This window comes from Streptomyces arenae (genome assembly GCF_022343545.1).
Classification (GTDB): Bacteria; Actinomycetota; Actinomycetes; order Streptomycetales; family Streptomycetaceae; genus Streptomyces; species Streptomyces humi.
In genome coordinates this window covers 1-55,866 of record NZ_JAKQYH010000012.1, presented here as the reverse complement: position 1 = coordinate 55,866, position 55,866 = coordinate 1, and the positions used below count along the sequence as shown (strand labels likewise).

The 55,866-nt window shown below is 71.5% G+C and carries 53 protein-coding genes and 1 pseudogene (1 of these 54 only partly in view); 26 read left to right on the top strand and 28 right to left on the bottom strand.

The window, feature by feature from the left end:
• The 3 genes from MB828_RS06450 to MB828_RS06440 all read right to left on the bottom strand — a co-directional run.
• Positions 1 to 61: the 5' portion of an amino acid ABC transporter permease gene (locus MB828_RS06450; RefSeq protein ID WP_133028154.1), read on the bottom strand. Its footprint begins 605 nt before the window's first position; only the first 61 of its 666 coding nucleotides appear in the window; its start codon is at positions 59 to 61; its stop codon lies beyond the left edge, outside the window.
• A gap of 109 nt (positions 62 to 170) precedes the next feature.
• Complete coding sequence (locus tag MB828_RS06445) at positions 171 to 1,016, bottom strand: glutamate ABC transporter substrate-binding protein (RefSeq protein WP_133028153.1); 846 nt, start codon at positions 1,014 to 1,016, stop codon at positions 171 to 173.
• A gap of 47 nt (positions 1,017 to 1,063) precedes the next feature.
• A complete protein-coding gene (locus MB828_RS06440; RefSeq protein ID WP_301647310.1) occupies positions 1,064 to 1,840 on the bottom strand; it encodes an amino acid ABC transporter ATP-binding protein in 777 nt (258 codons plus the stop codon).
• Between the two features lie 262 nt (positions 1,841 to 2,102).
• On the opposite strand from MB828_RS06440, the gene MB828_RS06435 reads away from it, so the two are divergent.
• Positions 2,103 to 2,789: a response regulator transcription factor gene (locus tag MB828_RS06435; RefSeq protein WP_301647309.1), complete on the top strand. Its 687-nt coding sequence runs from the start codon at positions 2,103 to 2,105 to the stop codon at positions 2,787 to 2,789.
• A gap of 9 nt (positions 2,790 to 2,798) precedes the next feature.
• Positions 2,799 to 4,196 (top strand): sensor histidine kinase, encoded by a 1,398-nt coding sequence (locus tag MB828_RS06430; RefSeq protein ID WP_301647308.1) that lies wholly within the window; start codon positions 2,799 to 2,801, stop codon positions 4,194 to 4,196.
• A 23-nt stretch (positions 4,197 to 4,219) separates the two neighbouring features.
• Here the strand turns inward: MB828_RS06430 and MB828_RS06425 are convergent, their stop codons facing one another.
• Positions 4,220 to 5,218, bottom strand: a complete 999-nt coding sequence (locus MB828_RS06425; RefSeq protein ID WP_301647307.1) for a TAXI family TRAP transporter solute-binding subunit — start codon at positions 5,216 to 5,218, stop codon at positions 4,220 to 4,222.
• Positions 5,219 to 5,313: 95 nt separating this feature from the next.
• Between MB828_RS06425 and MB828_RS06420 the strand changes: the two genes are divergently transcribed.
• On the top strand, positions 5,314 to 5,748 hold the full coding sequence (locus MB828_RS06420) for a MazG nucleotide pyrophosphohydrolase domain-containing protein (protein ID WP_301647306.1): 435 nt from the start codon (positions 5,314 to 5,316) through the stop codon (positions 5,746 to 5,748).
• 73 nt (positions 5,749 to 5,821) lie between these two features.
• On the opposite strand, the gene MB828_RS06415 is transcribed toward MB828_RS06420, so the two are convergent.
• Both MB828_RS06415 and nagB read right to left on the bottom strand, forming a co-directional pair.
• Entirely contained in the window at positions 5,822 to 6,373 is a 552-nt protein-coding gene (locus MB828_RS06415) for a histidine phosphatase family protein (protein WP_301647305.1), read from the bottom strand.
• 343 nt (positions 6,374 to 6,716) lie between these two features.
• Positions 6,717 to 7,502, bottom strand: coding sequence for a glucosamine-6-phosphate deaminase (nagB, locus tag MB828_RS06410; protein ID WP_301647304.1), 786 nt, complete (start codon positions 7,500 to 7,502; stop codon positions 6,717 to 6,719).
• A 574-nt stretch (positions 7,503 to 8,076) separates the two neighbouring features.
• Between nagB and MB828_RS06405 the strand changes: the two genes are divergently transcribed.
• On the top strand, positions 8,077 to 9,543 hold the full coding sequence (locus MB828_RS06405) for a sensor histidine kinase (protein ID WP_301647328.1): 1,467 nt from the start codon (positions 8,077 to 8,079) through the stop codon (positions 9,541 to 9,543).
• Between the two features lie 219 nt (positions 9,544 to 9,762).
• Here MB828_RS06405 and MB828_RS06400 read toward each other — a convergent pair whose 3' ends face one another.
• Positions 9,763 to 10,020 carry a WhiB family transcriptional regulator gene (locus MB828_RS06400; protein WP_006142322.1) on the bottom strand — a complete coding sequence of 86 codons (258 nt, stop codon included), beginning with the start codon at positions 10,018 to 10,020 and terminating at the stop codon, positions 9,763 to 9,765.
• Between the two features lie 319 nt (positions 10,021 to 10,339).
• Positions 10,340 to 11,308 (bottom strand): diacylglycerol/lipid kinase family protein, encoded by a 969-nt coding sequence (locus MB828_RS06395; protein WP_133025360.1) that lies wholly within the window; start codon positions 11,306 to 11,308, stop codon positions 10,340 to 10,342.
• Between the two features lie 116 nt (positions 11,309 to 11,424).
• Between MB828_RS06395 and MB828_RS06390 the strand changes: the two genes are divergently transcribed.
• Positions 11,425 to 11,865 carry a hypothetical protein gene (locus tag MB828_RS06390; protein ID WP_301647303.1) on the top strand — a complete coding sequence of 147 codons (441 nt, stop codon included), beginning with the start codon at positions 11,425 to 11,427 and terminating at the stop codon, positions 11,863 to 11,865.
• Between the two features lie 10 nt (positions 11,866 to 11,875).
• Here the strand turns inward: MB828_RS06390 and MB828_RS06385 are convergent, their stop codons facing one another.
• The 3 genes from MB828_RS06385 to MB828_RS06375 all read right to left on the bottom strand — a co-directional run bounded on the left by MB828_RS06385 (position 11,876) and on the right by MB828_RS06375 (position 13,912).
• The gene (locus MB828_RS06385) at positions 11,876 to 12,949 is read right to left on the bottom strand and encodes an RNA polymerase sigma factor SigF (RefSeq protein WP_420855476.1); all 1,074 of its coding nucleotides are present in this window, start codon (positions 12,947 to 12,949) and stop codon (positions 11,876 to 11,878) included.
• A gap of 17 nt (positions 12,950 to 12,966) precedes the next feature.
• On the bottom strand, positions 12,967 to 13,380 hold the full coding sequence (locus MB828_RS06380; RefSeq protein ID WP_004925829.1) for an anti-sigma regulatory factor: 414 nt from the start codon (positions 13,378 to 13,380) through the stop codon (positions 12,967 to 12,969).
• Between the two features lie 271 nt (positions 13,381 to 13,651).
• Positions 13,652 to 13,912: a UBP-type zinc finger domain-containing protein gene (locus tag MB828_RS06375; protein WP_132888790.1), complete on the bottom strand. Its 261-nt coding sequence runs from the start codon at positions 13,910 to 13,912 to the stop codon at positions 13,652 to 13,654.
• Positions 13,913 to 13,973: 61 nt separating this feature from the next.
• Between MB828_RS06375 and MB828_RS06370 the strand changes: the two genes are divergently transcribed.
• On the top strand, positions 13,974 to 15,569 hold the full coding sequence (locus MB828_RS06370) for a Na+/H+ antiporter (protein ID WP_301647302.1): 1,596 nt from the start codon (positions 13,974 to 13,976) through the stop codon (positions 15,567 to 15,569).
• 35 nt (positions 15,570 to 15,604) lie between these two features.
• Here the strand turns inward: MB828_RS06370 and MB828_RS06365 are convergent, their stop codons facing one another.
• On the bottom strand, positions 15,605 to 16,486 hold the full coding sequence (locus tag MB828_RS06365) for a 1-aminocyclopropane-1-carboxylate deaminase/D-cysteine desulfhydrase (protein WP_301647301.1): 882 nt from the start codon (positions 16,484 to 16,486) through the stop codon (positions 15,605 to 15,607).
• 46 nt (positions 16,487 to 16,532) lie between these two features.
• Positions 16,533 to 17,123, bottom strand: coding sequence for a peptidoglycan recognition protein family protein (locus MB828_RS06360; RefSeq protein WP_133025356.1), 591 nt, complete (start codon positions 17,121 to 17,123; stop codon positions 16,533 to 16,535).
• 311 nt (positions 17,124 to 17,434) lie between these two features.
• Here MB828_RS06360 and MB828_RS06355 point away from each other — a divergent pair, with 311 nt between their 5' ends.
• The 4 genes from MB828_RS06355 (at position 17,435) to MB828_RS06340 (ending at position 20,863) form a co-directional block, all read left to right on the top strand.
• Positions 17,435 to 18,841 carry a family 2B encapsulin nanocompartment shell protein gene (locus tag MB828_RS06355; RefSeq protein ID WP_301647300.1) on the top strand — a complete coding sequence of 469 codons (1,407 nt, stop codon included), beginning with the start codon at positions 17,435 to 17,437 and terminating at the stop codon, positions 18,839 to 18,841.
• Positions 18,842 to 18,954: 113 nt separating this feature from the next.
• The gene (locus MB828_RS06350) at positions 18,955 to 20,055 is read left to right on the top strand and encodes a family 2 encapsulin nanocompartment cargo protein polyprenyl transferase (RefSeq protein ID WP_301647299.1); all 1,101 of its coding nucleotides are present in this window, start codon (positions 18,955 to 18,957) and stop codon (positions 20,053 to 20,055) included.
• A gap of 163 nt (positions 20,056 to 20,218) precedes the next feature.
• Entirely contained in the window at positions 20,219 to 20,521 is a 303-nt protein-coding gene (locus tag MB828_RS06345; protein ID WP_301647298.1) for a hypothetical protein, read from the top strand.
• Between the two features lie 9 nt (positions 20,522 to 20,530).
• A complete protein-coding gene (locus tag MB828_RS06340; RefSeq protein WP_301647297.1) occupies positions 20,531 to 20,863 on the top strand; it encodes a DUF952 domain-containing protein in 333 nt (110 codons plus the stop codon).
• On the opposite strand, the gene MB828_RS06335 is transcribed toward MB828_RS06340, so the two are convergent.
• The 6 genes from MB828_RS06335 to MB828_RS06310 form a co-directional block, all read right to left on the bottom strand.
• Positions 20,829 to 21,596, bottom strand: a complete 768-nt coding sequence (locus MB828_RS06335) for a VOC family protein (protein WP_301647296.1) — start codon at positions 21,594 to 21,596, stop codon at positions 20,829 to 20,831. The genes MB828_RS06340 and MB828_RS06335 overlap by 35 nt on opposite strands.
• 19 nt (positions 21,597 to 21,615) lie before the next feature.
• Positions 21,616 to 22,032 (bottom strand): VOC family protein, encoded by a 417-nt coding sequence (locus MB828_RS06330; RefSeq protein WP_133025350.1) that lies wholly within the window; start codon positions 22,030 to 22,032, stop codon positions 21,616 to 21,618.
• Between the two features lie 37 nt (positions 22,033 to 22,069).
• Positions 22,070 to 22,537, bottom strand: coding sequence for a Clp protease N-terminal domain-containing protein (locus MB828_RS06325; protein WP_301647295.1), 468 nt, complete (start codon positions 22,535 to 22,537; stop codon positions 22,070 to 22,072).
• A complete protein-coding gene (locus MB828_RS06320; RefSeq protein WP_301647294.1) occupies positions 22,515 to 23,927 on the bottom strand; it encodes a caspase, EACC1-associated type in 1,413 nt (470 codons plus the stop codon). The genes MB828_RS06325 and MB828_RS06320 overlap by 23 nt, the downstream gene beginning before the upstream one ends.
• A gap of 1 nt (position 23,928) precedes the next feature.
• Positions 23,929 to 24,297: an effector-associated constant component EACC1 gene (locus MB828_RS06315; protein ID WP_133025347.1), complete on the bottom strand. Its 369-nt coding sequence runs from the start codon at positions 24,295 to 24,297 to the stop codon at positions 23,929 to 23,931.
• 107 nt (positions 24,298 to 24,404) lie between these two features.
• Positions 24,405 to 24,803, bottom strand: a complete 399-nt coding sequence (locus MB828_RS06310) for a helix-turn-helix transcriptional regulator (RefSeq protein WP_133025346.1) — start codon at positions 24,801 to 24,803, stop codon at positions 24,405 to 24,407.
• Between the two features lie 106 nt (positions 24,804 to 24,909).
• Between MB828_RS06310 and MB828_RS06305 the strand changes: the two genes are divergently transcribed.
• The 4 genes from MB828_RS06305 (at position 24,910) to MB828_RS06290 (ending at position 27,857) form a co-directional block, all read left to right on the top strand.
• Positions 24,910 to 26,064, top strand: a complete 1,155-nt coding sequence (locus MB828_RS06305) for an inorganic phosphate transporter (RefSeq protein ID WP_301647293.1) — start codon at positions 24,910 to 24,912, stop codon at positions 26,062 to 26,064.
• 14 nt (positions 26,065 to 26,078) lie between these two features.
• Positions 26,079 to 26,309, top strand: a complete 231-nt coding sequence (locus tag MB828_RS06300) for a hypothetical protein (protein ID WP_301647292.1) — start codon at positions 26,079 to 26,081, stop codon at positions 26,307 to 26,309.
• 46 nt (positions 26,310 to 26,355) lie between these two features.
• Positions 26,356 to 27,270 carry a polyphosphate kinase 2 gene (gene ppk2, locus MB828_RS06295; RefSeq protein WP_207920782.1) on the top strand — a complete coding sequence of 305 codons (915 nt, stop codon included), beginning with the start codon at positions 26,356 to 26,358 and terminating at the stop codon, positions 27,268 to 27,270.
• Positions 27,271 to 27,368: 98 nt separating this feature from the next.
• Positions 27,369 to 27,857, top strand: coding sequence for a GNAT family N-acetyltransferase (locus MB828_RS06290; RefSeq protein ID WP_301647291.1), 489 nt, complete (start codon positions 27,369 to 27,371; stop codon positions 27,855 to 27,857).
• 147 nt (positions 27,858 to 28,004) lie between these two features.
• On the opposite strand, the gene sodN is transcribed toward MB828_RS06290, so the two are convergent.
• Positions 28,005 to 28,400, bottom strand: a complete 396-nt coding sequence (gene sodN / locus MB828_RS06285) for a superoxide dismutase, Ni (RefSeq protein WP_020136639.1) — start codon at positions 28,398 to 28,400, stop codon at positions 28,005 to 28,007.
• Positions 28,401 to 28,545: 145 nt separating this feature from the next.
• On the opposite strand from sodN, the gene sodX reads away from it, so the two are divergent.
• The gene (gene sodX / locus MB828_RS06280; protein ID WP_133025700.1) at positions 28,546 to 28,998 is read left to right on the top strand and encodes a nickel-type superoxide dismutase maturation protease; all 453 of its coding nucleotides are present in this window, start codon (positions 28,546 to 28,548) and stop codon (positions 28,996 to 28,998) included.
• Here sodX and MB828_RS06275 read toward each other — a convergent pair.
• Positions 28,884 to 29,531, bottom strand: coding sequence for a CGNR zinc finger domain-containing protein (locus MB828_RS06275; RefSeq protein WP_301647290.1), 648 nt, complete (start codon positions 29,529 to 29,531; stop codon positions 28,884 to 28,886). The genes sodX and MB828_RS06275 overlap by 115 nt on opposite strands.
• A gap of 100 nt (positions 29,532 to 29,631) precedes the next feature.
• Between MB828_RS06275 and MB828_RS06270 the strand changes: the two genes are divergently transcribed.
• The gene (locus tag MB828_RS06270) at positions 29,632 to 30,411 is read left to right on the top strand and encodes a class I SAM-dependent methyltransferase (RefSeq protein WP_301647289.1); all 780 of its coding nucleotides are present in this window, start codon (positions 29,632 to 29,634) and stop codon (positions 30,409 to 30,411) included.
• A gap of 75 nt (positions 30,412 to 30,486) precedes the next feature.
• On the opposite strand, the gene MB828_RS06265 is transcribed toward MB828_RS06270, so the two are convergent.
• Genes MB828_RS06265 through MB828_RS06255 form a run of 3 tightly spaced genes read right to left on the bottom strand, consistent with a single transcriptional unit; the run spans position 30,487 to position 33,230 of the window.
• Complete coding sequence (locus MB828_RS06265) at positions 30,487 to 31,287, bottom strand: amino acid ABC transporter ATP-binding protein (protein ID WP_133025340.1); 801 nt, start codon at positions 31,285 to 31,287, stop codon at positions 30,487 to 30,489.
• Entirely contained in the window at positions 31,284 to 32,213 is a 930-nt protein-coding gene (locus MB828_RS06260) for an amino acid ABC transporter permease (protein WP_133025339.1), read from the bottom strand. Before MB828_RS06260 ends, MB828_RS06265 begins: the two co-directional genes overlap by 4 nt.
• Before the next feature lie 51 nt (positions 32,214 to 32,264).
• On the bottom strand, positions 32,265 to 33,230 hold the full coding sequence (locus MB828_RS06255) for an ABC transporter substrate-binding protein (protein WP_133025338.1): 966 nt from the start codon (positions 33,228 to 33,230) through the stop codon (positions 32,265 to 32,267).
• A 585-nt stretch (positions 33,231 to 33,815) separates the two neighbouring features.
• On the opposite strand from MB828_RS06255, the gene MB828_RS06250 reads away from it, so the two are divergent.
• Positions 33,816 to 35,039: an NAD(P)-dependent malic enzyme gene (locus tag MB828_RS06250; RefSeq protein ID WP_133025337.1), complete on the top strand. Its 1,224-nt coding sequence runs from the start codon at positions 33,816 to 33,818 to the stop codon at positions 35,037 to 35,039.
• A 295-nt stretch (positions 35,040 to 35,334) separates the two neighbouring features.
• A complete protein-coding gene (locus MB828_RS06245) occupies positions 35,335 to 36,300 on the top strand; it encodes a zinc-binding dehydrogenase (protein ID WP_301647288.1) in 966 nt (321 codons plus the stop codon).
• Positions 36,301 to 36,333: 33 nt separating this feature from the next.
• On the opposite strand, the gene MB828_RS06240 is transcribed toward MB828_RS06245, so the two are convergent.
• On the bottom strand, positions 36,334 to 37,470 hold the full coding sequence (locus tag MB828_RS06240; protein WP_301647287.1) for a PadR family transcriptional regulator: 1,137 nt from the start codon (positions 37,468 to 37,470) through the stop codon (positions 36,334 to 36,336).
• 1 nt (position 37,471) lies between these two features.
• Positions 37,472 to 38,515 carry a DUF4097 family beta strand repeat-containing protein gene (locus tag MB828_RS06235; RefSeq protein ID WP_301647286.1) on the bottom strand — a complete coding sequence of 348 codons (1,044 nt, stop codon included), beginning with the start codon at positions 38,513 to 38,515 and terminating at the stop codon, positions 37,472 to 37,474.
• Between the two features lie 231 nt (positions 38,516 to 38,746).
• Between MB828_RS06235 and MB828_RS06230 the strand changes: the two genes are divergently transcribed.
• Positions 38,747 to 38,914, top strand: a complete 168-nt coding sequence (locus MB828_RS06230) for a hypothetical protein (protein ID WP_301647285.1) — start codon at positions 38,747 to 38,749, stop codon at positions 38,912 to 38,914.
• 53 nt (positions 38,915 to 38,967) lie between these two features.
• Here the strand turns inward: MB828_RS06230 and MB828_RS06225 are convergent, their stop codons facing one another.
• The gene (locus MB828_RS06225; protein ID WP_023586593.1) at positions 38,968 to 39,147 is read right to left on the bottom strand and encodes a DUF6104 family protein; all 180 of its coding nucleotides are present in this window, start codon (positions 39,145 to 39,147) and stop codon (positions 38,968 to 38,970) included.
• 336 nt (positions 39,148 to 39,483) lie between these two features.
• On the opposite strand from MB828_RS06225, the gene MB828_RS06220 reads away from it, so the two are divergent.
• The 7 genes and pseudogenes from MB828_RS06220 to fxsT all read left to right on the top strand — a co-directional run bounded on the left by MB828_RS06220 (position 39,484) and on the right by fxsT (position 52,342).
• Positions 39,484 to 41,670, top strand: a complete 2,187-nt coding sequence (locus tag MB828_RS06220; RefSeq protein WP_301647284.1) for a trypsin-like peptidase domain-containing protein — start codon at positions 39,484 to 39,486, stop codon at positions 41,668 to 41,670.
• A 115-nt stretch (positions 41,671 to 41,785) separates the two neighbouring features.
• Entirely contained in the window at positions 41,786 to 42,805 is a 1,020-nt protein-coding gene (locus MB828_RS06215) for an AAA family ATPase (protein WP_133025333.1), read from the top strand.
• Positions 42,806 to 42,812: 7 nt separating this feature from the next.
• On the top strand, positions 42,813 to 46,223 hold the full coding sequence (locus tag MB828_RS06210) for an SAV_2336 N-terminal domain-related protein (protein ID WP_301647283.1): 3,411 nt from the start codon (positions 42,813 to 42,815) through the stop codon (positions 46,221 to 46,223).
• Between the two features lie 29 nt (positions 46,224 to 46,252).
• Complete coding sequence (gene fxsA / locus MB828_RS06205; protein ID WP_046731191.1) at positions 46,253 to 46,447, top strand: FxSxx-COOH cyclophane-containing RiPP peptide; 195 nt, start codon at positions 46,253 to 46,255, stop codon at positions 46,445 to 46,447.
• Between the two features lie 141 nt (positions 46,448 to 46,588).
• Positions 46,589 to 47,686, top strand: a pseudogene (locus MB828_RS06200) (FxsB family cyclophane-forming radical SAM/SPASM peptide maturase); the annotation flags it as partial.
• Positions 47,687 to 47,839: 153 nt separating this feature from the next.
• A complete protein-coding gene (locus MB828_RS06195) occupies positions 47,840 to 49,204 on the top strand; it encodes an aKG-HExxH-type peptide beta-hydroxylase (RefSeq protein WP_343236153.1) in 1,365 nt (454 codons plus the stop codon).
• Between the two features lie 108 nt (positions 49,205 to 49,312).
• Complete coding sequence (gene fxsT, locus MB828_RS06190) at positions 49,313 to 52,342, top strand: FxSxx-COOH system tetratricopeptide repeat protein (protein WP_301647282.1); 3,030 nt, start codon at positions 49,313 to 49,315, stop codon at positions 52,340 to 52,342.
• 71 nt (positions 52,343 to 52,413) lie between these two features.
• Here the strand turns inward: fxsT and MB828_RS06185 are convergent.
• On the bottom strand, positions 52,414 to 55,866 hold a 3,453-nt coding region (locus MB828_RS06185; RefSeq protein ID WP_301647281.1), incomplete at its 5' end, for a multifunctional oxoglutarate decarboxylase/oxoglutarate dehydrogenase thiamine pyrophosphate-binding subunit/dihydrolipoyllysine-residue succinyltransferase subunit.

Here is a 55,866-nt window from a genome sequence, read left to right as displayed (position 1 = left end):
TGAGTTTCACCGTCATCCAGAACGCCCCTAGGACGTCGTAACCTTCAAGAAAGTCGAACACGATCTCCCGCGCTTCCGGGTGGGTGGCGAATGCGGTGGGGCGGGGGCGCCGCCGCCGTGATCGCGACGGACGGCGGCGCGCCGCAGGAACCCGCTTGGCTGGGCTGTGACTACGAGGCGTTCGGAACGATGACGCCGATCTTCGGGGCCGGCTCGTTCTTGTAGTTCGCCGGGCCGAAGTTGGCCTCGACGGCCTTCTGCCAGGACCCGTCGCTGACCATCTTCTCCAGCGCCTTGTTGATCTTGTCGACGGTCGCGGTGTCGCCCTTCTTGACACCGACGCCGTAGTTCTCGTTGCTCAGCTTCAGGCCCGCGAGCTTGAACTTGCCCTTGTACTGCTCCTGGGAGGCGAAGCCGGCGAGGATCGAGTCGTCGGTGGTCACCGCGTCCACGGCGCCGCTCTGCAGGCCGGCGATGCACTCCGAGTAGGAGCTCAGCTCCTTGAGCTGCGCCTTCGGGGCGATCGACTTCTGCACGTTCTGCGCCGAGGTCGAACCGGTCACGGAACACAGCTTCTTGCCGTTGAGGTCCGTGCCCTTGGAGATGTCCGAGCCGGTCTTGACCAGCAGGTCCTGGTGGGCCAGCAGGTACGGGCCGGCGAAGTCCACCTTGGCCTTGCGCTCGTCGGTGATCGAGTAGGTGGCCGCGATGAACTTCACGTCACCGCGCGCCAGCGCGTTCTCGCGGTCGGCGCTCTTGGTCTCGACCCACTCGATCTTGTCGGGGGCGTAGCCGAGCTGCTTGGCCACGTAGGTCGCCACGTCCACGTCGAAGCCGGCGTAGGTGCCGTCCGGCTTCTTGAGGCCGAGGCCGGGCTGGTCGAACTTGATGCCGACCTTGATCTTGCCCCCGCCCGAGGAACCGCTGTCGTCCTTGTCGCTGCTGCCGCACGCGGTGGCGGACAGGGCGAGGGCGAGCACGGCGGCCGAGGCGGCGGTGACCTTGCGGAGCTGCATGATGAACATCCTTTGAATGGTGAAAGGTTGCTGGATCGCCGTGCGGGTCAGTGGTGCAGGATCTTCGACAGGAAGTCCTTGGCCCGGTCGCTGCGCGGGTTGCTGAAGAACTGGTCCGGCGTGGCCTCCTCGACGATGCGGCCGTCGGCCATGAAGACCACCCGGTTCGCGGCCGAGCGCGCGAAGCCCATCTCGTGGGTGACCACCACCATGGTCATGCCGTCCCGGGCCAGTTGCTGCATGACCTCCAGGACCTCGTTGATCATCTCGGGGTCGAGGGCCGAGGTCGGCTCGTCGAAGAGCATGACCTTCGGGTCCATCGCGAGTGCCCGGGCGATGGCGACGCGCTGCTGCTGACCGCCGGAGAGCTGCGCGGGGTACTTGTCGGCCTGGGTGCCCACGCCGACCCGGTCGAGCAGGGCGCGGGCCTTCTCCTCGGCCTGCTTCTTGTCGGCCTTGCGGACCTTGAGCTGCCCGAGCGTCACGTTCTCCAGCACCGTCTTGTGCGCGAAGAGGTTGAAGGACTGGAAGACCATGCCGACGTCGGCGCGCAGCCGGGCCAGTTCCCTGCCCTCCTGGGGCAGCGGCCTGCCGTCGATCGTGATCGTCCCGGAGTCGATGGTCTCCAGGCGGTTGATGGTGCGGCACAGCGTGGACTTGCCGGACCCGGAGGGCCCGATCACCACGACGACCTCACCCCGGTCGATCGTCAGTTCGATGTCCTGGAGCACGTGCAACGCGCCGAAGTGCTTGTTGACGCTCCTCAGGACGACCAGTTCGCCGGTCGCGGCCGTGTCCTGCTTGGCCGTCGATACTTCGGTCATCGCTATCGGGCTCCGTCCTCCTCGGTTTCGGAGGAATCTAGTGAGGCCGGATGACCAGCGTCATTACATCTGAGGGAGATCTGAGCATCACGATCCGATAGCATTCGGACACGTGTCGTAGCAGCGGTGACCTGCCCGCATATCGGCCGCGTAACGGAACGGGCCCGCCGCCGGAACCCACTTGACGCCGTCGGCGTCCATCAGCGTGACTGCCCTGATGCGCACGCGTGCGCGTACGACCGCTGAACCGGAGGGGGCCGGGATGAGACTGCTGCTCGTCGAGGACGACAACCACGTCGCCGCCGCGCTCTCCGCGGTCCTGGCCCGGCACGGGTTCTCCGTCACCCACGCCCGCAGCGGCGAGGAGGCCCTGCGCGCCCTCGTCCCCGAGAGCGACGCCTTCGACGTCGTCCTGCTCGACCTCGGCCTGCCCGACCAGGACGGCTACGAGGTCTGCGGCAAGATTCGCAAACGCACCGCCACCCCGGTGATCATGGTCACCGCCCGGTCCGACGTCCGCTCCCGCATCCACGGCCTCAACCTGGGCGCCGACGACTACGTGGTGAAGCCCTACGACACCGGGGAACTGCTCGCCCGGATCCACGCCGTCAGCCGGCGCACCCACCACGAGGACGGCCAGGCCGGCGGCGACAGCGCGCTGCGGCTCGGCCTGGTCCTCATCGAACTGCCCACCCGGCAGGTCAGCGTGGACGGCACGGTCGTCCAGCTGACCCGCAAGGAGTTCGATTTGCTGGCGCTGCTCGCCCAGCGGCCCGGCGTGGTGTTCCGCCGGGAGCAGATCATCAGCGAGGTCTGGCGCACCAGCTGGGAGGGGACCGGCCGCACCCTGGAGGTCCACGTGGCCTCCCTGCGCGCCAAGCTGCGCATGCCCGCGCTCATCGAGACCGTACGCGGCGTCGGTTACCGGCTCGTCGCCCCGGCCGCGTAGCGAGGACGGGTGCGCACACGACTCCTTCCGCTGCTCATCGTCCTGATGGCGGCCGTACTCCTCGCGCTCGGCGTCCCGCTCGCCGTCAGCACGGCCTCCGCGCAGCAGCAGAAGGTCGTCGTCGACCGGATCGACGACACCGCGCGCTTCGCGGCCCTCGCCCAGTTCGTCACCGACACGCCCACCACCTCGCGCCCCACGCGCACCGACGACCGGCTGGAGACCCTGCGCCGCGAACTCACCAGCTACTACGGGGTCTACGGCATCCGTGCGGGCGTCTTCTACCGCAACGCGTCCTCCATGGCCAACGCTCCCGACGACTGGGTGCTGCCGACGACGGGCGAGGTCCGGGAGGCGTTCGACGAGGCGCTGCTCAGCCGTCGCAGCCATGACCCCGAGCAGGTGTGGCCATGGCAGCGCACACGGCTGGTCGTGGCCTCACCGGTCATCCGGGACGGCGATGTCGTCGCCGTGGTGGTCACCGACTCGCCCACCGGCCCGATGCGTTCCCGTACCGTGCGCGGCTGGCTGCTCATCGGTGCCGGGGAGTTCGCCGCGATGCTGCTCGCCGTCGGTGCCGCGCTCCGGCTGACCGGCTGGGTGCTGCGACCCGTACGGGTCCTGGACGCCACCACCCACGCGATCGCCAGCGGGCGGCTCAAGTCCCGGGTCGCGGCGGCCGGCGGGCCGCCGGAACTCAGACGGCTGGCCCGGGCGTTCAACGAGATGGCGGACAACGTCGAGGACGTGCTGGAGCAGCAGCGGGCCTTCGTCGCCGACGCCTCGCACCAACTGCGCAACCCGCTCGCCGCGTTGCTGCTGCGCATCGAACTCCTCGCCCTGGAACTCCCCGAGGACAACGAGGAGATCGCGTCCGTCCGGACCGAGGGCAAGCGGCTCGCCCAGGTCCTCGACGACCTGCTCGACCTGGCGCTGGCCGAGCACGCCGACGCGGACCTGGAGCTGACCGACGTGGGGCGGCTGGCGGAGGAGCGGGTCGCCGCGTGGGCCCCGGCCGCCGCGGCGCAGGGCGTGCGGCTGGCCGGGAACTGCCCGCCGGCCACCGGCTGGGCCGACCCGATCACACTGTCCAGCGCCCTGGACGCGGTGATCGACAACGCGGTGAAGTTCACGCCCGAGGAGGGCGTGGTGGAGGTCGCCGTGGCGGTCGAGGCCCAGGTGGTGAAGGTCGTGGTCACCGACACGGGTCCGGGGCTGACCGACGAGGAACTGGCGCGGGTGGGGGACCGGTTCTGGCGCAGCGGGCGGCACCAGAACGTGAAGGGGTCGGGGCTGGGGCTGTCGATCACCCGGGCGCTGCTGGCGGCGGGCGGCGGCTCGCTGTCGTACGAGCACCATGAGCCCGGCGGGCTGCGGGTGACCGTCGCGGTGCCGCGGCACGGGTGAGGGAAAACCGGCGGACGCCGCCGTCAGGGTTTGACCGAGCGGTAGTAGCGGCGTGCGCCCTCCTGCAAGGGCAGCGGGTCCGTGTAGATCGCCGTGCGCAGGTCCACCAGCTGGGCGGAGTGGACGTGGTTGCCGATGTCGTCGCGGCTCTTGATCACCGTGCGCGTCACCCACTCCGTGAGGCGCGGGTCCATGTCCTTGCGGGTTATCAGGACGTTGGACACCGCGATCGTCGCCACCGTGGTGCCCTCCTGCACGGACGGGTACGCCGACTCGGGCATGTTGGTCGCCCGGTAGTAGAGCGCGGCCTCGCTCTCGGAGTGCAGCCTGGTGACGAGAGTGCCGTCGATCGGCACGAACGCGAAGCGGAACTTCTTCGCGAGGTCCAGGAGCCCCTTGGTCGGCAGCCCGCCCGACCAGAAGAACGCGTCGATTTTGCCCTGCCGCAGCTGGTCGGGGCCGGTGTCTATGCCGTCGGACACCGGGGTGACGTCCTTCTCGGGGTCGATCCCGGCGGCCCTGAGCACCCGGTTGGCGATCAGCCGCACACCCGAGTTGGGCAGCCCTATCGCGACCCGCTTGTGCCGCAGCTGCGCGACATCGGTGATGCCCGAGTCGCGCGGTACGACGAGCTGGACGTAGTCGTCGTAGAGCCGTGCCACCCCGCGCAGCCGTCCGGCGCCCCGGCCGCCTTCGAGTTCGTACGTCTTCACGGCGTCGGCCGCCGCGATGGTGAAGTCGGCCTGGCCGGTCGCCACCCGCCGTACGTTCTCGTACGACCCGGCGCTCTGCACCAGCTTCACCTTCAGCCCCGGCATGTCCTTGCCCAGCTCGTTGCGCAGCCGCTCGCCGTAGTCCTGGTAGACCCCCCGCAGTGTGCCCGTGCTGAAGGTGATCGTCCCGGTCGGTGGCTCCTCGCCGAGCGGCGGCAGCCACCACAGCAGCAGCCCGAACGCGACGACCGAGGCGGCCGCGGCCTGGAGCGCGCGGCGCCTGCCGACACGGGGGAACACCTTGGACATGCGGGCGATCCTGCCAGCCCCCGACTGTCCTGACCAGGGCCGGGGGCACCGGCGATGGACCGGCGCTGTCAGTGGCGGCCGCTAGAGTCGTCCGCATGACCAGTTCCGTCCCCGGTGTGCCGACCGCTGCCTCGCCCGCCCGGCTCGTCCGGGAGTTCCACCGTGCCTTCGGTCTGGCCGCCCGCACCACGCCGGCCGAGGTCCCGCCCGAACTGGCCGCGCACCGTGGGGAGTTGCTCGCCGAGGAGGCCGCGGAGGTCGCCGAGGTCGCGGTCGCCGGCCCCCTCGACCGGCTCGCGCACGAACTGGCGGACGTGGTCTACGTGGCGTACGGCACGGCGCTGGTGCACGGGATCGACCTCGACGCGGTGCTCGCCGAGATCCATCGCGCCAACATGAGCAAGCTGGGGCCCGACGGGCAGGTCGCCCGGCGGGTCGACGGCAAGGTCCTCAAGGGCGAGCACTACCGGGCCCCCGACGTCGCGGCGGTGCTGCGCGACCAGGGCTGGAGACCCGACGGCACCGACTGACGGGACTCGGAGCACGCCGCCCGCCGCAGGGCGCCGCGGTCGCCGTCGCCGTCGCCGTTGTCGCGGCCGTCGGTCATGTACCGACCTGACCGAGCCGCAGGTTCCAGCGGCCGGGCCCGCCCGTGACCTCAGTCGCCGCCAGCGGCGGCACGTCCACGCGCCAGAACGCGCCCTCGGGTGCCCCCAGCGCGTGCACCACCACCGCCCGGACCACCTCCGGCTCGACCACGGCGACGGTTCTGCCCGCCGTCCGTCCGGTGGTCTCCAGCCACGCCACGACCCGGGCACGGAACTCCCGTACCGATTCGCCCCCGTGGGGCGCGGCCCCCGGCTCGGACAGCCACCGCGCCAGCGCCTGCGGCTCGGCGGCGCCCACCTCCTCCAGCGTCCGCCCCCGCCAGCGCCCCGCGTCCAGGCCCGCCAGGGCGGGCTCCGCGGAGGCGTCCAGGCCCAGCGCGGCCGCGGTCTCACGGCAGCGCACGCTGGGGGAGCTGACCGCGCGCCCGGCGGCGGGCAGGGACAGCGCCACCGCCCCGGGGTTCTCGATCGAGTCACCGTCGTCGAAGCGGGCCCGCCGCAGCGAGGGGGTGATCGCCGGGGCGATGAGGACGACTCGGCAGGTCACGGGGTGGCTCCTCCTCGGTGGTCGGGCGAGCCCGGGCTGCCGGGCACGCCGGACGACAGTACGCCGCCGGGCGTGTCAGGCGTGTTCGGCGTTCGGCGTAGGGCGGGGGCAGCATCGCGCGCGATGTACGCACGGTTGCTGGGCGCGGCACGCGAACTGCGGAGCGGGACACGTCCTCGTACGCCGAGGACCAGATCTCCCAGACCGAGCTGAACGACCTCTTCCGTAGACGATGACGCCCGTCAGCCACAGCGCCCCGTCAGGGGCGCGGGGCTGTGCCGATATGCGGCTCCGCCGCGTGGGCGCGACGAGCCCCCACCGGCCCGCACCGGACCCACGACCGTCAGATCCCTTGCCAGTCCGGCTTGTTGGCGAAGGTGTACCGGAAGTAGTCCGCGTGTTTCAGTTTGGATGCGGCGGCTTCGTCGACGACGACTGTGGCGTGCCGGTGGAGCTGGAGCGCCGAGGCGGGGCACACCGCGGCGACCGGTCCTTCCACGGTCGCGGCGACCGCGTCGGCCTTGCCCTCACCGGTCGCGAGGAGGACGAGGTGCCGGGCTTCCAGGATGGTCCCGATGCCCTGGGTGATGACGTGGTGGGGGACCTGTTCGACGTCTCCGTCGAAGAAGCGGGCGTTGTCGACGCGGGTCTGTTCGGTGAGGGTCTTGATGCGGGTGCGGGAGGCGAGTGAGGAGCAGGGTTCGTTGAAGCCGATGTGGCCGTCGGTGCCGATCCCGAGGAGCTGGAGGTCGACGCCGCCGGCCTGGGCGAGTGCCGTGTCGTAGGCGTCGCAGGCGGCCTGGACGTCGGTGGCGGTGCCGTCGGGGCCGAGGAAGGCGTCCATGGCGATCCCGAGGGGTTCGAGCACCTCGCGTCGCAGCACCGAGCGGTAGGACTCGGGGTGCTCGGCGGGCAGGCCCACGTACTCGTCGAGCTGGGCTATCCGGGCCCGGGAGGTGTCCACGGCACCGGCGCGGACCTTGGCGGCGAGGGCCTGGTAGACGGGCAGCGGGGTCGAGCCGGTGGCCACCCCGAGCAGCGCGTCCGGCCTGCGCCGCAGCAGCCGCGCCATGGCCTCGGCGATCAGCTCGCCACCCGCCGCGGCGTCCGGAACGATGACAACTTCCACGCTGGGCCTGCCGTTCTGAAGAGGGCTGGAGGGTCTGCGGGGTCTATGTGGTTTAGACCAATCTAGTGGGACCAATCTAACAGAACCAGCCCCTGCCGCCGCGGGTCGGACGCAGGGAAAAGGCGACCGGGCCGAGGTTACGTGAATACATCAGACGGGGTGAATTGAGGAAAAACTTCGCAGCGTGGAAAACTGCCTCGGCCATCCGTCCCCACGGCCGACCCCGGCGGGCTAGGCTGCGATCGCATCAACTGTGAACAGCCTCCAACGCATGGACACGCACCGTGGTCTAGTCCACAATTGCGTCCGTGGGCTGGAGCGGTACGGCGGGTCCGTACGGCACAGTCGAACGCTTCCGTCCTCCCCGCACAGGAGGACGGACCGAGGAACCGGTGCTCTCTGCCCTGACTGCCCCGGATCCTCACCATCGGCCGACCGGGACCGCACACCCCACGGCCGTTGCTGCTCCGGGCTGCGGTGCCGAGAGGGTTGAGGGTCCCTCTCAGGCGCCGCGGCCCGCGGGTGTTTTTAGGCCACGCACAGACCCGCGGGTACGCTCGCAGACGTGCCCTCCATGAACGAACTGGTCCGCCAGCACACCGCCCTCGACGACTCCGACCTCGAGTGGCTCCACCTGCTGGTCTCGGAGTGGCAGCTGCTCTCCGACCTCTCCTTCGCCGACCTGGTCCTGTGGGTCCCCACCCGGGACGGCACCCGGTACGTCTCGGTGGCGCAGATGCGCCCGAACACCGGCCCCACCTCCTACCAGGACGACATGGTCGGCCACCTGGTCCCGCGCGGCCGGCGCCCCATGCTGGACATCGCCCTGGACGAGGGCCGGATCGTCCGCGAGGGCGACCCGGAGTGGCGTGAAGAGGTCCCCGTACGGGTCGAGTCCATCCCGGTGCGGCGCGAGGGCCGGGTTCTCGGAGTGATCGCCCGCAACACCAACCTGCTGACCGTGCGCACCCCGAGCCGTCTTGAGCTGACGTACCTCCAGAGCGCCTCGGACCTGGCGCAGATGATCGCCGCCGGATCGTTTCCCTTCGCCAATCAGCAGGTCGACATGGACGCCTCCCCGCGCGTCGGCGACGGCCTGATCCGGGTGGACGCGGACGGTGTCGTCCAGTACGCCTCCCCGAACGCGCTCTCCGCGTACCACCGACTCGGCCTCGCCGCCGACCTGCTCGGCCATCACCTGGGCCAGACCACGGCCGAACTCGCCCCGACCAAGGGCCCGGTGGACGAGGCGCTCGCCAAGGTCGCCAGCGGCTGGGCGCCGCGCGAGTTCGAGATCGAGTCCGAGGACGGGGTGATCCAGTTCCGGGCGATCCCGCTCAAGCCCAAGGGCACCCGCATCGGTTCGCTGGTCCTGCTCCGGGACGTCACGGAACTGCGGCGCCGTGAGCGGGAGTTGATCACCAAGGACGCGACCATCCGGGAGATCCACCACCGGGTGAAGAACAACCTCCAGACGGTCGCGGCCCTGCTGCGGCTCCAGGCCCGGCGCATCGAGTCGGAGCGCGGCCGGGAGGCCCTGGAGGAGGCCGTACGGCGGGTCGGCTCGATCGCGATCGTGCATGAGACGCTGTCTCAGAACCTGGACGAGCGGGTGGAGTTCGACGAGATCGCCGACCGGGTGCTGGCGATGGTCGCCGAGATCTCGCCGGGCAAGGTCACCGGCCGCCGTACCGGCCGCTTCGGGATACTCGACGCCGAGGTCGCCACCCCGCTGTCGATGGTTCTCACCGAGATCCTGCAGAACGCCCTGGAACACGGCTTCCGGGAGGGCGACACGGGCACGGTCGAGGTGACGGCGGTGCGCGGTGGCACCACCAAGGAGGCCCGGCTGCTGGTCACCGTCCAGGACGACGGGGTCGGCCTCCCCGAGGGCTTCGACCCGCACCGCTCCGGCAACCTCGGTCTCCAGATCGTACGAACGCTGGTCGAGGGCGAGTTGGGCGGAACGTTCGACATGGTGCCGGCGCCCGGGCGGGGGACCCGGGTGATCCTGGACGTGCCGGTCCGCCCGCAGAAGTAGGGCGCGCCGGCCGGCCGTTCGGGCCCGGAGGTCCGGGCGCCGCTGGTCCCGGCGCGGCGGGTCCGGGCACAGCAAAGAGCCCCGGACCTGGTGGGTCCGGGGCTGCTCGCTCGTTGCTGCTCTTGAGCGCATCGGGGGTACTGCGCGCTGCGGCTCGGGGGCGGGAGATGCGTACTCGCTGTACGCGCCGCCAAGCTCAGGCTAGCGGGGTGGGTCGGGTCAGGCGGAGGCCTGACGGGCCCGGTTGCGGGCGGCACGGCGCTTCATCGCGCGACGCTCGTCCTCGCTGAGGCCACCCCAGACGCCGGAGTCCTGGCCGGACTCGAGCGCCCACTGCAGACACTGGTCCATAACAGGACAGCGACGGCAGACGGCCTTGGCTTCCTCGATCTGCAGCAGCGCAGGACCAGTGTTGCCGATGGGGAAGAAGAGCTCGGGGTCTTCCTCGCGGCAAACGGCGTTGTGACGCCAGTCCATGGCTGCTACCTCTCCTTGGTATTACATGCTCAGTGCTTGTGAATGTGAACGCTTTCACGAATCCCTCAACAAGTGAAGGGCCGACTGCCAGGTTCCCGGCAGGGGTCCTGTGAGTTGAAGGGGGATTCCGGTGGTCAGTGGATGCCGATGTTGCGGGCTGTCCCGACCGCCACGTAGAGCCTCGCAAACCTCAGCGGCGGATACAACCCCTTCCGGAAAGTTTTTTTTGATTCCTCGGTGTCGACTGGGTCACAGCCGTACTTCCATGGGGTGGATCCTGGCCTAAACGTTCGAGTGAAAGGACTTTGGCCCGTTCCGCTCACACAATCACACGCAGTGCGCGGCGTACGCCTGTGAACGTCACGCTCGTACGCAGTCCTAGGTGGTCGCCGTCCATCTGGAGGGGGAGGGGGACCTTCGAATGCAAGGTGAACTGGTCCAGGTCGTGCAATGACACCGCATGCTTGCCATGGGGTCCGCGCTCGGGGGACGAAGTGAGCAACTGCGTGCCATACCGGGCAACCGCGGCGGACGACAGGCGGCTGAGACCGAGTACGTCGATGCCTTTATCGAACGAGGCCTTAGGCGATGTGTACATCGGGCGATTGCCGAGATACGTCCAGGGCGACGTGTTCGAGACTATCGCCACGACCAGGTCGTTGATCGGGTCGTGGCCGGGCCGCTCAAGGGTGATGGCGCCGTGCCGGCGGTGCTGCTCGCCGAAGAACTGCCGGACGACCTGCCGTACGTACAGCGCGTGTGTCGACTTCTTGCCGAGTTCGCGCTGCTGCTCGACCCGGCCGACCACGCCGGCGTCGAAGCCGAGTCCCGCGTTGAAGGTGAACCAGCGGGCCGGGACCGCCTCGTCCACGGTGCCGGGAGTACCGGCGGTCAGTCCCAGGCCGACCAGGCGCTCACGTTTCTCGCGCAACGCGTCCAGCAGGTCGCCGGTGGCCTCGACCGGGTCGTTGGGCAGACCGAGGGCCCGGGCGAAGACGTTGGTGGACCCGCCGGGGACCACGGCGAGACCGGGCAGCCGCTCCGGGTCGGGGCCGTCGTGCAGCAGGCCGTTGACCACCTCGTTGACCGTGCCGTCGCCGCCGAGGGCCACGACGAGGTCGATGTCGTCGCTCGTCGCCGCCTGCCGGGCCAGGTCGCGGGCGTGACCGCGGTACTCGGTGGTGACCGCCTCCAGCTTCACCTCGCTGGCGAGCGCGTGGATCAGGACGTCGCGCCTACGTGCGCTTGTGGTGGTTGCTGCCGGATTGACCACGAGGAGTGCACGCATGGATTGCAGCGTACCTACTGGAAAGTACCGATCCCAGACCGAGTTAGGGATCCGGTAAGAGATGGGGGCGTGAGCCTCGACACTTGCGGGTGCCGGCCGAGGGCTACCCTGCTGGGGTGAGTGATGCGCCTACGGCCGAGAGGGCCGACGTGACCGACGGCCCCCGTCCGCGGCGGCTGACGTATGCCGCCGCACTGGCCGGGCTGGAAGGGCTCGCGCTGGTGGCCGGCGGAGTGTGGATGCTGGTGCTGGGCCTCACCGGGTCACCGGACGACCGGGGGCAGGCCGTCACCGGGGGCGTTACCGTGATCGTGCTGGCGCTGCTGCCGCTGCTCGCCGCGCGTGGGCTGCTGCTGCGCAAGAGCTGGAGCCGGGGGCCGGCGGTGATCACGCAGATCATGGCGCTGCCGGTGGCGTACAACCTGTTGCAGGCCGACAGTGTGGCGATCCCGGTGGGGATCGTGCTGGCGGTGGTGGCGATCGCCTCGCTGGTGTTGCTGGTCAACTCCGCCACCACCCAGGCCCTTGGGATCAAGGGGCCCGGGCGTAGTGGCTGATCTGTAACGCCTACTCCTCCACCAGCAGCTTCTCCCGGAGCTGAGCCAGGGTCCTCGCCAGCAGTCGCGAGACGTGCATCTGGGAGATGCCGACCTCCTGGGCGATCTGGGACTGGGTCATGTTGCCGAAGAAGCGGAGGAGAAGGATCCGCTTCTCTCGGGGCGGGAGGTCTTCCAGGAGTGGCTTGAGGGATTCGCGGTACTCGACGCCCTCCAGTGCCTCGTCCTCCGCGCCGAGGGTGTCGGCGACCGCCGGCGACTCGTCGTCGGTGTCGGGGACGTCCAGGGACAGCGTGGAGTAGGCGTTGGCCGACTCCAGGCCCTCCAGGACCTCCTCCTCCGAGATCGCCAGCTTCTCGGCCAGTTCGTGGACCGTGGGGGAGCGGCCGTGCTGCTGGGACAGCTCGGCGGTGGCCGTGGTGAGCGCGAGGCGCAGCTCCTGGAGGCGGCGCGGGACGCGGACCGCCCAGCCCTTGTCACGGAAGTGGCGCTTGATCTCGCCGACCACGGTGGGGGTGGCGTACGTGGAGAACTCCACACCGCGGTCCGGGTCGAACCGGTCGACGGACTTGATCAGGCCGATGGTGGCGACCTGGGTGAGGTCGTCCAGCGGCTCGCCCCGGTTGCGGAACCGGCGCGCGAGGTGCTCCACGAGCGGCAGATGCATCCGGACCAGCTGGTTGCGCAGCTCCGCGTACTCGGCGCTGCCCTCCTTGAGGGCGCGCAGTTCGACGAACTTGGCGCGCGCCCCGCTGCGGTCCTGAGGTTCGTGCTGGGTCGCGTGCACTACCTCCGCGGCCAGCGCCTCGTCCTCGGCGTATCGCTCGTGCTCGCTCATCGTCCCGCCCGTCGCCCTTCCGCGAGCCTTCGCCCCTGCTCGGTCCGGGGCCGCGACCCCGTTCCGCCCTTCCGGGGGCGCGCTCTGTACGGCACCGTCCGGACCGGGCTGCGCGGAGGGCTCCTCCGGATGCGGCCTGGCCTGTTCAGGGATGCCGTCGATGCCGTCAGCCATGCGGCGGGAACCGGCCTCGGGGCCTTCGCCCCCGGCCGGCAGTTCCCGTGTGCCGCGCTCTTCGTCCCGCACCGGCCCGTCCCCGTTCCTCACGCCGGCCCGGGTCCCGCGCCGCGCTGTTTGTAGAGGCTGATCGACACGGTCTTGTCCTCGTCGACGGCCGACGAGACCTTGCCCGCCAGGGCCGAGAGCACGGTCCAGGCGAAAGTGTCGCGCGAAGGGGCGTGGCCGTCCGTGGTCGGGGCGGAGACCGTGACCTCCAGTGAGTCGTCGACGAGGCGGAAGACACAGCTGAGCACCGAGCCGGGGACGGCCTGCTGGAGCAGGATCGCGCACGCCTCGTCCACCGCGATGCGCAGGTCCTCGATCTCGTCCAGGGTGAAGTCCAAGCGGGCGGCGAGACCGGCCGTGGCCGTGCGCAGCACCGACAGGTAGGCACCCGCAGCCGGCAGCCGGACTTCCACGAAGTCCTGGGTCGCGGGCTCGCCTGCGATCTGGGACACCCTCACCTCCATGGTGGTACAAGCTTCTCGGGGCCGAGGGTCGCCCCCCGGGGTAACGCACTACGTGGTTCAGCGGTGACGCTACCGCGCTCCGAACTTTTCTGTCCCCGGGACCCCGACCCCTGGCGTCACTCACAGTAAACCTGTGGATACGCTCCGTGTCTAGGGGTCCGCCTTGCCCAATTGGGAAGAGCGCGCGCCGGGTTGACGTACCCCGGTGTCGAACCGTCGAACCGTCACTATGGCCGTCTTCGGCGGCCGTAGTGCAGTCTCACACGAGGACGTGGTCGACGAAGCACCAGCGCCAGTCCTCACCGGGTTCGAAGGTCCGCATCACCGGGTGACCGGACGTCTCGTGGTGTCCCGTCGCATGTCTTCCCGGCGACGAGTCGCAGCACGCCACGTGGCCGCAGGTCAGACAGATCCGCAGCTGGACCGGGTGCCAGCCCTTGGCGAGACACTCGGGGCAGGTCTCGTTCAGGGGGTCTGGTTCCGGGTGGGGCAGCGCGCCGGCATGCGTGCACTGTTTCATGATTGCCAGATTACGACGGGTGTGCGGGTGGCCGCGCGGAAAATGAGGGTGGGCGAGGATCATGGACGTGATGCCACTGCTGTTGCTGGTGGCGGGGAGCACGGTGATCGCGGCCGCCGCCCGGCGGACCCCGGTGCCCGCACCGCTGCTCCTGGTCGCGGTCGGCCTGGTCGTGTCGTACGTCCCCGGGGTGCCGGACTACACCCTCGACCCCGAGGTCGTCCTCCCGCTCCTGCTGCCCCCGTTGCTGTACACCTCGGCGTCCGACAGCTCCTACCTCGATCTGCGGGCCCAGATGAGACCGGTCGCGCTGCTCTCGGTCGGATACGTGCTCTTCGCCACGGTCGTGGTCGGCTGGTCCGTGTACCTGCTCATCCCGGGCATGCCGCTGCCCGCGGCGCTGGTGCTGGGCGCGGTGGTGGCCCCGCCGGACGCGGTGGCGGCGACCGCGGTGGCCCGCCGGGTGGGGCTGCCGTCCCGCATCACGACCATCCTCCAGGGCGAGTCCCTGCTCAACGACGCCACCGCGATCACGGCGTACAAGGTCGCCCTCGCGGCCGCCGTCGGCGAGGGCGCGACCTGGGCAGGCGGCATCGAGGAGTTCCTGCTCGCGGCGGTCGGCGGTGTCGGCATCGGCCTGCTCCTGATGGCGCCGCTGCACTGGCTGCGCACCCACCTGAAGGAGCCGCTCCTCCAGAACACGCTCTCGCTGCTGATCCCGTTCGTCGCCTACGCCGTCGCGGAGCAGCTGCACGCCTCCGGTGTGCTCGCCGTCGTGGTCGTCGCCCTCTACCTCGGCCACCGCGCGTGGGAGGTCGACTTCGCCACCCGCCTCCAGGAGGAGGCGGTCTGGAAGATGGTCGCCTTCATCCTCGAATCGGCGGTCTTCGCGCTGATCGGCCTGCAGCTCCCGGTCGTCCTGAGGGGCCTCGGCCAGTACGAGGGCGTCGAGGCGGCCTGGTACGCCGTGGCCGTCTTCCTGGTGGTCGTGGCCGCCCGCTTCGCCTGGTGCTATCCGGCGACCTTCCTGCCCCGGATGCTCTCCGCGCGGATCAGGGAACGCGAGACCAACCCCACCTGGAAGGGCACGATGGTGACGTCGTGGGCCGGGATGCGCGGGGTGGTCTCGCTGGCCATCGCCTTCTCGATCCCGGTCACCGTGCACGGCGGCGGCGTCTTCCCGCACCGCAACCTGATCCTCTTCCTGACGTTCACCACCGTGATCGGCACCCTCGTGGTGCAGGGACTGACCCTGCCGCCGCTGATCCGCCGGCTGAACTTCCCCGGCCGCGACCCGCAGACCGAGACCCTCGCCGAGGCCAACGCCCAGGCGCAGGCGTCCCGCGCGGCCGAGTCCCGCCTCGACGACCTCCTCGCCGACGACCGCAACCAGCTCCCGCCCCCGCTCGCCGACCGCCTCCGCACGGTCCTGGAACGCCGTCGCAACGCCGTCTGGGAGCGTCTGGGCCAGACCAATCCGGTCACCGGCGAGACGGTCGACGACACCTACCGCCGCCTGTCCCGCGAGATGATCAGCTCCGAGCGCGAGGTCTTCGTCCGTCTCCGCGACCACCGCTACATCGACGACGAGATGCTGCGCACCCTGCTGCGCCGACTGGACCTGGAGGAGGCGGCGGCCTACCGGGAAGCGGGCTGAGCCACCCCGTGCGCGCGGACCGGCGGCAGCGCCGGTCAGGCCGTGACGACCGCCGCCACCCGGGTGCCCCGCTCGAACGCCCCCTCCGCCGCCAGTTCGACGAGCCCGAACAGCAGCTTGGCCACATACAGCCGCTCGACCCGCACCCCGTGCCGGTCCTCGAAGTCCGCCGCGAAGGCGTGGAGAGCGGGGGTCGTGCGCCCGTAACCCCCGAAGTGGAACCGCTCGTCCAGCGACCAGTCCCCGCTCCGCGCCCCGAACGCCGCCACCTGGAGGCGTTCCGTCTCCGCTGCCAGGAACCCGCCCCTGAGCACCGGCACCCCCAGGGCCCGCTGCCCGGCGCCGAGACCGGCGGCCAGGCCGGCCAGCGTGCCGCCGGTGCCGCAGGCGACGGCCACCACGTCGGCCCGCCCCCGGAGCTCCACACCGAGGGCGCGGCAACCGCGTACCGCCGCCGCGTTGCTGCCGCCCTCCGGCACCACGTACGCCTGCTCCGCCTGCGCCACCCGCAGCAGACCGGCCAGCACCTCCGGCTCGGTCTTGCGTCGATACGTCGACCTGTCGACGAAGTGCAGCCGCATGCCGTCGGCCGCGCACCGCGCGAGGGAGGGGTTCAGGGGCCGGCCGGCCAGTTCCTCTCCCCGTACCACTCCCACCGTCGGGAAGCCGAGCAGCCGGCCCGCGGCGGCCGTGGCCCGCAGATGGTTGGAGTAGGCGCCGCCGAACGTGAGGAGCGGCCGGCCGGCCGCCGCCTCGATGTTCGGGACCAGCTTGCGCCACTTGTTGCCGATCAGGTCCGGGTGGATCAGGTCGTCCCGCTTGAGCAGCAGCCGGACGCCGTGCCGGTCGAAACGGTCGTCGGCAACCTCCTGGAGCGGGGAGGGCAGCCGTGGGTCGAGTATGCCGGCGCTGGTCACGTCGTCATTGTCGCCCGGGACGGGCGCCCGGTCGGCGGTCCGGGGGTCACTTCAGACGGTCCCGGACACGGTCGCGCAGCCAGGCCATCGAGAAGCCGCGCGGGTCCACCTTCCCCGGCTGCCACTCCAGGTGCCCGATCACCGACCGTTCCGACCACCCGTGCCGTCGGCACACCGCCGCGGCCACCCTCTCGACCGCCGCCAGCTGGGCCGGTGGCCAGGGATCCTCGCCGTCGCCGAGGTTCTCGCACTCGAAGCCGTAGAAATGCCGGTTGCCGTCGGTGTTCGCCTCGTTCTCCGGGGGCAGCGCCTTCTCGGCGATCACGGCCCGCAGGACGTCGTCGTCGCCGAGGCCCGCGTGGTTGACGCGGCCGTACCCGACCAGGTGGACCGTGCCGTCCTTGGTGATGACGCCGTGGCACAGCGGACCGGGCAGGCCGGGGCGGCCGTAGCGGCAGAGCCGGACGGCGCGGTCGGCGCCGTCGGTCGCGGTGTGGTGGATCATCACCCCGTGGACGGGACCCCAGGGCCCCTTGTGGTTCCGGTTGTGTTCCCGCCAGTCGCCGACCTCGACGACGGTGACGCCCTCGTCCCGCAACGCGTCGAGGAAGGCGCCCGCGGACATGGGTGGGGCCATGACCGGCTCCTTCGCTTTCGTGGTGAGTGCGATGAAATCCATGAACTTATGGAATTTCGACATAAGTCCGCTTTCCTCGCCAGAGGGGCCGGGCTTGTTCGGATCGCGTGCGAGTCGATCCGGACAAGCCGGGCAAGTCGCTGCACCGCGGGGCGGGGAAGGGCGTGAGGCGCCGGCGTGCCCAGTAGTCCGATGATCTATTCCCGCTCTTTCGGGTAATGGCACGAACACGCTCGGTGATGACAGGGTGGCCCGTGAGACCGATGCGCGGGCAGTTCGGCGTCCGCGCAGGTATGGGAGGGCATTTCCTTATGTCGGTAGGCGAAGAGGTCCGCACGGATCAGGGCAAGCCGCAGCAGTCTCTGGACACGGCGGCAGCGCGGAACCTGGCCACCACGACCAAGTCCGCGCCACAGATGCAGGAGATCAGCTCCCGCTGGCTGCTGCGGTCACTGCCCTGGGTCGACGTGCAGGGCGGCACGTACCGGGTGAACCGGCGGCTCACCTACACGGTCGGGGACGGCCGCATCACCTTCCTGAAGACCGGCGACCGTGTCGAGGTCATCCCGGCGGAGCTGGGCGAACTCCCCGTCCTGCGGGCGTACGAGGACCAGGAGGTGCTGGGGGAGCTGGCCCAGCGCTGCCGGCAGCGGGACTTCGCCCCGGGCGATGTCATCGCCTCGTTCGGCAACCAGGCGGACGAGGTGTACCTGCTCGCCCACGGCCGGGTGGAGAAGGTCGGCACCGGCCCGTACGGCGACGACGCGGTGCTGGGCGTCCTCGCCGACGGCGCCTACTTCGGCGAACACGGCCTGCTCGACTCGGACGCCATCTGGGACTACACCGCCCGCGCGGACACGGCCTGCACCGTGCTGACCCTGTCCCGGCAGGACTTCGAGCAGGTCGCCGAGCGCGCCGACACGCTGCGCGAGCACCTTCAGCAGCTGCGCGCGATCCCCGAGCAGCGCACCAACAAGTACGGCGAGAAGGAGGTCGCCCTCGCGGCCGGCCACAGCGGCGAGCCCGACATCCCGCACACCTTCGTCGACTACGAGGCCCGTCCGCGCGAGTACGAACTGAGCATCGCCCAGACCGTGCTGCGCATCCACACCCGGGTCGCCGACCTCTACAACCAGCCGATGAACCAGACCGAGCACCAGTTGCGGCTCACCGTCGAGGCGTTGAAGGAGCGCCAGGAGCACGAACTCATCAACAACCGGGAATTCGGCCTGCTCAGCAACTGCCAGTACGACCAGCGGCTACAGCCGCACGACGGCGTGCCCAGCCCGGACGACATGGACGAACTGCTCAGCCGCCGCCGGGGCACCAAGCTGTTCCTCGCCCACCCCCGCGCGATCTCGGCCTTCGGACGCGAACTCAACAAGCGCGGACTGGTCCCGGAGACCGTCGAGATCGGCGGCAACCGCATCCCGACCTGGCGCGGCGTCCCGATCTACCCGTGCAACAAGATCCCGGTCAGCGAGGCCAGGACCACCTCGATCATCGCCATGCGTACCGGCGAGTCGGAGCAGGGCGTCATCGGGCTCCGGCAGTCCGGGATCCCCGACGAGATCGAGCCGAGCCTGTCGGTCCGCTTCATGGGCATCAACGAACAGGCCGTCATCAACTACCTGGTCACCGCCTACTACTCGGCGGCCGTCCTGGTCCCGGACGCCCTCGGAGTACTGGAGAACGTCGAGATCGGCCGGTGGAGGTGACGTTTCCGCACTTGGTGGCCGTGTCCCCGCCCTCCGGGGCGGGTACACCCTCGGGGTACGTGCCGAGCCGGGGCGGAGACGCCACGGTCCGCGCACTCCGCGAGGGGGAGGCCATGGCCGAGTTCGTGACGGAGAGGCAGCACCCTGCCACGGCGGTGCCGCCGGGCAGAACCGAGACGCTCGACGGGGCCGAGGCGACGGCCATACTGGAGCGGGCCCGGGGGTCCGTCGACCCCGAACTGCGAGCGGCCGTCGAGTCGTTGCCCGGCTCCATGCGGCGGATCGCGCGCTACCACTTCGGCTGGGAGCACGTGGACGGCACCCCCGCGGTGGGCAGCGCCGGCAAGGCCATCCGGCCCGCGCTGGTCCTCGCCGCCGCCGAAGCGCTCGGCGGCCCGTCGGCCCGCGCGTCCGCCGTACGGGCCGCGGCCGCCGTGGAGCTGGTGCACAACTTCACCCTGCTGCACGACGACGTCATGGACCGGGACACCTCCCGCAGGCACCGGCCCACCGTCTGGACCGTGTTCGGCGACTCCGACGCGATCCTCGCCGGGGACGCGCTCCAGGCACTGGCCCTCAGGCTGCTCGCCGAGGACCCGCACCCGGCGTCCGGGGCGGCCGCCGCCCGCCTCGCGCAGTGCGTCCTCGAACTGTGCGCCGGACAGCACGCGGACACGGCCATGGAGGACCGGGCGCCCCACGAGGTCACCCTCGAAGAGGTGCTCGACATGGCCGAGGCCAAGACCGGGGCGCTCCTCGGCTGCGCCTGCGCCCTGGGCGCCCTGTACGCCGGGGCGGACGAGGAGGAGGTCGTGGCGCTCGACGGCTTCGGCCGGCAGGCCGGACTCGCCTTCCAGCTGATCGACGACGTCATCGGGATATGGGGCGACCCGCGGCGCACCGGCAAGCCGGCCGGTGCCGACCTGGCCGCCCGCAAGAAGTCCCTGCCGGTCGTCGCGGCCCTCACCTCCGGCGGTCCGGCCGCCGGTGAACTGGCCGAGCTGTACGCCAAGCCCCATGTGCGGGCCGACGCCGACGAGATCGCGCGTACCGCGCTGGCCGTGGAGCGGGCGGGCGGCCGGGACTGGGCGCAGGCCGAGGCGGCCGACCGGATGGCCCTGGCGATGCAGGAACTCACCCGTGCCGTACCCGACCCCGAGCCGGCCGGCGGCCTGCTCGCGCTCGCCGAGTTCGTGACCCGGCGCAGCAGATGAAGACCCCGGAGTCCCCGGGCCCGCGCGGCTCCTGACCCCGCACGGATCCCCGGGGACTCCGGTCCGACGGGTCCCGCACATCCCCACGGCGTGCGGGGCCCGCCGTCTCCCCGTGACGAACCGTCCCGAGGCGCCGCGTCCGGTACCCGCCTACGCTGAGGACATGGACGGCCGGGAGCAGGTCTGTCCCGTCTGCGGGCAGGCCGTGAAGAGTGTGGTGCGGCGGCACAAGACGCTGGGTGCCTGGGTGCCGGTCTGGGGCCCCGGAGCCTGCCGCAATCCGGAGTGCGGCGAGTACGCCGGATCCCCCCGCGCCCCGGATCGGTCCTCCGCGCGGTCCCGGCCGGAGCGCTCCGAGCAGCCGGACCCCGGCCCGCCGCGGTCCCCGCAGGCCCCGCGGTCCCCGCAGCCCCCGAGCCCGGAGCGCAGGCCGCCTGAGGCCCCACCGGGAGAGCCGACGCCGTAGCGTGAGCGCATGACCGGACTGCCGAACATCCTGCACATCACCGAGAGCTCCCAGTGGGAGGAGGCCCGCGCACGCGGCACCTACGAGATCTCCACCCGTGGCCGCACCCTCCAGGAGGAGGGCTTCGTCCACTGCTCGACCGAGGACCAGCTGCCGCAGGTCGCGGCCTTCCTGTACGGGTCGTACGACGGACCGGACGAACTGGTCGTGCTGGTCGTGGACCCGGCGCGGGTCGGCGTACCGGTGAAGTGGGAGGCGGCGGAGCCGGGCGGCGAGGAGTTCCCGCACGTGTACGGTCCGATCCCGGTCACCGCCGTGGTGGAGGTGCGGCCCTGGCGGTGACGGCGGGGAGGCCGCCGGTCTCCGGGTCCCGGCCGGTCAGGCAGTAGACGCCGCCCGCCGGGTCCCGCAGCACCGTCCAGTGCCGGCCGTCGGCCACGTGCAGGGCACCCAGTTCCTCGTGCCGGGCCCGGGTCGCGGCGATGTCCGCGCAGGCCAGGTCGAGGTGGGCGGCGGCGGGCTGTTCGCCGGCCAGTCGCTGGAGCAGGATCCGCACCGGCAGCCCGGCCGGTGGCCTGAGCACCCGGAACTCCGGCAGCGAGCCGGTCAGCAGTTCCCAGCCGGTCAGCTCCGCCCAGAACTCGGTCTCGGTCTCGTACGCGGACGGCGGGATGTCCAGGCTGACCTGGTCGAGCCGGCTGCCCGCCACCACCGGCGGCCGTACCGACTCGCCGTGCCAGGGCACCGCGCACCACAACAGCCCGGCGGGCGACCGCAGTACGGCCCAGTCCTCGTGCTCGGCGACCGGCTCCGCGCCCAGTTCCCGGGCCCGCCGCACCAGGCCAGGCACATCCTCGGCGCACAGGTCCAGGTGGGCGCCGCCGGGGCCGTCGCCGACGCCCTGGACCTTGACGCAGGCGTCCGCGCCGGCGACCGGCAGCAGGGTCGTGAACTCGCCGCTGGTGCCGCGCGGCGCGGACAGCCGGGTGTCCGTGACGGCCGTCCAGAAGGCCTGGGCGGAACCGAGGCGGTCGGCGGGGCGGTCGACGAAGGCGTACGTCCAGCGGATGGTCATGGACGCGATCGTAAGGGCACTACTTCTCGCGGCGTTCGGTGAAGCGCAGCAGGTTGCCCGCCGGGTCCCGGAACGCGCAGTCGCGTACGCCCCAGTGCTGGTCCATCGGCTCCTGGATGACGTCCCCGCCGTACTCCCGCACCCGTTCGTACAGCGCGTCGCAGTCGGTGGTGGAGAAGATCACTCCGCGCAGCATGCCCTTGGCGAGCAGTTCGGCCATGGCCTGCCGGTCGGCGGGGGAGGCGTCGGGGTTGGCGCCCGGCGGCTCCAGCACGATCTCCACGCCCGGCTGCTGCGGCGAGCCGACGGTCACCCACCGCATCCCCTCGAACTCCACGTCGTTGTGGACCTCCAGGCCGAGGACGTCACGGTAGAAGGCCAGCGCCTTGTCGTGGTCGTCGACGGCGATGAAACACTGCGCGAGTTTTACGTCCATGGGGTCAGGCTAGGCGCAGCCGTGCCCAGGCGCCGGGTCAGCTCATGGCCCAGACGTAGGGATCGTGGGCGGGACGGGGGTCGGGCGGGGCGTCGGCCGGGACGAAGGGCGCCTGCCGAGGGCCGGCGCGGTGGGCCGCGAGGACGTCCATGACCACGGTGTCCGCGGCCGACAGCAGGGCGAGCAGGAGGTGGCACGGCTCCACACGACGATGGCCGAGCCGGTCGGCCTCCTGCGGCGCCCGCGCCAGCAGGGCTCCGGTCGCACCGCTGGGCGGCAGGTGGTCGCCCGGCTCCACGGTGCCCCGGCCGAGTGCGTCGATCACCCCGCCGCGCAGTGCCTCGGCGGGCGCGCCCAGCACCCGTACCGTCTCCGCCCCGTCCAGGTCGAGCAGGGCCAGCAGGACGTGACCCGGCTCGACGTACCAGTGCCGCAGCTCCCGGGCCCGCGCACCGGCGGCGTCGACGACGTCCAGCGCCCGGTCACCGAACCTCTCGTACCCCATCGCCCGCCTCCGTCAGGTCCGCCAGGTCCGTCCGTGCCCTGCGGGTGTGCGGATGCTCCGCCCCCAGCACCCGCTCCCGTACCGCCACCACCTCGCGCAGCAGGGTCCGTGCCTCCTCCTCGGCGCCGCTCAGAGCCAGGTTGCGGGCCAGCAGGTGCCGGGTCCGCAGGGTGTGCGGGTGGTCCGGACCGAGGACCCGGCCCCGGTCGGCGAGCAGCGCCCGGAGCATCCCGGCCGCCTCCTCGCGGTGCCCGGCCTCACCGAAGTTGACGGCGAGGAACTGGCGGGTGCGCAGGGTGTCCTCGTGGTCCGGGCCGAGCAGGCGCAACTGGTCGCCGAGGAGCGGGCGCAGCAGCTCGGCGGCCTCGGCGGGGCTGCCCGCGCCGCCCAGGCTGTGCGCGTGGGACTGCCGGCCGCGCAGGGTGTCCAGGTCCTCGGCGCCCAGCAGCCTGGTCTGTGCCTCGACGGTCTCCCGGAGCTGCGCGGCGGCCCCCGCCCAGTCCCCGGCCTTGCCCCGCGCCACGGCGTGCTCGTGCCGTCCGCGCAGCTCCGGACGAGCGGTCGCGGTGAACGCGCGTCCGCGCAGCTCCGGACGAGTGGACGTGGCGAACGCCGGTCCGCGCAGCTCCGGTGGGGCGGTCGCGGTGAACGCGCGGTTGGTGCCGAGGGCGACGGCGTGGGCGGTGCCGGCGCTCCGGTTGAGCGGGGTGGGCAGGCCCTCGGCGGCCATGACGGCCCGCAGCCGGCGGTACAGGTCCTCGACCGTGAGCAACTCGGGTCCGCCGGGGATTCCTTCGCGCAGCAGCCGGATCAACCGGCCGGAGAACGCCGTGTGTTCCTCACCGGGCAGCGCGAGGGCGACCTGGTCGCGCTGGGCGGAGGTGAGGACGTAGCTGCCGGCCACCTCCAGCTGGCCGAGCCGCTCGGCCGTGCCGCTGCCGCCGAGCGAGTCGCCGAGGGCCCGGCCGGAGAAGCAGCAGTCGAGGACGACCACCTTGGCCGCGGCGGGGGAGTCCAGCACGGCGTCGCGGAGTTTGTCGTACTCCAGCGAGTTGAACTCGGGTGCCGCCCAGCGGCTGTCGGGAAGCGCCAGGTACAGGCCGTGGCGGCGGCCGGCGACCAGGCCGTGACCGGCGTAGTGGACCAGCAGCAGGTCCTCGGCGGCGGCGACGGCCGAGCGCAGCCGGTCGCCGACCGTGCGCAGGTCGCCGTCGTCGAGCAGGACCGTGCAGTGGCTGTCGGGGACGAGCCCCTGGCCGGGGTCGGTGAGCAGGTCGCGCAGGTCGGTGACGGTCCGCGCGACGGCCGGCAGGCCGGGCAGGGCCGGGTCGGAGTAGCGGCTCGCGCCGATCAGGACGATCCGGGAGCGCCCGCGGTCGGGGAGGCGCATGTCACGCCCGCGGATCCTGGTGCTCGTCCAGGGCCTGGCGCAGCAGCCGGGCCAGGTCCTCGCCGTCGACCCGTCTGGCGTCGATCTCGATCGCCGGGCCGTGTTCACGTCTGATGCTCAACTTCACGTCGCTGCGGCGCGGCTGGGTGATCCAGGCACGCAGGCAGGACGCGAGCACGGTGAGCGGGCCGCCCGCGCCCAGCAGCACGGAGACCGTGTCGAGAGGGACGCCCAGGTGCCCCTCGACCGGGGCGCCGCCGACCGGCCGGACCCGGCCGGCCAGCGCCGGTTCGCCTCTGAGCCAGTCGGTCAGGGACTCGGCATGCCGGACCGGATCGGGACTCAGCACGGAGATGAATGCGGTTGCCACGGCTCCCCCGGGTGCTCTGACAGACCTTGTCGGGCAACTGATACGACGATGACCGTCAGTGTACGGCGGGAGAGCGCGGAGTGACCGGGGCTGTGGACGAACCGCGGTCAGTACGGCCGGCGGCGCGGGCGGGTGAACGTACGGGCCACGCAGGACGGGATCACCGTGCTCTCCTCGTGGTCCCGCGCCCGGTACGCGCTCGGTGTCTCGCCGACCAGTTCGGTGAACCGGGAGCTGAAGGACCCCAGGGACGTACACCCGACCGCCATGCACACCTCCGTCACGCTGAGGTCGCCGCGCCGCAGCAGCGCCTTGGCCCGCTCGACCCGCCGGGTCATCAGGTAGCTGTACGGCGTCTCCCCGAAGGCCTTGCGGAAACTGCGCTGGAAGTGGCCGGCCGACATGAGGGCGGTGCGCGCCAGTTCGGCCATGTCGAGGGGCTCGGCGAACTCGCGGTCCATGCGGTCGCGCGCCCGGCGCAGCCGCCGCAGGTCCTCCAGGGTCATCGCCCCAGCATGGCACGCACCTTCGCCACACGGACCGGGTTTGTTCTTGGACGTTCGTTTCCCTCCAGTTCTCGCGTAATTGGTCGTCGCTTGTTTGCATTAAGGAATGGACCACATCACGTTCCTCGTGGCGGTCGTGATCGTCACAGCGCTTGCTTTCGACTTCACCAACGGGTTCCACGACACGGCGAACGCGATGGCCACCTCCATCGCCACCGGGGCGCTCAAACCGAAGACGGCGGTTCTGATCAGTGGTGCCCTCAACCTGGCGGGAGCCTTCCTCTCCACCGAGGTCGCCAAGACGATCTCCGGCGGCATCGTGAACGACGCCGAGGTGACGCCGGGCATGATCTTCGCGGGACTCGTGGGAGCGATCCTGTGGAACCTGCTGACCTGGCTGGTGGGGCTGCCGTCCAGCTCCTCGCACGCCCTGTTCGGCGGGCTGATCGGCGCGGTGTGGGTCGGCGCCGGTTCCGGCGCCGTGAACTTCGACAAGGTGGTCGAGAAGATCATCATCCCCGCCTTCGCCTCCCCGGTGGTCGCCGGCGTGGCCGCGCTGATCGCGACGTACTGCGCGTACAAGCTGACCGCCCGCGGCCGGGCGGGCTCCGTGACCAAGGGCTTCCGGCTCGGGCAGATCGGCTCGGCGTCGCTGGTCTCGCTCGCGCACGGCACCAACGACGCCCAGAAGACCATGGGCATCATCACCCTGACCCTGATCTCCGTCGGCGCGCTGCCGGACGGGGCCGGCCCGCCGGTCTGGGTCATCACCACCGCCGGTCTCGCCATCGGTCTCGGCACCTACATCGGCGGCTGGCGGATCATCCGCACCATGGGCAAGGGCCTGACCGAGATCCAGTCCCCGCAGGGCTTCGCGGCGGAGACCGCCTCCACGGCCGTCATCCTGACCTCCGCGCACATGGGTTTCGCCCTGTCCACCACCCAGGTCGCCTCCGGCTCCATCCTCGGCGCGGGCCTCGGCCGGCGGCTGGCGGAGGTCCGCTGGGGCGTCGCGGGCCGCATGGTCGCCGCCTGGGTGATCACACTGCCCTGCGCGGCGCTGGTCGGCGGCATCTCCGCGTACGCCGTCAAGCACGGCGGCAACTTCGGCACGGTCGTGGTCGCACTGGTCGGCACGGCGCTCGCGGCCGGCATCGTCCTGCTGTCGCGGCGCAACCCGATCGGCGCGAAGAACGTCAACGACGGCCACCAGGTCGCCATCCGCACCCAACCGCCGTCCCACGTCGGCACCGCCGCCTGAATCCGGGAGTCCCCATGAGCATCGACTGGACCTCACTCGGGCAGGTCACCGCGGTGAGCATCGGAGTTACATTCGCAGTGGTGGTCGTCTTCGCCTTCGGCGTCCTCGGCCTCTCCCGCTACGAGGGCGCCAAGGAGCAGGGCGGCACCAGCACCGCCGGCGTCGCCCAGGCCGGGCTGTGCTTCCTCGCCTGCGCGGCGGTGGTGGCGTACAGCATCTACCTGATCGTGCCGCAGTTCCACTGACCCCGCCCCCCACCCCCCGACCCCCTGACTCGCTGAGGAGGACTGGATGACGACGCCGGACCTGCTGTCCGACCTGGCCGACCTGGCCGACCTGAAGGTCGACTACAGCGACCCGGACGACCCCGTACTCATCCGCCCGGACGGTTCCCCGATCGACACCTGGCGGGAGAACTACCCGTACGCCCAGCGCATGGAGCGCAAGGAGTACGAGTGGCACAAGCGGCTGCAACAGATAGAGCTGCTGAAACTGCAGAGCTGGATCAAGGAGACCGGGCGCCGGATCGTCATCGTCTTCGAGGGACGCGACGCGGCCGGCAAGGGCGGCACCATCAAGCGCTTCACGGAGCACCTGAACCCGCGTGGCGCGCGCGTGGTGGCGCTGGAGAAGCCCACCGAGCGCGAGAGCGGGCAGTGGTACTTCCAGCGGTACGTCCAGTACCTCCCCACCGCGGGCGAGATCGTGATGTTCGACCGGTCCTGGTACAACCGGGCCGGTGTCGAGCGGGTCATGGGCTTCTGCTCGGACGACCAGTACCGGCGCTTCATGCGCCAGGCGCCGCTGTTCGAGCGGATGCTGGTGGACGACGGGGTGGACCTGGTGAAGTTCTGGTTCTCGGTCTCGCAGGGCGAGCAGCGGACCCGCTTCACCATCCGCCAGGTCGACCCGGTACGGCAGTGGAAGCTCAGCCCGATGGACCTGGCCTCGCTGGACCGCTGGGACGACTACACGGCCGCGAAGGTCGCGATGTTCCGGGAGACGGACACGGAGTACGCGCCCTGGACCGTGGTGAAGAGCAACGACAAGAAGCGGGCCCGTGTCGAGGCCATGCGCAGTGTGCTGGCCCGCTTCGACTACGCAGACAAGGACGAGGAGGTCGTCGGTAGCCCCGACCCCCGGATCGTGGGCGCGGCGGCCGGTCTCCTGGAGGCCGGCGAGGACGACCAGGACGGCGTGCGCTAGCGCCGGGAGCGCGGAGGGGCCGACCGGACCGCGGCCGGCCCTTTCGCATGGCGGAACGCGGTGGACACGCCTCGGTGCGACCACCGAGGATCGGCCGCATGATCCGAGCCGCCACCGAGGACGACATCGCCGCGATCCGCGCGATGATCCGTGAACTCGCCGCCTACGAACGGGCCGTCGAACAGGCCCGGGCCACCGAGGAGCAGCTCCGCGAGGCGCTGTTCGGCCCCCACCCCGCCGCCCACGCGCTGATCGCCGAGGACGACACCACGGGCGAGACGGTGGGCTACGCCCTGTGGTTCCCGCGCTTCTCCACCTGGACCGGCACCCGTGGCATGCACCTGGAGGACCTGTACGTACGACCGCAGGCGCGCGGCGGCGGCCACGGCAGGGCCCTGCTCGCCGCCCTCGCCGCGCTCTGTCTGCGCAGCGGTTTCGAGCGCTTCGAGTGGTGGGTGCTGGACTGGAACGAACCGGCGATCGGCTTCTACAAGTCGCTCGGCGCGGACTTCCTGGACGAGTGGCGCGTCTGCCGCCTGACCGGCGACGGCCTGAACGCGCTGGCATCCGCGGCGGACGCCTCCTAGCCGGGGCAGGACGCCGGGAGAAGCCCGGTCGGAAGCCGGCAGCAACCCGGGAAAGAGACCGCACCCGAGCCCTCGGAACGCCGTGAACGGCGGACCGGCGGGCCGGGTGCGGCAGGACCAGACCTTCGCAACCGAAAAGGCGCGGGGTCAGGCCTTCTTGGTCTCCCAGAAGATCTTGTCGATCTGGGCGATGTAGTCCAGGGCCTTCTGGCCGGTGGCCGGGTCCGTGGAGGCCTTGGCCGCGGAGAGGGCCTTCAGGGTGTCGTTCACGAGCTGGTGCAGCTCGGGGTACTTCTCGAAGTGCGGGGGCTTGAAGTAGTCGCTCCACAGCACCGAGACATGGTGCTTGGCGAGCTCGGCACGCTGCTCCTTGATGACGGTGGCGCGCGCCTGGAAGTGCGGGTCGTCGTTGGCGGCCATCTTCTCCTGCACGGCCTTCACCGACTCCGCCTCGATGCGGGCCTGGGCCGGGTCGTACACACCGCAGGGCAGGTCGCAGTGCGCGCTGACCTTGACCTTGGGGGCAAACAGGCGGGAAAGCATGGAGCATTCCTTCCTCGTGATCGTCTTCTCAGGTGGGACATTACTCCCTGGGAAGCGTGATTTCGCGAGTGCCCCCATGGGCTTAGGACAAAAGTCCAGGGTCAGACTGAGACTGGTGGAGGAACGGACCGGGGAGGTGCCGGGGATGCCGGAGCTGTCGCAGGAGACCGAGCGGGGGAGGGGTGCCGCGCCTTTCGGGCTGGCCGAGGTGACCGGCCCGTCGATGGTGCCCACGCTGTACCAGGGGGATCAGCTCCTGGTGCGGTACGGGGCCCGGGTGCGGGCCGGTGACGTGGTCGTCCTGCGTCATCCTTTCCAGCAGGACCTGCTCGTCGTCAAGCGCGCCGTGGAGCCGCGCGAGGGCGGCTGGTGGGTGCTCGGGGACAACGCGTACGCGGGCGGGGACAGCACGGACTACGGGACCGTGCCGGAGGAGTTGATCCTCGGCCGGGCCCTGTTCCGCTGGCGGCCGCTGCCGGCCGGTCAGCGTTCGCCGCTGGCGGTGGCGCGCTGGGCGCTCTCGGCCGCGAGGCCGGTGCTGGCCGACCGTGCGGGCCGGTCGGGGCGTTCCGCCTCCAGGCGTTTGCGGGCCCGGTAGGCGGCCACGTTGGCGCGGGTCGCGCAGCGGTCCGAGCAGTAGCGCCGGGAGCGGTTGGTGGACGTGTCGAGGTAGGCGTTGCGGCACGGTGCCGCCTCGCACAGGCCGAGGCGGTCGACGCCGTACTCGGTGAGGTGGAAGGCCAGGCCCATCGCCGCGATCGCCGCGTACCCGGCGGTGGCGTTGGAGGGGTGGTCGGCGAGGTGCATGTGCCACAACGGGCGGCCGTCCTCGTCCCGGTGGTCGTGCCCGGAGATCTGCGGGCTGACCGGGAACTCCAGCAGGAGTGAGTTCAGCAGGTCCACCGCGAGGGTCTCCTCGCCCTTGTCGGCCGCCTCGAAGACCGCGCGCAGCCGGCCCCGTACCGAGCGGAAGCGGGTGACGTCGGCGTCGGTGGCGCGCCGGGCGGCCTGCTGGTTGCCGCCGAACAGATCGCGGACGGCCTCGACCGAGGTCAGGACGTCCTTGCCCCGGCCCGGTTCCTCACTGTTGACGAGCCGGACGGCGTAATCCGAGTAATAGGCCAGTTCCACTTGTAGTCCTTACGGGGGCGCTCTATGGTCTGTGGTGCGGTCGGGTAACAGCCGGTCGTGCTTCCAGGGTATTACGGGACCGGGATGGTGGAGGGTTGCCATGAGCGACATCAGCGACGTCACGACGGCCGTGGCCGGAGCCGACTGGGGCGCCTGGCAGGAGAGCTGGGACCGGCAGCAGGAGTGGTACATGCCGGACCGCGAGGAACGGTTCCGGATCATGCTCGACATGGTCGAGGCGCTCGTCGGCACGGCGCCCCGCGTCCTCGACCTGGCCTGCGGCACCGGCAGCATCACCGCCCGGCTGCTGGCCCGTTTCCCGGACGCGGTGAGCACCGGCGTCGACCTCGACCCGGCCCTGCTCGCCATCGCCGAGGGCACCTTCGCGGGCGACGACCGGGTCACGTTCGTCACCGCCGACCTCAAGGATCCCGAGTGGCCCGCGCGGCTGCCGTACGACTCGTACGACGCCGTCCTCACCGCCACGGCCCTGCACTGGCTGCACAGCGAACCCCTCGCGGCCCTCTACGGTCAGGTCGCGGGCCTCGTCCGCGACGGCGGTGTCTTCATGAACGCGGACCACATGATCGACGACAGCACGCCCCGGATCAACGCGGCGGAACGGGCGCAGCGGCACCGCGGTATGGATCAGGCCAAGGCGGCGGGGGCACTGGACTGGGCCGAATGGTGGCAACTGGCGGCCCAGGACCCGGTGCTCGCCGGACCGACCGCCCGCCGGTTCGAGATCTACGGCGAGCACGCGGAAGGGGACATGCCCTCGGCGCGCTGGCACGCGCGCGTGCTGCGCGAGAAGGGGTTCGGGGAGGCCAGGCCGGTGTGGTGCTCGCCCTCGGACACGCTGCTGCTGGCCCTCAAGTAACGGCGGCGGCAGAACCGGCGGGCAGTACGAAGGGGCGGTACGGGCATCCCGTACCGCCCCTTTCGCGCCGAGGCGCTACAGCACCTTCGACAGGAACGACTTCGTCCGGTCGTGCTGGGGGTTCGTCAGGACGTCACGCGGATGGCCGGACTCCACCACCACGCCGTCGTCCATGAAGACCAGGCTGTCGCCCACCTCGCGGGCGAAGCCCATCTCGTGGGTGACGACGATCATCGTCATGCCGTCCTCGGCCAGGTCCCGCATCACGTCCAGGACCTCGCCGACCAGCTCCGGGTCGAGCGCGGAGGTCGGCTCGTCGAACAGCATCAGCTTCGGCTGCATGGCGAGCGCCCGGGCGATCGCGACCCGCTGCTGCTGGCCGCCGGAGAGCTGCGCCGGGTAGTGCCCGGTACGGTCGCCGAGGCCGACCCGGCTCAGCAGACGCTGCGCCCGCTCCCGGGCCACGGCCTTGGACTCGCCCTTGACCTGGACCGGCGCCTCCATGACGTTCTCCAGGGCCGTCATGTGGGGGAAGAGGTTGAAGCGCTGGAACACCATGCCGATGTCCCGCCGCTGCGCCGCGACCTCCTTCTCCTTCAGCTCGTAGAGCTTGTCGCCGTGCTGGCGGTAGCCGACCAGCTGGCCGTCGACGTAGAGGCGTCCCGCGCTGATCTTCTCGAGATGGTTGATGCACCGCAGGAACGTGGACTTGCCGGAACCGGACGGGCCGATCAGGCAGAACACCTCACGCGGCAGCACCTCCAGGTCGATGCCCTTGAGGATGTGCGCGAGCCCGAACGACTTGTGCACCCCCTCCGCCTTGACCATCGGGGCGCCGCTGCTCGGCGGGGTGATGTCCTTGACGAGAGAGCTCATCGGGCCACCTCCGGGCGACGGAACGAAGCCCACTGGGACAGGTTCCTGCGCAGGCGCTGCAACGGGGTCGGCGGCAGGCTGCGCGAGGAGCCGCGGGCGTAACGGCGCTCGATGTAGTACTGGAAGATGCTGAAGATCGTGGTCAGCAGGAGGTACCAGATGGAGGCCACGAAGTACATCTCGACCACCGCCAGCGAGGTGCTGGAGATGTCCGTGGCCCGTTTGATCAGCTCGTTGAACTGGACCACGTACGCCAGCGACGAGGTCTTGAGCATGTTGATGAACTCGTTGCCCGTCGGCGGCACGATGACCCGCATCGCCTGCGGCAGGATCACCCGGCGCAGGGTCTTGCCCTGGGTCATGCCCAGCGCGTGCGAGGCCTCCGTCTGCCCCTCGTCGACCGACTGGATGCCGGCCCGCACGATCTCCGACATGTACGCGGCCTCGTTGAGGCCGAGACCCAGCAGCGCGGCCAGGAACGGCGTCATGACCTGGTTCATCTCGTCCTTGTAGAACCCCAGGTTCAGGATGGGGAAGACGAGCGCGATGTTGTACCAGAGCAGCAGCTGGACCAGGACCGGGGTGCCCCGGAAGAACCAGACGTAGAACCAGGCCACCGTGCTGGTGACCGGGTTCGACGACATCCGCATGATCGCCAGGATCACGCCGAGGACCAGGCCGAGCGCCATGGCGAGCACCGAGATGTACAGGGTGTGCCAGGCGCCCGACAGGATGGTCCCGTCGGTGAGGTAGTCCGGGACGACGCCGTAGTTGATGTTCGCGTTGGAGAACGCGACACCGATCAGCACCAGGACGGCGATGACCACCGCCGCGGCCACCCAGCGGCCGTAGTGGCGTACCGGGATGGCCTTGATCTGCTCCGGCGGCACCGAGGGCGCCGGAGTCTTGTCGACCGTGTCAGTCACAGTGACAGCCCTTCATAGACCTTGTCGGCCCTCAGTCGTGCCCGAGGCCGTTCAGGAGCCGCCGTTGACCTTGCCCGCGGTGACCGCGCCCTGGGTGACGTTCCACTTGGCGAGGATCTTCTGGTAGTCGCCGTTCTTGATGATGGCGTCCACCGCGGCCTGGAGCGCGTCGCGCAGCTGGGTGTTCTCCTTGCTGACCGCGATGCCGTACGGACCGGCCTCGATCTGGTCGCCGACGACCTCGAAGTCCTTGCCGCCACCGGAGGTCTTGGCGTTGTAGGCGGCGACCGGGAAGTCGTTCAGGTCGGCGACGGAGGCACCCTGCTTCAGCCGGAGCAGCGCCTCCGGGTCGGTGTCGAAGGTCTGCAGGTCGATGGCCTTCTTGCCGTCCTTCGTACACTTCGTGCTCTGCGCCTTGGCGATGCCCTCGGACGTGGTGCCCTTCTGCAGGGCCACGACCTTGCCGCACAGGTCGTCCAGCGACTTGATGCCCTTCGGGTTGCCCTTCTGGACCAGGATCGAGGTGCCGGCGGTGAAGTAGTCGACGAAGTCGACGCCGTTGCCGACCTTCTTGCCGGTGTCGGAGTCGATGCCGTTCTGGCGGTCCTTGGTGTCGTTCATCGCCGACATGATCACGTTGAAGCGGTTGGCCTGGAGGCCCACGATGAGCTGGTCGAACTTGCCGTTCTGGAAGTCGAACTTCACGCCCAGCTGCTTGCCCAGCGCCTCCGCGATGTCCGGGTCGACACCGACGGCCTTGCCGTTCTCCATGTACTCGACCGGCGGGTAGGCGATGTCGGAGCCCACCTTGATCACACCGGCCTTGCGGATGTCGGCGGGCAGCTTGCCCGCCAGCGGGGCGGAGGACGCCGCCGAGGACGACGAGCCGCCGTCACTGCCCTTGTCCGTGTGGTCGCCGCAGCCGGTGAGCAGCAGGGTGCCTGCGACCGCGATCGCACCGAACGCTGCGGTCCTGGAGCGCGCGACGGTGGTACGACGGGTGGAGCTTGCGGTCATGGTGGGTTCCTCCGGCGGTGGATTGAACAAGCCGATATACCGATGTGTCTGATATGTCGATATGCCGATGGGTCGACGGAAACACACACCTTCGGGTGTCGCGACCTCGTGGGTTTACGGCATCCTGCCATTGGGATTGCTCCATACAGGTGTGCGACGATGTCAAAATCGGATAACGGGTGAACCCCGAACCGCGTCAGGCTGCACCTCTGCGCCCCCTCGCCCCCGCGCATCTGCGGGAATCCGATGCTCTGACCGGAAGATCTTCGGTTCATCTCCGGTTCATCTCACGCTGTGGTCGGCCGCCCTCTCGCGGCCGTCCGGCCGCTCATCTGTCGACTACCTACGACATCCGTGATGTGACCTTGCACCTATTCGACTCGTCGCGGGTGCCGCCCGTCCGGTAAGAAGGGTCATTACACCCCTCATCCGGGGCTCAGGGCGCGTGTGCGGCGCGCCCGTCGCGCAGGTGCTCGTACGTGCCACCTCGTACGTATTCAGTGATCGGGCCCTGCGCGGTGCCCGCCCACCCCCTCACCGGGAGTGGCCGACCCTCAAACCATGCATACCTAAGGGGTAAGACAAGTGGCAGCGGAGATCGTCAATCCTCGCAGCGACAGCACGGCGGACCAGGACGGCGGGGCCGAGCCCCTCGATTCCTTCGATCCGGCGTTCGCGCTGCACCGCGGCGGCAAGATGGCTGTGCAGGCCACCGTGCCGCTCCGTGACAAGGACGACCTTTCCCTCGCGTACACGCCCGGAGTCGCGCGCGTGTGCACCGCGATCGCGGAGCAGCCCGAGCTGGTCAACGACTACACCTGGAAGTCGTCCGTCGTCGCCGTCGTCACCGACGGTACGGCCGTGCTCGGACTCGGGGACATCGGCCCCGAGGCCTCCCTCCCGGTGATGGAGGGCAAGGCGATCCTCTTCAAGCAGTTCGGCGGCGTGGACGCGGTCCCGATCGCCCTCGACTGCACCGGCGTCGACGAGATCATCGAGACCGTCGTCCGGCTCGCCCCCTCGTTCGGCGGAGTCAACCTGGAGGACATCTCGGCACCGCGGTGCTTCGAGATCGAGCGCCGGCTCCAGGAGCGGCTCGACATCCCGGTCTTCCACGACGACCAGCACGGTACGGCCGTGGTGACGCTGGCGGCGCTGCGGAACGCGGCACGGCTCAGCCGGCGTGAGATCGGGCAGCTGCGGGCGGTGATCTCGGGCGCCGGCGCGGCCGGGGTCGCCATCGCCAAGATGCTGGTCGAGGCCGGTATCGGCGACGTCGCCCTCGCCGACCGCAAGGGCATCATCTCGGCCGACCGCGACGACCTCACCGACGTCAAGCGCCAGGTCGCCGGGTTCACCAACAAGGCCGGGCTCAAGGGCACCCTCGAGGACGCGCTGGCCGGCGCCGACGTCTTCATCGGCGTCTCCGGCGGCACGGTCCCGGAGGAGGCCGTCGCCTCCATGGCGGAGGGCTCCTTCGTCTTCGCCATGGCCAACCCGAACCCCGAGGTGCACCCCGAGGTCGCCCACAAGTACGCGGCGGTCGTGGCGACCGGACGGTCGGACTTCCCGAACCAGATCAACAACGTGCTGGCGTTCCCCGGGATCTTCGCCGGCGCCCTCCAGGTGCGGGCCTCCCGGATCACCGAGGGCATGAAGATCGCGGCGGCGGAGGCGCTGGCGGCGGTCGTCGGGGACGATCTCGCCGCCGACTACGTCATCCCGTCCCCGTTCGACGAGCGGGTCGCTCCCGCGGTGACCGCGGCGGTGGCGGCGGCGGCGCGGGCCGAGGGTGTCGCCCGGCGCTAGCCCTTATGGCCCCGTCCGTTTGGGCGGGGCCATTTCTTTGCCCAGCCGCCCACCCGATCGGGTGCATGGGGCTCCGCCCCGGTTTGCCGCAGGAGGTGGCGGGCGCTGTCGTCGGGTGCCGGCCGGTGGGGGCTGGTCGCGCAGTTCCTCCCCCAGCCTTCGGCCGGGGGCACCCCCAGCGCCCCTTACGGGCGCTGTGTGCGGGGCGTTGTGTGCGGAGCGTGCTGCGCAAGAGGGGATGTGTCACAACGGCCCCCGGTTTCGCGCCCGGCGCCGGGAACCTATCGTCGGCCCTATGTTCGCCGTCTACGCCGCCCGAATCGACCGCGACCAGCCGCTCTCCGGACTTGAGTTGGGGGACCGTCCCGCCCCAACGGCCCGGCCCGGCTGGAGCACCGTCGACGTCCGGGCCGCCTCCCTCAACCATCACGACCTCTGGTCCCTGCGCGGTGTCGGTCTCCCGGAGGACCGGCTGCCGATGATCCTCGGCTGCGACGCCGCCGGCGTCGACGAGGACGGCAACGAGGTCGTCCTGCACTCCGTGATCGGACAGAGCGGCCACGGGGTCGGTCCCCGCGAGCCGCGGTCCATCCTCACCGAGCGCTACCAGGGCACCTTCGCCGAGCAGGTGGCCGTGCCCACCTGGAACATCCTGCCCAAGCCCAAGGAGCTCTCCTTCGCGGAGGCCGCCTGTCTGCCGACGGCCTGGCTGACGGCGTACCGGATGCTCTTCACCAACGCGGGTGTCCGCCCCGGTGACGCGGTCCTCGTGCAGGGCGCGGGCGGCGGTGTCGCCACGGCCGCCATTGTGCTCGGCAAGGCCGCCGGGCTGCGGGTCTTCGCCACCAGCCGCGACGAGGCCAAGCGGAAGCGGGCCCTGGAGCTCGGTGCCGTCGAGGCGGTGGAGCCCGGCGCCCGGCTCCCGCAGCGCGTGGACGCCGTCATCGAGACCGTCGGAGCCGCCACCTGGTCCCACTCGGTGAAGTCGCTGCGGCCCGGTGGCACCCTCGTCATCTCCGGTGCCACCAGTGGCGACCGCCCCTCGCACGCCGAGCTGACCCGGATCTTCTTCCTCGAACTGAAGGTCGTCGGCTCGACCATGGGCACCAAGGACGAGCTGGAGGACCTGCTCGCCTTCTGCGCCGCCACCGGCGTACGGCCCGTCATCGACGAACTGCTGCCGCTGGACCGCGCCCGCGAGGGCTTCGAACGGCTGGCCTCCGGCGACCAGTTCGGGAAGATCGTCCTCACCAACTCCTGAACCGGGCCGGCCGGCGACCGGTGCCCTCTCGCCTCAGCGCCTGGTGCTGCGCAGCAGCGCCCCGATGTGGGCCGCTGCCGTCGACAGATGGCGGCGGGCCTCGTGGAGCTGGTCGGCGGTGACGCCCCGGTCGCGGGCCGCGTCCCGGATGTCGTCGCGGAAGCGGTCCAGGAGCCGGTCGAGGTCACGGGCCGGGTCACCGGTCCCGGTCTCGTCACCGTGCGCCCACACCGGGACGTACTCCGCGGGGAAGTCCTCCGGGGTCTCCGAGTACTCCGGGGTCTCCGGGTACTCCGGCGACGGAGTACCCGCGGCTGACGGCGCCTTCGCCGCTGACGGTGCCTCGGACTGCGCCGCCGACGGCTTGCGCAGGTCCGGCCCCGGTCCGGACTCCGACTCGGGGCGGCCGAAACCGAAGTCCTTGCCGAACTCCTTGCCGTAGTCCTTCCCGAAGTCCCCGAACTCCTTCGCGAGTTCGGTGATGCCCTCGCGGACCCCGGTCGGCCAGTCGCCGCGCGCGAAGTGGTCCTGGACGTGCTCCTGCACCCGGCGGGCGATGCGCTGCATCTCCTCCTGGGCCTGGGCGCGGGCCCGCGCCTGAGCCTCCTGCGCCTGCCGGCGGGCCCGCTGGGCCTCGTCCCGGGCCCGGCGGCTCTCGTCCTTGGCGCGGCGGGCCTGCTCCTTCCACTCCTGCTTGACCCGGCGCATCTCCTCCTTGGCGGCCCGCCACGACTCCTTGTCACCGAAGTCGGCGTACTCGCCGGTGCCCGGGCCGCTGCCCCGCCGGGCCTCGGAGGCGGCCGCCCGCACCTCACGGCGCAGGTCACCGGCCGCGCCGCGGACGTCGGCCCTTATCTCGGCGGCCAGTTCGGCCACCGACTCGCGGATCTCCAGCTCCAGGTCCGCCAACTCGCCGCTGCGGTCGGCAAGTTCGGCCCGGCCGGCGTCGGTGATGGCGTAGACCTTGCGGCCGCCCTCCGTGGTGTGCGTGACCAGGCCCTCGGCCTCCAGCTTGGCCAGGCGCGGATAGACGGTGCCCGCCGACGGGGCGTAGAGGCCCTGGAAGCGCTCTTCGAGCAGCCGGATCACCTCGTAGCCGTGGCGCGGGGCCTCGTCCAGCAGCTTGAGCAGGTACAGGCGGAGGCGGCCGTGGGCGAAGACGGGAGGCATGTCAGAGCACCTTCTTGTCGGTCGTACCGCCGGTCGTGTCGTCGGCCGTGTCGCGAATCGCGTCGTCGGCCGTGTCGCCTGTCGTGTCGTCGGCCGTGTCGCGAGTCGCGTCCCCTGTCGCGTCGTGGGCCGTGTCGTGGGCCGGCCCTGTCGGCCCTGTTGGTTCTGTCGGTTCTGTGAGGTCCGTGGGGGCGGAGGGCGGGGCGGTCCTCTCCCATGCCGACCTCTCGTCCTCGTCCTCCCTGGGCGGGCGGCGCAGCAGGGCGATGGAGCCCGAGACCGTGGTGGCGCGGAGCTTGCCGTTGCCCGCGCCGAGACGGCCGGTGATCTTGTGGGCGCCCCACTGGCCGTGCACCCGCAGCCCGTCGAAGGCGTTCGAGATGGTGCCGCTCGCGGTGTTGGCCTCGACCTCGGCGTCGGCCGGGTGCGGCAGCCGGATGGCGATCTCGCCGGAGACGCTGGTCAGCCTGACGTCGGTCGGGCCGTCCGGGTCCAGGTCGATGATCATGGAGCCGCTGACCGAGTCGGCGCGCACGGCGGAGCCCGAGCCCTCGACGACGGTCAGGTCCCCGGAGACGGAGTTGAACCTCAGGTCGCCGGTGACGGCCTGGGCCTCCAGGTTCCCGGAGACCGTGTCCGCGCGGACCTCTCCCGCGAGGCCCACCAGTGTGGTGTCGCCGGTGACGCCCTTCACCACCGAGGTGCCGTTGATCCCCGAGACGACCGCGGTGGCGCCGACCACGCCCACCTCCACGCGGGTCTCCGCCGGGACGGTCAGCGAGACGACCGCGCTGCGCCGCCAGCCTTTGCGGTCGAGCCACTTGAGGAAGCCCTTCCAGGGCAGGTCCTCGTAGGCCACGGTGAGGGTGCCGCCCTGCTGGGTGACGATCAGGGGCGGCCCCTCGATCTCGGAGATCTCCAGGCGGGCGGAACCCTCGTCCGTACCCACCACGTTGACTGTTCCGTTGACGATGCGGACGTGCAGATCGCTGACGGGGGTGTCGAAGGCGAGCTTCCTGGGTTCAGCGACGGACCACTCGGACATGGTGCGGACCTCCCTCGGCCGGGCATGGCGGCTGGACGCGGATGCGCACGCACGGCCTGCGGCTCGCGCCATATCGCGTCTTCCATAAACACGATATATCGTGGCCCTCGGAAGTCAAGGCGCTCTTGCGGGTGAGTGGTTGGACGTGGAGTTGACGGGGCGGGTGACACAACGGGCAATGGCGGGGTGACACAACGGGCAATGAGGGGACGAACTGCTTAGCGTGTGGGCATGCCGATGGACGTGTCCAAGGTCGCGTGGGGCGAGGTCTGTGTGGGGGTGCCGGCCGTGCTCTGGGGCGCACGGCGGCGCAGTGTGCCGTGGATCCTGGCGGGGGCGGTGCTGGTGGTGCACGGGGTGCTGGAACTGTCGTACGAGACGGTGTTCCCGCGGGACTGACCGACGGGGCGGCGGAGGCCGGGCACCCCTGGGGCCCGTGGGGGCCCGGCGTCCTACTCCTCGTCCTCGTCGTCCAGCCGGGCCAGCCAGGTCGCCAGGCGCTCGACCGGGACCTCGAAGTCGGGGTTCAGGTCGACGAAGGTGCGGAGCTGCTCCGCGAGCCACTCGAACGTGACCTCTTCCTCGCCGCGCCGCTTCTCCAGTTCCTCGATGCCTCGGTCGGTGAAGTACATGGGGTGCTCTCCTGCTGCGTACACGTGTCGGATGCCCGGTGACGGGTGCCTACCAGCCTAGGCGGACGGCAAAGGTGTGCCGCCGGTGAAGGGTAGGGCTCGTCCGGCGGGGGAAGGACTCCCTTCCCGTGGGTGGGATGGATGGGAACGGCGATGTCTTCCCGTGCAGGGCACGCGGGAAGGGGGGAGCGGGGAACGCATGGAACAGGACACCAGGCGGATCGCGCAGGTGCGGTTGCCGGACGGTCTCCCGGTGCGGGCCCGGCGCGTGCCACGGCCCGGTGAGGTGAGCGGCGGGTTCCGGGCCGGGCCGACCGCGAGAGCCGGGGGCGCGGAATGACGGCCCGGCAGGGCGGAGGCGCGACGGGCGGCCGGGTTCCGGCTCAGGCCGTCCTGCGGGAACTCGTGCTGGCGGCCACCGTGCGCATCCACCGCACAGGTGCCGGGCATCCCCCGGAGGGAGCCGATGGCTTCCTCGGCAGTGGCTTCTTCATCGCGCCCAGCTGGGTGCTGACCTGTGCCCATGTCGTCGGCGGCGAGGAAGGGGGCGAGGTCGCCGTGGTCTGTCGGTCCGATCCCTCCCGGGAGCAGCGCGTCGTACTCGGCGAGGTCGCGGCGACCCTTCCGGAGCGCGTCGACCGCTCCGTCCTGGACCGCTGGCCCGACCCCGATCTCGCGCTCGTCCGGTTGCGTGAGCCGGTGGACCACGAGTGCCTCTACGTCTCCGAGCGGCAGGCGTCGCACTACACGGAGGGCCGGGTGTTCTACGCCGGCTGGGCCACCGACCATGGACAGCCGCGGCTGCTGGACGGCTTCCTGGCCGTGGAGGGCGCCATCGGTGGCTGGTCCGCGGGCGCCCAGCTGCGCCTCGGCCCGAACGACCTCCCGCTCGGCGTCTCCGGCGGACCCGTGATCGATCCGGTGCGCGGCGAGGTGGTCGGCGTGCTGAAGTCACGCGCGGACCACGGGGCGGGCGGCACGTCCATCGGCGTCGAGCGCTTGCGCACCCTCCCGCCGGCGCCTGACGCCGGGGCACACGACCCGTACCCGCACGCCCCCCGCCACGACGACCTCTACCAGGTCGACCCGTACCGGCACGCCCCCCGCCACGACGACCTCTACCAGGTCGTCTGGCACGCCCACGACCGGTACCACCGCGACCGCCAGCGGCCCACCGACTCCGGGCGCCCCGCCTGGAGCGACCTCCAGGCCGAACTGGGCGCCCGCCCGGGCCGTGCGCTCAGCCCGTACCAGCGGGCCGAGCTGCTCGGCCGGCTCGCCGACCTGCCGCCCCCGGACAGCACCCGGGGCCTGCTGGACATCCTCCAGGCGCTGCCCGACTTACGGCTGCCCGCACAGTCGCCCGCGCCACGCGGCTGGCGCGACGGCCTCGGCGCGCTCTACGAGAACGCGCGGCAGGACGGCACGCTCCCGCTCGTCGTCGACTACGCGATGCGGGTCATGACCGCCGAGCGCCCGGCGACGCCCTTCGTGCTCGACGCCGAGGAGGCCCTGTGGGAGTGGATCGAACAGGTCGCGACCGGCCTGGACGGCGGCCGGCGCAGCGAACTCGCCCGCAGACGCGCCCAGCACCTCGGCGAACGACGGCGCGAGCAGAGCGGACGTGACCCCGCCGACGGCCGGACCGGAAGTATGGCGCGGGACCCCTTCGCCCGCTCAGCCGACCAGCTCTCGGTGCTGCTCGAAGTCGTCGACCGGGCCTGGGAGCCGGGCCACTGCGACTGGTCGGTCGCGGTGCTGCGGCCGGACGGTGAGGTGACCCGGCTGGCGGAGGGGGAGCGCACCGGCCTCGCCGGCCTCGCCGCCCCGCTCGCCGAACCCCTCTTCGAGGCGTTCCGGCGCTGTGACGAGCCCGAGCGGCCCGCCCCGCTGTACGCAGCCCTGCCCCACCGGATGCTCGACCTGCCGGTGGACGAGTGGCGGCTACAGCCCGGCGCCGGCCCGCTGGGGGCCGAACGCCCGGTCCTGGTCCGCTGCGCGGACCGCGACCAGCTGCCCGGGGAGGACGGCTGGTACGGCGCCGGACTCGCCGACGACGACGTGGAGTCCGACCGCCGCGAGCGCTGGCAGTGGCTGCACACCCGGCGCGTCCGGGCCGAGGTGCTGGACTGCGACGACGGGGTGCGCCGGCCCGTGCCGGACGTGGTGGTGCTGCGCGGCCTCGCGCCCGGCACCGTCCCGGTGCTGTGCCGCGAGGGCGACCGGCGCTACGAGAGCGACGACACCGCACTTCTCCGGATCGTCAGGGCCGGGTACGGGGTGGCGCTGTGGCGCCGCTGGGAGCGCCATACCGACTCCGTGTGCGGGGAGTTCCACCGGGGCGCTCGGCTGGTCCTCGACGACGCGGCCGACGCCGGTCAACTGCCCGGCCTCGTACACGGACTTCGCGGCCGGCTGCGGGACGGGCGCGCGGAGGCGTTCTGGGCCGGCGGCATCGCCATCCTGTACGACGACCCGCACCAACCCCTGCCCGGTACGGACGACTTGCTGGAGGCACCGTGAACGGCCGCCCGCGCCGGCATGAGGCCCTTACCGGGCCCACTGAAGGTCGATAACGTGAAGCATCTTCGACGGCTGTCCTGGGGACGGGACGGACGAGGGACGACGAGGGTCGGACATGACCGAATCCAGTGAGTGGCTCATCTACCGTGGTGCCGGGGAACCCCACGACGGCATGAGCCGACTGCCCGCACCGCCTCCCTGGCGGGACTTCTCGGGCCGGGACGCGGCGGGCGGCGACGGCTCCCGGGACCGCAGACTCGGCGGGTACCGGCACCTGGCCGAGCTGCACCGGCCCGGCGCCGAGGAGCTGGAGATGATCAACGCGGCGCTCTACCTGCGCCGCCCCCTGCTCGTCACCGGCAGCCCCGGCACGGGCAAGAGCACCCTCGCCCACTCCGTGGCGTACGAACTGGGCCTGGGCGAGGTGCTGCGCTGGTCCATCGTCAGCCGCTCCACGCTCCAGGACGGCCTGTACCACTACGACGCCATCGGCCGCCTCCAGGACGTCCAGATCGCCTCACAGGGCGGGTACGGCGCGGCAGCCGGCAGCCCGGGTGCCATGGAGGCGATCGGCAGCTACATCCGCCTCGGCCCGCTCGGCACGGCCCTGCTCCCCGCCGCCACTCCGCGTGTGCTGCTGATCGACGAACTCGACAAGAGCGACATCGACCTGCCCAACGACCTTCTGAACGTGCTGGAGGAAGGCGAGTTCGAGATCCCCGAGCTGCAGCGGATCGCGGACCGGCTGCCGGACGGCGAGGCCGAGGTGCTCACCGATGACGGCACCAAGGTCCGGGTCCGCGACGGCCGGGTGCGCTGCCGGGCCTTCCCGTTCGTCGTCCTCACCAGCAACGGCGAACGCGACTTCCCGGCCCCGCTGATGCGCCGCTGCATCCACCTCGAGCTGGACCGCCCCGACCACAACCGCCTCGCCACCTTCGTTCGCGCCCACCTCGGCGACGAGGCGGCCCGCGCGGGCGACGACCTGATCAACCGGTTCCTGGAGCGCTCCCGCAGCGAACTCCTCGCCACCGACCAGCTGCTGAACGCCATCTACCTCACCGACGCGACCGCCCCGCCCAGCCGTGACCGGCTCGCCGACCTGCTCATCCAGCGTCTCGACCGTCCGAGGTGAGCCGCTGATGCCGGAGGCGACATCCCGACACGGTCCCGTCCCGCCGGAACCGGACCCGCGCGGCACCGAGGGCGCGCCGCTGGCCGAACTGGTCCGCCTGATGCGCGAAAGCGGGCTCGACCCCGACCCGGAAGGGCTGTCCGACGTCCTCTGGCTGGCCCAGTACGCGCACCCAACGGCCGGGGCGGCCACGGACGGTCCCCGGGGCCCGGGTTCCGCCGCGCGCTCCCGCCCGTCGGAGGCGAGCGCCGAGACGGCCGTCCCGTCGGCGGGGGACCCGCGGGGTGCCGTACGGCATCCGGAACCCGCGGCGGACGCCGGCCGCCCGTCCGCGGTGCCCCCCGAGGCCACCGGAGCCGACCGCAGGCTGTTCCTCCACCCCGTGCCGCAGCAGCACGGCGCCGGGCACGGCCGGGCCGCCGGGCGGATCGCCGGCGTGCCGTTCTCGGCGCCCGCCGCCCCCGCCCTGCCGGCACTTCTCGGACTCCAGCGTGCGCTGCGGCCGTTGCAGGCCTATCGCAGTGCCGCGCCGCCGCTGCGCGTCGCGCTGGACGAGACGGCGACCGCCGAGCAGAGTGCCCGGGCGGGCGGCCTGATCATGCCCGTGTACCGCGCCGTGACCCGGGGCGACGCCCAGCTGCAACTGATCCTGGAGGCCTCCACCTCGATGCGGGTCTGGGACCGGATGTTCGACGAACTGGTCCAGGTGTTCGGTCAGTTGGGGGCCTTCGGGGACATCCAGGTGAGCCATCTGCACACCGGACCCGACGGCGCGGTGGCGGTCAGCCGCAGCGCGGACGTGCACGCGGCCCCCCTGCACCCCGCCGACCGCCTCAGCGACCCGACCGGACGCCGGATCACCGTCCTGGTCAGCGACTGCGTCGGGCCGCTGTGGCACAGCGGCCGCGCCCACCGGCTGCTCCACCGGCTGTCCCGGCAGGGCCCGGTCGCCGTGCTCCAGCCGCTGCCGCAGCGGATGTGGCACCGCACCCGGCTGCCGGTGACGCACGGAGAGCTCAGCCGGGGCGACACGCTCGGCGGGGCCGGCGTGCTGCGGGTGCGCACCGCGTCGGGGATCGCCCCGGGCGGAACGCGGGGCGCCGTACCGGTGCCGGTGCTGCCTCCGGAGCCGGTGGCGCTCGGGGCGTGGGCGAGGCTGCTGTCCGGGATCGGCGGACCGGTCCCGGGGGCGGTGGGCTGGGTGCGCCCGGACCAGCCGGCCGCACCGGCGTCCCGCCCCGCGCGCGCCGTGTCCCCGGTCGAGCGGTTCCGCGGGTTCCGGTCCACCGCCTCGCCGAACGCCGTCCAACTCGCCGTCTACCTGGCGGCCGCCCCGCTCTGGCTGCCGGTGATGCAACTGGTGCAGCGGACGATGCTGCCCTGCTCCGGGCCCTCCGAACTCGCCGAGGTGCTGCTCAGCGGCCTGATCACCCGTGCCCGCGAGGACCACGGCGACCAGGGCGCGGACGGCGCCCCGTGGTACGAGATGAAGCCCGAGGTCCAGGAGCTCCTGCTCGCCGGGCTCCGCCGCGACGAGGCCGTCCTCGTCCTCAGGCGCTGCTCGGAGTACATCGAGCAGCGCTTCCGCAGGGGCGGCGCCAACTTCCCGGCCCTCGCCCTCCTCCAGCTCGGTGACGGGGACGCCGGACGGCCGCACATCCCGCTGGGCACCGGCCGGCCGGCCCCGGCGGACCACGACGGGGACGCGACCCCGGTACCGCAGCCCTTCGCCGAGGTCGCCGCCCGGGTCCTCGAACGCTTCATGCCGCTGCCCGAACAGTTCCGGTCCTACGGCCGCGACACCGGCGTACCGTCCGGCGAACGCGCCCCCCACCGGGCCGTCGGCCGGGCCCGCACCCTGCGCGCCCGGTTCGACGCCGAGGGCATGGTGCAGGACCTCATCGACGCCGTGGGGCTGCTGCGCGGGGCGACCGGGCACGGGGAACTCGCGCAGCCGGAACCCGAGTTGTGGGCGGAGTACGCGACCTGCGTGCTGCGGCTGTGGCAGGTGCAGGGCGGCGGCGGCCTGCTGCGCGAGGCCGAGCAGGCGGCGGAACGGGCCGTGGCCCACCCCCACGCCCTGCGCGAACGGGCCGTCCTGGCCCGGGTGCTGCGGGCCGCCGCCACCGACCGCAGGCGGCACGGCGACCTGGCGGCCGCCCTCGATCTGCTGCGCCGCGCCGACCGCGAGTACACGGTGGCCTGCGCCGCCCCGGGACTCGACGAACGGGAGGCGCTGGAGCTCGCGCTGGAGCGGGCCGGCGCGCTGGAGGAGCAGTGGCGGCTGGGCGGCGACAGCGCGCTGCTCCAGGGCGCCGTCGGCATGCTGGAGGCGTTCGCCGACGTCTGGCCGGACCAGCGGCACCGCCCACCCGGACTGGCGCCGGCCCACGGACGCCTCCTGCTGCGCCTCTCCGAGGCGACGGCCGACCTCGAACAGGCCCGCCGCTACGCGGAACAGAGCGCGCGGTCGCTGCGCATCGCCGTGGACGGCGACGAGGACGGCGACGCCGGGACCGCGCCCTCCCCGGAGCGCGTCCGGGCCCTGCTGGACCTCGTCGACGCGCTGCTCAGGTCGGACGGTGACCTGGAGGAGGCCCGGCAGCGCGTCGAAACGGGCCTGGCCCTGGTCCCCGGCAAGCAGAGCCTGCGCGCGCGGCTGCTGGTGCGGGCGGGGCGCATCAGGGCGGCGCGGTACAGGGAGTCCGGGGAGCCGCGGGAACTGGGGGCGGCGGCGGCCTGGTTCAGGCAGGCGGCGGAGTCGATGCCCCGGGACGCGCCGGGGCACGCGGACGTCCTCGCGGAGTGGGGCGAGGTCCTGCTCCGGCAGGCGGATCGGGGGACCGGTCCGCACACCCTGGAACCGCTGGCCGAGGCCATCCGGGTGCTGCGGGACTGCCGCAGCGAGACGCCCGCGGGCAGCCGCGAACTCGCTCCTCGCCTCTTCCTGCTCGGGCGTGGACTGGTGCTCCGCTACCGTGCCCGGGGCGAACGTGTCGACCTCAGGGAAGCCGAGTACATCTTCGGGCTCGCGGCGCAGGACTTCGACGACCCGCTGCTGTCGGCCCGCTGCCTGATCGAACTGGGGCACGTCCAGTACGAGGCGCACCGGAGCCCGGACCGGCCCACCCGTCTGGACGCCGCCGTCGACTCGTTCCGGGCCGCCGCGGAGGCGGCATCGGAGGCCGAGGAGGCCGGCGGGCCGGCCCGGGCGCGCTCGGAGGCCGTGCAACTCGGTGCACAGGCGCACCACTGGCGTGGTATGTCCTACGATGCGGCGCATCGCCCGCAGGCCGCGCGCGAGGCCTATCGGCTCGCCCGTACGCTCTGGTCTAGGTTGCCCGAGGGGTGGGCGGTCACGGGTGAGCCCACTGCGCAGCAGACGGCGCGGCGGCTGGCGGAGCTGGATCGGGACTGAGCAGCAGCATGATGCGAGAGGAACCTGGGGTGGACGCAAGGGACCGGGCGTTGCCGGAGGCCGGGGCGGCGGAGCCGCTGCCGGACCTGCCGGACCTGCTCGAACTGGACCTGGGGGAACTGAAAGAGGTGGACCATCCCGTCTTGCGTCAGGTGCTCGCGGAGCTGACGGAACGGGCGGCCCGGCCGACCGAGATGCTCTGGGGATTCAACAACTCGTTCTAGGCGGCGGCGGGACGGCCCCACCGAGTCGGGCCGTGGAAGCGGGGGGTGACCGACGTGTCCGAAGAGGCTGCGGCCGGATCCGGATCCGGGAGCGGACGAGGGGGCGCGGGGCCCGCCGGGCCTTCACCGTTCCGTCAGTTCATCGTCAAAGTGCACGGCCGCTGCAATCTGGCCTGCCGTTACTGCTACCTGTACGAGGGCCCCGACCACACCTGGCGCGGACGCCCCGCGGCGGCACCGGACGCCGTGCTCGACCGCACGGCGGACCGGATCGCCGAGCACGCGCGAAGCCATGGGCTGACAGCCGTCTCGCTCGTCCTGCACGGCGGTGAACCGCTGCTGGCGGGCGCCGGCACGCTGGTCCGCTTCACCGGACTCGTCCGCGACCGCGTTCCCGCCGACTGCGCGGTCCACGCCACCGTGCAGACCAACGCCACCCTCCTCACCGAGGAACGGATGACCGCGCTGGCCCGGCACGGCATCCGGGTCGGCATCAGCCTGGACGGCGGGCTCGCCGCGCACAACGCCCGCCGCGTCGACCACGCCGGACGCCCCTCCTGGCCGGCCGCCTCGCGCGGGGCCCGGCTGGTCGCCGACCGCTTCCCGGACGCGTACGCCGGAATCCTCACGGTCGTCGACCCCACCCTCGATCCGGTGGAGACCTACGAGTCCCTGCTCGCCCTGCGCCCGCCCGCCCTCGACCTGCTGCTGCCGCACGGCAACTGGTCCGCGCCGCCGCCGCACCTGGAGGCCACACGCTACGGCGACTGGCTCTGCGCGGTCTTCGACCGCTGGTGGCGCTCCGGCCGCCGCGAAGTACGGGTACGGCTCTTCGAGGAGTGCATCGCGCTGCTGCTGGGCCTGCCGGCCGCCACCGAGTCGCTGGGACTCGCCCCGTTCGACGCCGTCGTCGTGGAGACCGACGGGTCCATCGAACAGGTCGACTCGCTGAAGTCCGCCTACGAGGGCGCCGCCGAGACCGGTCTGGACGTGTTCCGGCACGGCTTCGACGACGCGTTGCGCCACCCCGGGGTGGCCGCCCGGCAGGCCGGCGTGGCGGCGCTCTCGGCCCAGTGCCGGGCCTGTCCCCTGCTCGACGTCTGCGGCGGCGGCCACTACGCCCACCGCTACCGGGCCGGGGACGGCTTCACGAACCCCTCCGTGTACTGCGCCGACCTGCAACGCTTCATCCGGCACGTGCACGGGAGACTCACCGGGGCCACCACGACGGCCCCCGTCCCCGCCCCGGTGGCGTCCACGTCCGAGGAGAGGCCCCCGCCCGTGCTGTTCCCTTCACTTCCGGACCGCTCCCTGGACGCACTCGGCCGCACCGAAGGCGATCCGGAGACCCTGGCCCTTCTGGTGCGCGACCAGGACACCCGGCGCCTGCTCATGCTGCGCGCCCTGCTCGACGCGGCCGAGGGCGCGGACGCGGCGGTGCTCCCGGCCGGCGCCCGTGCCCGGCTGCGGGAGGACTGGCAGCTGCTGGAGACGGCGGACCGGGTGCTTCCCGCCGGGGACCGGGGGAGCCCGCCGCCCTACGCGACGACCCCCGCACGGGCCCGTCTCCTCGACCCCCTGGTCGGCCTCTGGGTCCGCCACTGCCTGAGTGGTCTGGGACCGGAGGCCGGACCGCCCACCGAGCGGCGCGTTCGCGAACTCGGACGCGATCTCGGCCACCTCGGGGCGCTCGCCGCCGCGGCCGCCGCCCGCGCCGGGATCTCCTTCACCGTACGGCTGACCGCCCGGGACGGCGTGCTCGTGCTGCCGTCGCTCGGGTCGCTGCGCACGGCGGGGCCGGGGGAGGTTCCGGTCGACGTCGACTGCGCGAACGGAAGGTTGACGCTGCGTCAAAGCGGCGCCGCGGCTGTCGTGGTCCGGATGGAGGACGGTATCGGCGCCTGGTCCGCGGCGCCCGGGTGGACGCCCGCGTACGCCCTGCCCGGTCTGGTGCCCGACGGGCCGCCGTTGCCGCTGGACGACCTGGATCCGTACCGCACCGTGCACGGCGACCCCCGGCACCACGAACTGAGCGGCCCGACGGCGCTCGACGAGACGGCCCGCAAACGCTGGCTGGAGGCCTGGTCGGGGACCGCCGACATGCTGCGTCTGGGCGGCGAGCACCGGGTGACCGAAGCCGTCGTCCTGCTGCGCTGCCTGGTGCCGCTCGCCGAACCGCCCCGGCCCGACCCGGACACCACGGACACAGGAGGGACCGGCAGTTGCAGCGGAACGCGCCGCGAGGCCTTCGGCGCGCTGTTCAGCAGCGCACCGCCCACTCCGGCTACGTTCGCCGCGACGATCGTGCACGAACTCCAGCACACGAAGCTCTGCGTGCTCAGCGACATGCTGGACCTGCACCACGCCGGGCCGCAGCAGCGTCACTTCGCGCCCTGGCGCCCGGATCCTCGCCCCTACGACGGTCTGTTGCAGGGCGTGTACTCGCATCTCGCGCTGGCCGACTTCTTCCAGCGCTGCGCCCTCCGGGCCGAGCACCCGGGGCACCGCGAGACCGCCTGGTCCGAGCACGCCCGCTACCGCGCCCAGGTGGCGGCGGCGCTGCCCGCACTGGTGGGATCCCCCGAACTCACCGCGCCCGGACGGCGGTTCGTGGACCAGTTGGTCGCCACCCATGAGCGCCTGGCCGAGTTCCCCGCGCCCAGGGGCCACACGGCGCGGGCGGAGGCGTCCGTGTCCGAGGCGCGCGACCTGTGGACCCGGCGGCACGGCCCCGTGGTCCGGCACCCGCGGGAGTGACGAAGTGCCGCCCGCCCGCCGTCTCCGCGTCGGTCACCTACCGGAGAACTGCGCGGAGGCCCTACGATTTCTGGCGATCCAGGGGAGGCTGCTGCATGTTCGAAGCCCATGGCCACGCGTGCCGGCCGTGACAGGTCTGGAACTCCGGTGCCGGCCGGGCCGGCCGAGAGGGGGGTCGTGAGGCAGACGATCACGATCAGCTTCGCCCCGTTCAACCGGGCCTGGGCGATGTGGATCGGGGACAGGCTGGAGCGGCTGGGTGTCCGGGTCGTCTACATGCGCTGGGACGCCCCGCCGGAGGAGACCCTGGTGGACCTCCTGCGCGACCTCGCGCTCGCCCCGGGGCGGGTGCTCGTCCTGGTGAGCGAGCACTACTTCCAGCTCGGTTCCCGCACCTTCGCGGAGTGGAACGCGGCACTGCGCGAGGTCGTCGCACCGGACCCCGCCAGGTTCGCCGCCGTCTGCGTCACCAGCGCGCCCACCCCCACCGCCGTCGCCGTACTGGCACCGGTCGACCTGACCAACATGGGTGCCGACGAGGCGGAACGGCGGCTGTTGGACCGCCTGGACCTGTCCGCCGTGGGCCGCCCGCCGGACGAGGGCCGTCGCGGACCCCGCTTCCCCGCCGAGATGCCCGAGGTATGGGGCGGTGTGCCGCGCCGCAACACCCGCTTCACAGGCCGCGAGCCGCTGCTGAACGACGCGTACCACCTGCTGCAGAGCAGCGAGCCGGGAGCCGGGGTCGTCACGCTGTACGGCATGTCCGGGGTGGGCAAGACCCAACTGGCCGCCGAGTACGTCTACCGCTTCGGTTCCGAGTACGACGTGGTGTGGTGGGTCAATGCGGAGAGCAGGGTCTCCTTCCGCCGTCTGCTGGCCGAACTCGCCCCGAAACTCGGCCTGTCCACGGGCGACGAGTACGGTGAGCGGCTTCGCGCGGTCCGTGACTCGCTGCGCCGGGGCACCCCGTTCTCGCGCTGGCTGCTGATCCTGGACGGCGCGGACGAGCCGGACCAGATCTGGGACCTGCTCCCGACCGGACCGGGGCACGTGGTCATCACCTCCCGCAACCCGGAGTGGGCCGAGCACAACAGCCGGCTGCTCGAAGTGCACGTCTACGACCGTGAGGAGTCGGTCGCCTTCATCCGGCGCCGCGCGCCCCGGCTGACGGAGGAGGAGGCCGACCGGCTCGCCGAGGCCCTGGAAGACCTGCCCCTGCTGCTCGACCAGACGGCCGGCTGGCTGAACGACTCGGACCTGACCGTCGAGGACTACATCGCGCTCCTGGAGGACGGCGTCGACCTCGACGTGGTCCGGGTGTCCGCCGACTTCCCCCTGGCCTTCCAGACCGCGTGGTCGATCCTGCTGAACAAGCTGCGGGAGACGGTCCCGGAATCCGTCGACCTGCTGCGCCTGTGCACGTTCTTCGCGCCGGGCTTCATCCCCGTGCGCCTGCTGCGCGACATGTCCCACGACGACCTGCCGGAACAGCTGACCGGGCTGCTGGACGACCCGCTCCTGTGGAACAAGGCGATCAACCAGCTGCGCCAGTACTCCGTGGTCCGTCTGGAGTCCCACGAGGTCGGTACGGACGCCGGGCCGTCGGCCGGGGAGTCGGCGTACCTGCACCGGATGGTGCACCAGGTCGTCAGCAGGGACATGCCGGAGGAGGACCGGCGGGAGTTCGTCGACGTGGTGCGGCGGGCGCTGGCCGAGGCGGACCCCGGCCGTCCGACCGACACCCGCAACTGGGAGGCGTACGCGGAGATCGTGCCGCACCTGAAGTACGCGGACGTCATCAACAGCACCGACCGCAAGGTGCAGACCCTCGTCCTCAACTGCCTGCGCTACATGTACTACGCGGGCGAGTACACGGCCGGCTGGAAGCTGGCCAGGCGGACCGTCGAGGCCTGGCGGGAACTGCTGGGCGAGTCGCACCCACGTGTCTGGGAAGCCACCAACGACTACGCCAACCTGCTGCGGGCGTCGGGCCGGTTCGAGGAGACCGAGAAACTCGACCGGCACGCCATGGAACACCTGTTCCGCGAGCGCGGGGACCGGGACCTGGACGCCCTGCGCGCGGTCAACGGGCTGGGCGCCGACCTGTGGAGCCTCGCCAGGTACGACGAGGCCCTGGAACTGTACGAGTGGCTGCACCCCGCCTACCGCGAACTCCTCGGCGACCAGGACTCCCGTACGCTCAACGCCCTGAACAACCTGGGTTTCGCCCTGCGACTCGTCGGCCGGTACCAGGAAGCCCTGGAGATCGACCGGCAGACACTGGAGCAACGCCGGCTCGTGCTGAAGGGCCGGCACCTCTGGACGCTGTTCTCCGAGGTGTCGTACTCGATCGGGCTCAGGCTGCTGGGCCGCTACACGGAGGCCGAGTCCATCCAGACCAAGAACGTGCGCGACTACCGGCTCGTCGTGGGCGAGAACCACCAGAACACCCTGCGCGCCGAGCACAACCTGGCCCTCTGCAGGCTGCGCGGCGGAGACCGCGCGGCGGCCGGAACGCTGCTCGCGAAGGTGGTGGAAGGCTTCGAACGCAAACTCGGCGTCTGGCATCTCCTCACCCTCGCCGCCGCCGTCAGCCACAGCTGCTTCCACCGTGAGCACGGCGACATCGACCTGGCCCGCGAGACCGGCGACTCCGTCCTGGAGCGCTACCTGCGCCTGCTGCCGGAGGGACACCCGTTCATCATCGGCGCCCGCGCCAACCAGGCCCTGGTGCTGCGCGCCGTGGGAGAGCGTGAGAACGCCCACGCACTGATCGAGCAGGCCCTCGCCGACATGGCCGGCGCCGTGGGCGAGAACCACCCCTACACGCTCGGCTGCGCCATCAACGCCTCGGCGATGCGCAACCTCGTCGGTGACACGGAGTCCGCGGCGGAACTGAGCAGGACCACGATCGTCCGGGCCACCGAGACCCTCGGCCGCACCCACCCCCTCACCCTGTCCGCCCGTGTCGCCCACGCGTACGACCTGCGTGGGCTGCGCTCGCGCTCACAGGCCGAGAAGGTCGAGCGGGAGGCCCTCGCCGACTTCGAAGCCACCCTGGGCCGGCAGCACATCCACACCATCTCGGCGCGTGCCCGCAACCGCCCCTACTGGGACTTCGAACCCCAGGCCAGCTGATCTCCGTGCCACGCCGAAGGGCCCGGCCCCCGTGACGGGGACCGGGCCCTTCGGCCGGTGTGCCGGGAGGCCTACGCCTCGAACACCTCGCGCACCAGCTGCTCCTGCTCCGCCTGGTGCCGCTTCGCGGAACCGACGGCCGGGGAGGAGCTGTGCGGGCGGGAGATGCGGCGCAGGCGCTCGCCGGCCGGGACGTCCGCGCCGACCGCCAGGTCCAGGTGGTCGATCAGGTTGAGCGCGATGAACGGCCAGGCACCCTGGTTCGCCGGCTCCTCCTGGACCCACAGGTACTTCGCGGCGTTCGGGTACTTGTTGACCTCGGCCTGGAGCTCGGCACCCGGCAGCGGGTACAGGCGCTCCAGACGGATGATCGCCGTGTCCGTCTCGCCACGCTTCTGCCGCTCGGCCTCCAGGTCGTAGTAGACCTTGCCGGTGCAGAAGACGACCTTGCGGACCGCGTTCGGGTCCACCGACGAGTCGCCGATGACCGGGCGGAACTCGCCGCTCGTGAACTCCTCCGCCTTCGACGCCGCCGCCTTCAGACGCAGCATCGACTTCGGGGTGAAGACGACCAGCGGCTTGTGGTGCGGGTTGTGCACCTGCCAGCGCAGGAGGTGGAAGTAGTTCGACGGGAGGGTGGGCATGGCCACCGTCATGTTGTTCTGGGCGCAGAGCTGCAGGAAGCGCTCGATGCGGGCCGAGGAGTGGTCCGGGCCCTGGCCCTCGTAGCCGTGCGGGAGCAGCAGCGTGACGCCGGACGTCTGGCCCCACTTCTGCTCGGCCGCCGAGATGTACTCGTCGATGACCGACTGGGCGCCGTTGGTGAAGTCACCGAACTGCGCCTCCCACATCACCAGCGCGTCCGGACGGGCCAGCGAGTAGCCGTACTCGAAGCCCATCACCGCGTACTCGGAGAGCAGCGAGTTGTAGACGTTGTAGCGGGCCTGGTCCTCGGACAGGTACAGGAGCGGGGTGTAGTCCGCGCCCGTCTCCCGGTCGATGAGGACCGCGTGGCGCTGGCCGAACGTGCCGCGCTGGGAGTCCTGGCCGGACAGGCGTACCGGGGTGCCCTCCATCAGCAGCGAGCCGATGGCCAGGGTCTCGCCCATGCCCCAGTCGATGGTGCCGTCCTCGATCATCGCCGCCCGGCGCTGCAGCTGCGGCAGCAGACGCGGGTGGACGGTGAAGTGGTCCGGGATGTTGACCTGGGACTCGGCGATGCGCTTCACGACCTCCGCGGAGATCGCGGTCGGCACGGCGACCGGGAAGCCGTCCTGCGGCTCCTGGGCGTCCGCGGCGGCCGGCTGCGACGTGGCCTCGCGGACCTCCGTGAAGACCTTCTCCAGCTGGCCCTGGTAGTCCTGGAGGGCCTGCTCGGCCTCTTCCAGGGTGATGTCGCCGCGACCGATCAGGGACTCGGTGTAGAGCTTGCGCACCGAGCGCTTCTTGTCGATCAGGTCGTACATCAGCGGCTGGGTGAAGGCCGGGTTGTCCGACTCGTTGTGACCGCGGCGGCGGTAGCAGATGAGGTCGATCACCACGTCCTTGTTGAACGCCTGGCGGAACTCGAAGGCGAGCCGCGCGACGCGCACGACGGCCTCCGGGTCGTCGCCGTTCACGTGGAAGATCGGGGCCTCGATCATGCGGGCCACGTCCGTCGCGTACATGGAGGAACGCGAGGACTCGGGGGCCGCGGTGAAGCCGACCTGGTTGTTGATGACGATGTGGACCGTGCCGCCGGTGCGGTAGCCGCGCAGCTGCGACATGTTCAGGGTCTCGGCCACCACGCCCTGGCCCGCGAAGGCCGCGTCACCGTGCAGGGCGACGGGCAGGACGGTGAAGTCCGTGCCGCCCTTGTTGATGATGTCCTGCTTGGCGCGGGCGATGCCCTCGATGACCGGGTCGACCGTCTCCAGGTGGGAGGGGTTCGCGGCCAGCGAGACGGTGATCTGCTCGCCGTCCAGGCCGGTGAAGGTGCCCTGGGCGCCCAGGTGGTACTTCACGTCGCCGGAGCCGTGCATCGACTTCGGGTCGAGGTTGCCCTCGAACTCGCGGAAGATCTGCGCGTACGACTTGCCGACGATGTTGGCGAGGACGTTCAGGCGGCCGCGGTGGGCCATGCCGATGACGACCTCGTCGAGACGGGACTCGGCGGCCGAGTCGAGGACGGCGTCCAGGAGCGGGATGACGGACTCGCCGCCCTCCAGGGAGAACCGCTTCTGGCCGACGTACTTCGTCTGCAGGAAGGTCTCGAAGGCCTCCGCCGCGTTCAGGCGGCGCAGGATCCGCAGCTGCTCCTCGCGCTCCATCTTGGAGTGCGGGCGCTCCACGCGGTCCTGGATCCACTTGCGCTGCTTCGGGTCCTGGATGTGCATGAACTCGATGCCGGTGGTGCGGCAGTACGAGTCGCGCAGCACGCCGAGGATGTCGCGCAGCTTCATCATCGACTTGCCGGCGAAGCCGCCGACCGCGAAGTCGCGCTCCAGGTCCCACAGGGTGAGCCCGTGCTCGGTGATGTCGAGGTCGGGGTGCTTGCGCTGCTTGTACTCCAGCGGGTCGGTGTCGGCCATGACGTGGCCGCGGACCCGGTAGGAGTGGATCAGCTCGAAGACGCGGGCGGCCTTGGTGACGTCGTCGTCGTGCGAGGCGTCGATGTCCCGGAGCCAGCGGACCGGCTCGTAGGGGATGCGCAGGGCCTCGAAGATGTCGTCGTAGAAGCCGTTCTCGCCGAGCAGCAGGTTGGCGACGGCGCGCAGGAACTCGCCGGAGGCGGCGCCCTGGATGACGCGGTGGTCGTAGGTCGACGTGAGCGTCATGACCTTGGAGACGCCGAGCTTGTTCAGGGTGTCCTGGGAGGTGCCCTGGAACTCCGCCGGGTAGTCCATGGAGCCGACGCCCATGATGACCGACTGGCCGGGCATCAGGCGCGGGACCGAGTGGACGGTGCCGAGGCCGCCGGGGTTGGTCAGGGAGACCGTGACGCCGGTGAAGTCGTCCATCGTCAGCTTGTTGTCGCGGGCGCGACGGACGATGTCCTCGTAGGCCTGCCAGAACTCGAAGAAGTTCAGGGTCTCGGCCTTCTTGATGGCGGCCACGACGAGCTGGCGGTCGCCGTTGGGCTTCACCAGGTCGATGGCCAGGCCCAGGTTGACGTGGGCCGGCTTGACCAGGGTCGGCTTGCCGTCCTTCTCGCCGAACGACCAGTTCATCGACGGCATGGCCTTGATGGCCTGGACCATCGCGAAGCCGATCAGGTGCGTGAAGGAGATCTTCCCGCCCCGGGCGCGCTTCAGGTGGTTGTTGATGACGATCCGGTTGTCGAAGAGCAGCTTCACCGGGACCGCGCGGACCGAGGTGGCCGTCGGCAGCTCCAGCGAGGCGTTCATGTTCTTCGCGACGGCGGCGGCCGGGCCACGGAGCGTGATCAGCTCGGGACCCTCGGGCGCGGCGGCGGGCGCGGCCTTGGCGGCGGCGGCCGGCTTGGCGGCCGGGGCCGGTGCGGCGGGCTTCGCGGGCGCCGGAGC

Bases quoted from the DNA above. Each gene is read 5' to 3' on its own strand.
- MB828_RS06235 (WP_301647286.1), bottom strand. From the start codon at position 38,515: ATGTCCGAGTGGTCCGTCGCTGAACCCAGGAAGCTCGCCTTCGACACC.
- MB828_RS06405 (WP_301647328.1), top strand. From the start codon at position 8,077: ATGAACGAACTGGTCCGCCAGCACACCGCCCTCGACGACTCCGACCTC.
- MB828_RS06215 (WP_133025333.1), top strand. From the start codon at position 41,786: ATGACCGAATCCAGTGAGTGGCTCATCTACCGTGGTGCCGGGGAACCC.
- MB828_RS06440 (WP_301647310.1), bottom strand. From the start codon at position 1,840: ATGACCGAAGTATCGACGGCCAAGCAGGACACGGCCGCGACCGGCGAA.
- MB828_RS06420 (WP_301647306.1), top strand. From the start codon at position 5,314: ATGACCAGTTCCGTCCCCGGTGTGCCGACCGCTGCCTCGCCCGCCCGG.
- MB828_RS06225 (WP_023586593.1), bottom strand. From the start codon at position 39,147: ATGTACTTCACCGACCGAGGCATCGAGGAACTGGAGAAGCGGCGCGGC.
- MB828_RS06300 (WP_301647292.1), top strand. From the start codon at position 26,079: ATGAGCATCGACTGGACCTCACTCGGGCAGGTCACCGCGGTGAGCATC.
- MB828_RS06270 (WP_301647289.1), top strand. From the start codon at position 29,632: ATGAGCGACATCAGCGACGTCACGACGGCCGTGGCCGGAGCCGACTGG.
- MB828_RS06340 (WP_301647297.1), top strand. From the start codon at position 20,531: ATGACCGGACTGCCGAACATCCTGCACATCACCGAGAGCTCCCAGTGG.
- MB828_RS06350 (WP_301647299.1), top strand. From the start codon at position 18,955: ATGGCCGAGTTCGTGACGGAGAGGCAGCACCCTGCCACGGCGGTGCCG.
- MB828_RS06255 (WP_133025338.1), bottom strand. From the start codon at position 33,230: ATGACCGCAAGCTCCACCCGTCGTACCACCGTCGCGCGCTCCAGGACC.
- MB828_RS06245 (WP_301647288.1), top strand. From the start codon at position 35,335: ATGTTCGCCGTCTACGCCGCCCGAATCGACCGCGACCAGCCGCTCTCC.
- MB828_RS06310 (WP_133025346.1), bottom strand. From the start codon at position 24,803: ATGACCCTGGAGGACCTGCGGCGGCTGCGCCGGGCGCGCGACCGCATG.
- MB828_RS06210 (WP_301647283.1), top strand. From the start codon at position 42,813: ATGCCGGAGGCGACATCCCGACACGGTCCCGTCCCGCCGGAACCGGAC.
- MB828_RS06220 (WP_301647284.1), top strand. From the start codon at position 39,484: ATGACGGCCCGGCAGGGCGGAGGCGCGACGGGCGGCCGGGTTCCGGCT.
- MB828_RS06335 (WP_301647296.1), bottom strand. From the start codon at position 21,596: ATGACCATCCGCTGGACGTACGCCTTCGTCGACCGCCCCGCCGACCGC.
- MB828_RS06320 (WP_301647294.1), bottom strand. From the start codon at position 23,927: ATGCGCCTCCCCGACCGCGGGCGCTCCCGGATCGTCCTGATCGGCGCG.
- MB828_RS06375 (WP_132888790.1), bottom strand. From the start codon at position 13,912: ATGAAACAGTGCACGCATGCCGGCGCGCTGCCCCACCCGGAACCAGAC.
- MB828_RS06195 (WP_343236153.1), top strand. From the start codon at position 47,840: ATGCTGCGCGCCCTGCTCGACGCGGCCGAGGGCGCGGACGCGGCGGTG.
- MB828_RS06400 (WP_006142322.1), bottom strand. From the start codon at position 10,020: ATGGACTGGCGTCACAACGCCGTTTGCCGCGAGGAAGACCCCGAGCTC.
- MB828_RS06345 (WP_301647298.1), top strand. From the start codon at position 20,219: ATGGACGGCCGGGAGCAGGTCTGTCCCGTCTGCGGGCAGGCCGTGAAG.
- ppk2 (WP_207920782.1), top strand. From the start codon at position 26,356: ATGACGACGCCGGACCTGCTGTCCGACCTGGCCGACCTGGCCGACCTG.
- MB828_RS06230 (WP_301647285.1), top strand. From the start codon at position 38,747: ATGCCGATGGACGTGTCCAAGGTCGCGTGGGGCGAGGTCTGTGTGGGG.
- MB828_RS06355 (WP_301647300.1), top strand. From the start codon at position 17,435: ATGTCGGTAGGCGAAGAGGTCCGCACGGATCAGGGCAAGCCGCAGCAG.
- MB828_RS06395 (WP_133025360.1), bottom strand. From the start codon at position 11,308: ATGCGTGCACTCCTCGTGGTCAATCCGGCAGCAACCACCACAAGCGCA.
- MB828_RS06265 (WP_133025340.1), bottom strand. From the start codon at position 31,287: ATGAGCTCTCTCGTCAAGGACATCACCCCGCCGAGCAGCGGCGCCCCG.
- MB828_RS06325 (WP_301647295.1), bottom strand. From the start codon at position 22,537: ATGGGGTACGAGAGGTTCGGTGACCGGGCGCTGGACGTCGTCGACGCC.
- MB828_RS06435 (WP_301647309.1), top strand. From the start codon at position 2,103: ATGAGACTGCTGCTCGTCGAGGACGACAACCACGTCGCCGCCGCGCTC.
- MB828_RS06425 (WP_301647307.1), bottom strand. From the start codon at position 5,218: ATGTCCAAGGTGTTCCCCCGTGTCGGCAGGCGCCGCGCGCTCCAGGCC.
- MB828_RS06360 (WP_133025356.1), bottom strand. From the start codon at position 17,123: ATGGCCCCACCCATGTCCGCGGGCGCCTTCCTCGACGCGTTGCGGGAC.
- sodX (WP_133025700.1), top strand. From the start codon at position 28,546: ATGCCGGAGCTGTCGCAGGAGACCGAGCGGGGGAGGGGTGCCGCGCCT.
- fxsT (WP_301647282.1), top strand. From the start codon at position 49,313: ATGGCCACGCGTGCCGGCCGTGACAGGTCTGGAACTCCGGTGCCGGCC.
- MB828_RS06240 (WP_301647287.1), bottom strand. From the start codon at position 37,470: ATGCCTCCCGTCTTCGCCCACGGCCGCCTCCGCCTGTACCTGCTCAAG.
- MB828_RS06445 (WP_133028153.1), bottom strand. From the start codon at position 1,016: ATGCAGCTCCGCAAGGTCACCGCCGCCTCGGCCGCCGTGCTCGCCCTC.
- MB828_RS06370 (WP_301647302.1), top strand. From the start codon at position 13,974: ATGGACGTGATGCCACTGCTGTTGCTGGTGGCGGGGAGCACGGTGATC.
- MB828_RS06305 (WP_301647293.1), top strand. From the start codon at position 24,910: ATGGACCACATCACGTTCCTCGTGGCGGTCGTGATCGTCACAGCGCTT.
- sodN (WP_020136639.1), bottom strand. From the start codon at position 28,400: ATGCTTTCCCGCCTGTTTGCCCCCAAGGTCAAGGTCAGCGCGCACTGC.
- MB828_RS06290 (WP_301647291.1), top strand. From the start codon at position 27,369: ATGATCCGAGCCGCCACCGAGGACGACATCGCCGCGATCCGCGCGATG.
- MB828_RS06330 (WP_133025350.1), bottom strand. From the start codon at position 22,032: ATGGACGTAAAACTCGCGCAGTGTTTCATCGCCGTCGACGACCACGAC.